Origin of the sequence: Vibrio sp. 070316B (assembly GCF_013114115.1) — a bacterium.
GTDB classification, from domain to species: Bacteria; Pseudomonadota; Gammaproteobacteria; order Enterobacterales; family Vibrionaceae; genus Vibrio; species Vibrio chagasii_B.
In genome coordinates, this window is record NZ_VTYC01000026.1 from 1 (window position 1) to 57671 (window position 57671).

The window sequence follows — 57671 nt, forward strand, 5'->3', positions numbered from 1 at the left end:
TACATTCACTGCCATGGTGATTTCTCCAATTGATTTTCCGGTATTGCGGTTTCCGACGTCTCGGAAAACCAAGTAGTTCTCTCAAAGTTACTTTTAATAACGGCACGAAAATCAGAAGCTTTAGAAAAACTTTTAAAAAACCACAAAAAAATTATTAATTATTTTATTTTCAACAATTTAAAATATTCAACCTTCTAAAATAACTATAGATTTCTATTAATGAGAGCGCTTTAATTGGTCAAAAAATATTCTAATTAGCTTTTTAGTTGGCCAATGTACAGAAATGAGCAATCACCAAAGTTCTTGGGGGCGGACAAATATTAGGCAAAAAGGTGAGCTGCTCTTCACAAAGTCGGCAGAGAAAATTAAAACCAACAGAGCGAGAAAACGAAGAAAGATCGTTAGAAGGGAAAAGAAAACACAATCAGTAGAAAGGAAAAAGCCCCTTTTCCTTTGAGAGAACCGGGGCTAGTTGGCGCGTCAGAGCCTGTGTGGAGATCATCGAGAAATGAACACATTTCCGACTCGCCGTTGCATTCTTACCGTAAAAATGGATAGCAGGTGAGAGATGAGAGAGCTAAACACCCAATAGTAAGTATGCTTGCCAGTTTCCCTTGCTGCATGGCTCACGTCTGAACACGAGCAGCAAGTTCAACCAATAACTATTGCAATAGTGACATTGCAGAGTTAGGCAATTGTTTTGCTTGAGCAAGTATTGAAGTACCCGCTTGTTGCAGAATTTGTGATTTAGTCATTTGCGTTGTCTCTTTCGCAAAGTCCGTATCTTTGATTCGACTGTTTGAAGCGTCTACGTTCTCTTGAACGTTTGCCAAGTTATTAATGCTGTGGCTTAGACGGTTCTGTTTCGCACCCAAATCAGCACGCTGTGAATCTACGTACTTCATTGCAGAATCGATAACGCTGATAGCGTTCTGTGAACCAGCAACACTTGTTAGGCTGATATCTTGAACTGATGTTGCACGGCCTTCGCTCTTAAGACCAAGCTCTGATGCCAGGCCACCAGAGATAGACATAGCGCCATCTAGGTCAGGTTCCGCTACAAATAGCTGTAAACGGCCATCATCAGTAACCGATGCGTTAACTAAGTCAGATTGACCATTAATGTAAGTCGCTAACTCTTCAATATCGTCACCCGCTTTAGTGTTGATATCTAGAACGATGTCTTCACCCGCTTTGGTTTTGAATTCAAACTTAAGATCGCTCGCTGTTGGCGGCACTTCCCAGTTCTTATCTTTCGCGTTTTCTGAATCGAACGTAGTACCACCCATACGGTAGTCATCTGCACGGATACTTGTCAGAGCCATGATCATTGCTTCACCAGAGTTAGAACCGATCTGGAATGAAGCTTCACCGAATGAACCATTCAGTAGACGACGACCACCAAACGATGTGGTTTCCGCGATACGGTTAAGCTCATCTTGAAGTGCCATTGACTCTTCGTTTAGTGCTGTACGCTCTGCCGGCGAGTTAGTGCCGTTTGATGATTGAATCGCTAGATCACGCATACGTTGTAGTACGTTAGTCGATTCGTTCATCGCGCCTTCTGCTGTTTGAGCAATCGAAATACCGTCGTTGGCATTACGCATTGCCACATCAAGACCACGAGACTGAGCCGTTAGACGGTTCGAGATTTGCAGACCTGCCGCATCATCTTTTGCGCTGTTGATCTTGTGACCAGATGACAAACGCTCCATAGAAGTCGCTAAGTCATTAGACGCTTTGTTCAGGTAACGCTGCGCTGTCATTGCGGAAACGTTAGTACTTACATTAACTGCCATTTTGCTCTCCTTATGAGTTCGCAAGCTCTCTGCGAAGCGGCCAGCTTTACTCTCATATGGATAAGCACTGACCGTATGTTACTCAATAAACCTTATACAAGGTTTAAGATCTGTATTAATCATTTATAACCAACACAGATACAAGTTGTATGCCAAGTTTAATTTTGTATAAATAATTTTTTTATTAACTAATAATCAAAAACTTACAGAAAATTAAACGCGATTATGATTGTTTGCTTCTAGAGGATGAAACTACCTCTACCCGCTTGTTGCCGTTTTTTGCCGCTATATCAAGAAACACTATGTCTCGTACGAAAAAGCGGCAATTTTTGAAGTCATTCGCTCGTATGGCATAGCACATAAGGCAAAGAATCGACTCCGTGGTATTTAGCAGTCCACCACCAAATACCGATTAAGTATTAAATATAGTTAAACAAGGTTAGGTCTTTTGTTTTGCCAAACGCTTGCTGTGAAGCTTGCAATGCTCGAGAGTTTTCATTGAATTCAATGATGGCTTTCGAGTAATCCAAATCTTCAAAGTTGCTTTTCGCTTTCGCCAAAGACAACTTAAAGTCTTCATGTTGTTGCTCTTGAATATCCAATGTACTCAAACGGGCACCGACATCCGTTCTTGCTTTCGTTAAATGGATAAACGCAGCATGAAACTCTTCTGTCATTTGGTGCAGTTTTGCCGTTGCCGATGCATCGGACACAGGGTTTTCTACCTGTTCTGCCGCTTCTTTGAACGTGTCAAAGATCGAGAATGTCTCTCTCGGCTCTAAGGTGATCGAATCACCCTTGGTGACTTGTCCTTTAAACTGAATATTTAACCCTTCGTAGACAATGCCAGTCGCAGGGTCAAAATCTTCAGCAGCAACCACAGCGCCATCTTTTTCAAGTTGGTAGGCAAACTTACCGGTCTGCATATCAACAAAGGTTACTTTATAAGTAGAACCATCTTCTGCACTGTTGGTTGCACGACCAAGTAGTAACTCAGATGCTGGCTCTAGCTCGTATTGAGGCTCAAAATCACCGAATGGGTTATCTATTTCCATAAATAACTTACTGCCCGGATCATTCATCGCCATTTCAAAGCTGCTCGCTACACGCATCTTGCGCTGATAGTCATCGCCTTGATACGTCACCGTTCCTTCGTTATCGCGAAAGAAGGGCTGGCTTTTCGGCTTAGTACCAGCGAATGTGTAGTTGCCAGACTCGTCTTGAGAGTTCGCTAAGTACAAAAAGTTATTCGCTAACTCTTGGATTTCACGCTTCTTCGCTAAACGGTCTTCAGGTGACAGCGCACCGTTGATCATTTCCATCACGGTTCGTTTTGCTTCATCAGCAAAGCCTTCCGAGTTGGCGATCATCACCTCATGGTGCTCAAGGCGGTTTCTAACCAGAGTAATGGCATCAACGTACTGTTTAAGCTGCTCTGATTGCTGACCAATATTCTGTAAATAGTGCGTCGCTAACGGGTCATCACTTGGCGACTGCAGCTTCTTACCAGAAGCGAGTTGCGCTTGGTTGTGATGCACCTTGTTCTCTTGGCGGCGCAAGTCATTTTGTACGGACTGGTAGTTATGGAAGCTAGATATACGATTTAACATTTATACTTCCTACCTCAGAGCCAAAATAGTATTAAAGGTATCGTTAGCAGCTTGCATGATGCGTGAAGAAGCCATATACGCTTGTTGAAACTTCATCATATTTGCCGCTTCTTCATCAAGGTTAACCCCTGAGATTGAAGCAATACGCTCCTGGGCTGACTGCTTTTCTAACGTCGCAATATCACTCAAGCGATTGGCCGTTGAAGACTTCAGACCCGTGTTGGTATTCAGGTTGTGGTAAAGGTCTAGAATCGTAGACTCACCATCGTTCAAGATCTTGCCCGTTTGGAGATCTTGCAGCTTACGTAAGTTGCCATTGTCACCTTCTGATGGGACAAGGTTTGCCGTAAATTTGTCGTTTGCCAACGCGCCTGCCGTTAACTCGAAGGTCGTGCCGTTAATCGTCACTGGTCCTTGTGGCGGATACGGTTGAGGCTGCATTAAGATATTGCCTTTTGGATCCGTCACCGCAAATTGCTCGCCCTTTGGTGACACAATCACTTCAAACTCACGCAGTTGGCCTGCCTCTAGGATTTTGAAGCCAGCGGTGCCTTTGGCGAACGTCGTCGATGCTTCATAGCTTTGTGCGGCAATGTCTTTCGGATCTGTGGTTTCCATGTGAATCTGCGCGGCAAAATTACGCGTCGGACGCAGTAGCAGCTTTTCACCAAGTTCAGGCGGATTACGAATTTCGACGCGCATACCATCAAGATAAAACGCGTTGCCGCTTGAATCGGTACTCACTTTGACCGTTTCGCCACTTGGCTTGGTCACCACGTAATCACTACCATCGTATTTGAGACCGTACTCTCCACCTTTTAAGGCAGAAGTATCATCAATAAATACGGCTACATCGGCTTTGGACTGCCCACTTGCCGTCACACGAGATTTTGCCACCAGCTCTGAGTTCACATCGGTAAACAGGTTCTTGCCCACGTTGCCGTTGAGATCCAAACCTTGCTCTTGAAGCGCATTAACCTTGTACGAAAACGCAGTTGCCAAACGGCCAAGCTCATCCATGATGGCTGGGATGTGCTCATCACGCATGTCTAACATGGCACCGATTTTTCCATCAATGTCACTGCTGGTGATCGGCTTTAAAGACTTACCTTCAACAATCGCCAAGCGACGCTGGTGTGCATCAGGTAAACCATCCACCATTTTTAACTGGCTTGCCTCGCTACCTGATACCAAGGTGTGGCCGTTACCAATATGGACATTGAAGCCTTCGGCATTTGAGCGCGGTGTCACCGTTACTTTGGTGTAACCAGAAAGCTCATTAATTAGCTTTTCATGCTGATCTCGCAGGTCGTTATGAGGTCCTGGAGTTCGCATCATCAGGCGTTGTACATCACGGATCTCGATCGCGAGTTGATTAACTCGCTCGATACCCATATCTAATTTTTTATTCGTAGAATCAGACTGTTGACGAACCGTTTCATGAAATTCATTCAACGTTTTACTCAGTAACCCAGCCTTCTCTATTACGACTTTTCGAGCACCAACGTCATTAGGTGTATCGGCTAAGGTTTTAACCGAGTCAAACCATTCATTTAGGTTTTCTGGAATCTTCTTCGAAGCCACCGAAGACAACATGCTCGACAACATATCCAAGTTGCCTTGAGTGTCGCCTTTGTTGGCGGCATTGGTTGTCGATAGGTTAAGTTCATTGACGGCAAATTGATCCCAAGAGCGGCGAACATTTTCCACATGCACACCCATGCCGTAGGTTTGACCACCGTACTGGCGCGGGTCATTAACACCTTGAATCACAGATTGGCGGCTATAGCCCTCTGTATTGGCGTTAGAAATGTTATGACCTGTGGTGTTTAGCTGTCTCTGAGCAGTAAGAACACTTTGTGCCCCTACATTCAGAAGATCCGACGCCATAATGCCCCCAAAAAACTTAACAAAATCAGGATAAACTGATTAACTACCAGTTTAAAAAGCAATATATGTGCCAATAGAGAAAGAAGAGAGTTAAAAGGCGTTAATTTATTGAAGAATAAAGAGATAACTATAAGTGGTGCTGTTGACTTTTAAACGGCAGATAAGAAAAGAGCCTGCCTGTGGCAAGCTCTAGATGTTCAATCGATATGACCTAGTTCATCTCATCAATCTTAGCTTTAACTCGCAATACCTTATCAGCATAGTTAGGGTCAGTTGCGTAGCCTGCTTGATGAATACCTTTGATGAAGTTCTCCGAATTGCCTTGGTGCCGCAGCGCCGTTTCGTACCTTGGGTTTTCGTTCAAGAACTTCACATAGTCGTTGAAGCTGTCTTCAAAACTTGAGTACGAACGGAAAGAAGCAGATTCTTTAACGGCCGTTTTACCATGGAACTCAAGCGTTTGAGTCGCCACTTTATCGCCTTTCCAACTTCTGTCTGCTTTGATGTTGAATAGGTTATTACTGTTGCCTAAAGAGTTTTTGACCATCTTTGAGCCCCAGCCTGTTTCCAGTGCCGCTTGAGCCAATAATAGAGATGAATCTACGCCAAGCGCGCTTGCCGCTTTTTCTGCGTAAGGCTTCATTGAGGTCACAAAGGATTCTGGTGAATCGAAAGAGACTGGCTGTTTAGTCGCTGACGCAGCTTGCACGTCTAGTGCTCTCTCTTCTGAACGGCCTGAGTATTGAGGTCTTTGCAATGAAGTATCAAAACCTTCACTGCGAACCTTATCTTCTGTCGCGTCGCTTGCTTGACCCGCACTTAGCTGTGCAACAATCATATCCGCAAGGCCTAGTGAACCATTCGCACTGAGCTCACTCGCCATTTGGTCATCTTGCATCTGGCGATAGAACTGTTCGTTCTGGCTGTTCAACATATCCGATTTAAAGCTAGAGTTCGCATCGCGCATCGACTTAAACAACATTGAGGTGAAAATCGCTTCAAACTGTTTTGCCGCTGCGGTCAGTGCTTCTTTCTCACTGCCCTCTTCACCGTTTACTGCTTGTTGACGAAGACGGTCTAGGCTGCCGATGTCGTGAATAAAGCCGATGTCGTTGTTATTCTTAATCATGCTCTATTCCTTAGATAATGATCAGCTGGCCTTCAATCGCACCCGCTTGTTTCAGTGCTTGAAGGATTGCCATTAGATCAGAAGGCGCTGCGCCGACTTCGTTAACCGCACGAACCAAATCATCCAATGTTAAGCCAGGTTCGAACTTAAACATCTTGCCATCGGCTTCAGTGACTTCGATATCAGAATCTGGAACCACTACCGTTTGACCACCAGAGAATGCATTCGGCTGGCTAACGTTTAAGTTTTCTTTAATCGCGACTGTCATACCGCCGTGTGTTACCGCCGCCGCTTTTAGGCGCACGTGCTTACCAACGACAATAGTACCAGTACGAGAGTTAACGATGATTTTCGCTGAACCTTCAGCTGGGTCAAATTCAATGTTTTCGATTGCCGATAAGAACGCCACACGTTGGCTGATTTCTCGAGGCGCACGTACTTTTACAGACGTCGCATCGACCGCTGAAGCCATTTGTGGGCCTAAGAAATTATTAACTGCATCAGCCATGCGCTGCGCTGTTGTGAAATCTGATTGGATTAGGTTGAAGGTGATGTAGTCGCCACGGCCGAAAGGCGTTGGGATCTCTTGCTCTACTGTTGCACCACTAGAGATGATACCGACGTTAGGGTTATTGCCAACAATCTTAGAACCATCGTTACCCTGAGCACTAAAGCCACTTACCACTAAGTTACCTTGCGCGACGGCATAAACCTGACCATCTAGACCTTTTAGGAAGGTTTGTAGCAAGGTACCACCACGTAGGCTTTTTGCCGAACCGATAGAAGAAACCGTGACGTCAACTTCCTGACCTTGCTTAGAGAAAGCCGGCAGTTCAGCGGTAACAATTACTGCCGCTACGTTTTTGGTTTTTGGCTTAGTGCCAGGCGGCAATTGGATGCCAAAATTTTGCAGCATCGCGTTAAATGTTTGATCGGTAAAGGGAGTTGTCTCACCGGTACCCGGCAAACCCGTGACCAAACCATAACCGACAAGTTGGTTACTACGAACACCCGCCACTTTTGCCACGTCTTTAATACGCGCAGCATGGGCACTGGTGGCAAGAAATAGCATGCCGAATAGTACGAGTGTCAGTTTTTTCATTGAGTAACCTGTCTGTATTGCTTTAATTAATAATAACTTAGCGAAATATTGTTGAGTAACACGGGCTGTCAGTATGTCGACACCCTCTCAAGCTCTACAGAGATACATTAAAGAATCGTGCCAAGAATCCAGGCTCTTGCATATCTTGTTGCACTCCGGTCCCTGAATACTGGATTCGAGCATTAGAAACACGGTTTGAAGCGATGGTATTGTCGAAATCAATATCGTCTGGACGGATGGTGCCACTTAAACGGATGTACTCATCACCGGTGTTCAATGTCATCCACTTTTCACCACGCACCACTAGGTTGCCGTTAGCAAGCACTTCAATCACTTCCACAGTAATGTAACCACTGATGCTGTTGCTCTGATTAGCAGAAGCATCACCTGCGAAGGTATTAGTGTTGCTTAGGTCATACGAAAAATTGTACTTGTCTATAGTCAGCTCTTGGCCGCCAACAGCCAAAGGCTCCATAGATGCATCGTTCGACTTAGACATATCTGCATTGGCTTTTTTCGTCGCACGAGTATTTTCATCCAATGCCACAGTAATGATGTCACCAATACCGCGAGGCTTTGAATCATCGTACATGCTGCCAATATGATTTAAGTTGAATAGTGAACCGGTTGCCGCTGCATAATGCTCTGGCTTCTGTTTTGGGTTGATTGGCGCCCATGCAGGATCACCTGCGATAGGATCCGTTCGACCGCGAAGCGTGTCGATAATACCTGAGCTTTCTTGAGCCGATTTATCGCCTTCTACCGCATCAACCACTGTGGTCGCGTTCTCTTCTGCTGGTGTCTCAATTGGATCAAGCACAGAACAACCGCTCATAGATAAAAACAGGGCTAAACAAAAAATACGTTTCATGGCGATATACTCTCAGCAAGTCGTGGTAATTAGTAGGCCGTGACGAACACGTCGATTAATACGAAACCAGTAAACGGCGAATAAACCGATTACAGCTGTTGGTTAACAAAGCTCATCATCTTGTCTACCGACGAGATAACTTTCGAGTTCATTTCGTAAACACGTTGAGCTTCGATCATATTCACAAGCTCTTCGGTTACGTTTACGTTCGATGTTTCTAGCATCGACTGGCGGATGTTACCTAGACCATCGAAGCCCGGTACACCCTCTTGCGGGTCACCACTCGCACCTGTCGGCAGGTAAAGGTTTTGACCTACAGGCTCTAACCCCCCTGGGTTTACAAAGTCAGTAATAGTGATCTGACCTACCACTACGTTGTTTTGCTCGCCACGTAGACGAACCGATACCTCACCGTCGTTACCTACTGTCACTGAGATTGCATCTTCAGGAATAACGATTTCTGGTTGTAGCGGGTAACCTTGACCCGATGTCACGATTGCGCCGTCACCGTTCAATGTGAACTGACCATTGCGGCTGTAACCTGTTTCACCGTCTGGCATCTCAACTTGGAAGAAGCCGTCGCCTTCAATCATCATATCTAGGCTGTTCGACGTAGTCTGCGCGTTACCGTGAGTGTGAACCTTTTGAGTCGCAACCACTTTAGAACCCGCACCTAGCATCAAACCACTTGGTAACTCAGTGTTCTGAGACGACTGACCGCCAGGCTGGTTAATATTCTGATAGAACAGATCTTCAAATACTGCACGGCTCTTTTTAAAACCAATCGTCGAGGCGTTAGCAAGGTTGTTTGAAATGGTTGAAATATTGGTTTGTTGGGCGTCTAAACCTGTTTTACTTACCCATAATGCTGGATGCATAGCAATTTCCTTTAAATTCTATTAGCTCATACGAAGCAGTGAATCAGACGACTTGTCCATTTCCTCTGCTGTGCTCATCATCTTGACCTGCATTTCAAACTGACGTTGTAAGTCAATTAGGCTGGTCATTTCACCTACAGCATTTACGTTACTGCCTTCGACCGCACCTTTTAGCAACGTTACCGCTGCATCTGCTTCGTATGCTTGATCTGGGTTTTTCGAACGGAATAGACCATTCGTATCTTTAAACAAACTTTGATTATCTGGACGTACAAGTTTAATACGATCAACAACCTCCAATTCCTCAGCTGGAGCGCCTTGAGGAATGACTGAGATCGTACCGTCTGTACCAATTTCGACTTTACTGATTGGGATTGGCAGTGTGATTGGCGCGTCATTTTCGCCCAATACCAAGTGACCACTGGCATTGGTCAACAAACCGTTTTGGTCAACCTTTAGGTTACCGTTACGTGTTAAGCCTTCGCGACCAGTGTTGTCCATTACCGAAATCCAACCATCACCTTGGATAGTGACATCAAGATCACGACCAGTGGTAACAACACTACCCTGCGCAAAATTATGTCCTGGACGTTCTGTCATGCTGAAAACACGAGTAGGCATACCTTCGCCATACGCTTGCATTGAACGCGCTTGTGCTAAATCAGCACGGAAACCCGTTGTACTTACGTTGGCAAGGTTGTTTGCACGTAGCTGCAAAGCTTGCATATTTTGCTTAGCGCCACTCATGGCAAGAAACAGTGCGCGATCCATAATTTTGCTCCAAAAATCATCTTCCGGGGCTAATAAAGCAAACACTGTGCCAATATTTTTAACTGTTATTTATCAACAACTTAAATGAAAAACAAACAAGAAAGGTGATCACAAAAGGATCATTGAGGAAGAATTGTTGCCAGTGGCATTACCGGGCGGCAATAAGGGCGGCAAATAAAAAAGCAAACAACAATACCCAATTCAATAACATTGAATTGGGTATTCACAGATGATTCAAACGTTAGAAACGATTAACGAATCTGAAGAATATTCTGTTGTAGTTGGTTGTGTACTTCTAGAGAACGCGAGTTCGCTTGGAAGTTACGTTGAGCAGAAATCAAATCAACCAGTTCTTGAGTCATATCGATGTTCGACTGCTCAAGTGAGCCGTTGTTGATACTACCAAATGAACCTTTATTCGATTCACCCCAGATTTTGTCACCTGAGTCGTTAGTAGAATCCCACTGGGTACCGCCTTTCTTATCCAGACCTTGCTCGTTTGGTACGCGTACTAGGCCAACACGACCAAGCATTACGTTTTCACCATTTGAGTAAGTACCTAGAACACTGCCGTACTCATCGAAATCGATTTTGGTTAAGAAACCTGTTGTTGCACCATCTTCATCAAACTTAGTCAGTTCAAACGGAGCCGCAAATTGGGTTGAAGAATCTAGACCAAACTTAAGCACTTGTGTTGGATCTGCACCGTTCAAGTCGATTGGGTTCGCACCAGCACCTAGTGGGTCCGAGTTTATCGGTTGACCACTGTTCAAGCTTGCTAACGTACCGTCATTGTTGAACTTCATTGTATGACCAACATGACCTTGAGCATTCGTTGCATCACCACCAGTAATGTTGAGTGGCTTCTCGCCAGTCTCATCAGTCATGGTGTAGTACGTCTGCCAAGTATTTGGTTGCGTCTGATCTTTGAGGTAGTAAGTCGTTAACTTGTAAGACTGGCCCATAGAATCGTATACCGTCGAAGACGTTGCACGGTTATAGGTATCAGCATCTTTGAAGTTAAATGCAGCCGGATCTTTAAGGTCACCGTTTGCAGGAAGGTTAACCCCTACTTCAATGTTTTCTGTCTGCTTTGGCTTACCAAATTCAGCTGGAATGTCGAGAGGCTTTGGCGCATAAGAAAGAACTTCACCCGAGTTTGGATCAACATCGTAACCTAAAAGAAACTCATCGTTAGCCGTAACCATGTAGTTGTCTTTGTTTAAGTGAAATGCACCATTACGTGTTAGTTCGTTAATCTCTGGCACCATACGGTCTTTCGCTACCGCAAAGAAACCTGTACCACTTACGCGTAGATCCATTGGGTTGTTTGTATAAATACTTGAACCTTCGTGGAACTGTTGCGCCACTTGGCTAGCTTGCGCACCGCCACCTGACGTCGTTTTTGCGTTTGTAAACAACGAGTTTGAGTAAACATCACCAAATTCAGCACGAGACTCTTTAAAGCCAAATGTGTTTGCGTTCGCAATGTTGTTACTGGTTGTATTCAGGTCTAATTGTGCAGCGGATAGGCCGCTTAAAGCTACATATGACATTCCAATATTCTCCTAATCTATCTAGCTAGCATGTTCACTCACTTAAGAGCTACGCTTTACCAACTTCTAGTACTTCAGCAAGTCGTACTGGCGATGTGAAACCAGCCAGATTGAGTAGTACGTTGCCATCACCCTTACCAAGAAGCACACTGTTCACGTTCGCATAGCTGGAAACTTGGAACTCTGTGTTCTCGCCATCCAGTAAACCCGACGCTTTCACGTTGTATTTACCGGCCGGCAATGGGTTACCGTCTTCGTCTTTTCCGTCCCATTCAACACGTGTATCGCCTGAAGGTTTAGAGCCAATATCAAAAGTGCGAACTAATTGGCCCACTTCGTTCTCAACACGGACCATAACATTGTCCATCGCTTGAGGAAGCTTAACCATTGCCGCCATACCGCCATCACCTTGCTTTACACCTGCCGCACCAGGAACCAACACATCACGACCAACCAAAGAGGAGGCTTGCAGTGCTTGGTTAGAGGTCATCGATGAGTTCAAGCTTTCAAACTGTGAATTCATTTTGCCGATGCCATCTACGGTCGCAAATGAAGCCATTTGCGCAATCATCTGGTCATTGCTAACCGGCTTAAAAGGGTCTTGCTGTGCTAGTTGCTTAGTTAACAAAGATAAGAAATCTTCTTGCTTAAGATCCTGCTTACCTGTTGTTTCGTCGGGCTTCTTAGCGCCATCTTGAAGACTCTTCAGCTGGTCAACATAGGACAAGCCGCTTTGACCAACATTGTTGTTGATTCCAGCCATGTGCTACCTCCTTATCCTTATTGACCCATCTGCAGCGTACGCAGCAGCATTTGTTTACTCGAGTCAGCAACCTGTACGTTCGTTTGGTACGCACGTGATGCCGAAATCATATTTGCCATCTCTTCCATAACGTTCACGTTAGACTTGTAAATGAAGCCTTCGTTGTTCGCTAATGGGTGGTCTGGGTTGTACTCCGCGCTCAGCGGCTTATCGCTTTCCACAATACCTAATACTTTCACAGGCACAGTGTGGTCACTGTTGCGTGCTCGATTTAACTCAGCGCCGAACACTGCGTGGCGAGCCTTGTAAGTTTCTTTAGCAGAACTACTTACACTGTCCGCGTTTGCAAGGTTGCTCGAGGTCGTATTTAGACGAACAGATTCAGCACTCATCGCAGAACCAGTCACATTGAATACATTAAATAAGCTCATCTAATTATTCCCCTTTAATCGCTTTAGTTAAATTCTTGAACTTACTTCCAAGGAAGTCGAGAGAGGCTTGATGCCTAATTTGGTTTTGCATGAAAAGGTTTCTTTCCAAATCCAAATCAACCGTGTTGCCATCTCCTGTATCAGGTTGGGTAGGAATTCGATACTTCGTTTCCCCGTTCACCGTCGTTTCGGCAGAAATGTGCCGACCGTCTGTGCGGCTAAGACCAATGCTTGCCCCAGAACTTGCCGCCTGCAGTGATTTCTTAAAGTCTAATCCCTTTGCTTTATACCCAGGCGTGTTTGCTTGCGCGATATTGGTGGAAAGCACCTCAGCGTTACGCTCACGTACACCAACTGTGTGTTGGTGAATGCCTAAAGCATTATCAAAAGAAATAGCCATCTAAACCTCAACTCAAGAACTGACTGTTATGAAATAACCAAAGCAATATATATACCAACTTTTAAAACGAAGTGGTCTATTTATACTTTTACAGGTTACTCGTGGGTAAACTTGCAATATACAAGCCAAAAAATAGAGTAAATTGGAATGTCACTCTGACTTAAAGATATAGGTTAAGCCGGAAAAAGAAAACCCAGCACTTGGCTGGGTTTTAAAATTATTCAGTAATGTCACACCATATTTAGGTGGCGGCAATTACTTCAATTTGTAGATGATACCTGGGTTACAACGAACCATTTCGAAGCGGTCCGTTAATCCAGTTAACGACTCAGACGCCCCCAGAAGCAAGTAACCACCTGGGTTCAGGCTGTTCGCCATTTGGTTAAGCACTTTAGATTTCATCTCTGGAGAGAAGTAAATCAGTACGTTACGACAGAAGATAATGTCGAACTTACCCAGAAGTGCGTAACTGTCCATCAGGTTTTGAGGACGGAAGTTCACCATGCGCTTCACGTTGTCTTTTACTTTCATGCGGCCATCGCCTGCATCCTCAAAGAAAGTACGGCGACGCTCTGGAGAAAGACCACGACCTAAAGCAAGGTTGTCATACGCACCAGTGCGGCACATATCCAACATGCTTGCAGAGATGTCAGTTGCGGTGATCGATACATTTGGCAGCATACCTGGCTTACGAGCTTGAGTCTCAAGCACCGTCATTGCCATTGAGTATGGTTCTTGGCCTGAAGAACTTGCCGCAGACCAAATCTTAATAGGACGTTTATTTGCCGCTATTTCCGGTAGAAGTTTATCCGCAAGCACTGCAAACGGGTAAGTATCTCGGAACCAAAGTGTCTCGTTCGTCGTCATAGCATCCACTGCTGCCACTCGCAACTCACGGTTTCGCCCCGTCACTACATCTCTCAATAAATCAGACAGCGAAGCTAGGTTAAACTTTGCTACTAATGGGCTTAGGCGGCTGCGCACCAAGTACTGTTTGCTGTCACCTAATACAATGCCACATTGAGATTCTAAGAAACGGCTGAAATCGCGATACTCTTGATCACTTATTGTTATAGCAGTCATTAATGTCTCTTTTAGTTAGTTAACGCAGCTTTAACGGCTGCACCAAGCTCATCAGGATTGAACTTAGCAATGAAGGAGTTTGCTCCAACACGCTCAACCATGGCTTGGTTAAATACACCACTCAAAGATGAGTGTAAAATTACGTATAAATCTTTTAGTTCAGCGTGACGGCGAATCTCAGCAGTCAGCGTATAGCCATCCATCTCTGGCATTTCGATATCTGAAATCACCAATGAAATCTGATCGTAAATACTGCCCTCTGCTGACATCTGCATCAGTTTCTCGTAGGCTTCTTTACCATCTTTCACGGCAATCACTTCAAAACCAATCGACTCAATAGCGCGTTGAACCTGTTTACGTGCAACGGTTGAGTCATCAGCAATCAAGATGCGGCGAACGAGTTCTTTTTCTTGTTCTACTTCTGCGATTTCTTCAGCAATCTTGCTGTCCATGGTTTCATCAACAGGCGAAATTTCAGCTAGGATTTTTTCAACATCAAGAATTTCAACCAGTTCATTATCGATGTTGGTTACCGCTGTCAGATAGTTCGCTTTACCAGCGCCATCTGGCGGCGGAAGAATCGATTCCCAGTGCATGTTGATAATGCGCTCTACTGAACTAACCAAGAAACCTTGAATGGTTCGGTTGAACTCAGAGATAACCACAAAACACTTTTCAACATCCGTTGTCGGACGGCCACCAATCGCTAAGCTCAGGTCGATCACAGAGATCGTTTGGCCACGAATGTGTGCGACACCTTTAACCAGTGGGTTCAAGTTTGGCATCTTCGTCAGCTTAGGGCATTGAAGCACTTCTTTTACTTTAAAGACATTAATGCCGTAACGCTGACGCCCCATTAGGCGAAAGGTTAGTAATTCTAATCGGTTTTGACCGACGAGTTGCGTACGCTGATTCACCGAATCAAGAATACCCGTCATGAGCTCATCTCCATATCAAACTTTTTTGTATAAAAAGTGTTAGTCTACTGCAGGCTACGAACCACCAGAGAAACGGAATGACGTATTATAAAACAAATTTGCCACCTCTTTCCATAGCAATGTGTAGAGCTACTTTTAAAACTGTCGCTAAGTTTATCGGCATTTTATCAATATTGTTTAGTTTTTTTGTGCAAGCTGCGACCCCAGAACAAATTGAGATGATTCAGTCTGCGGCGGAGCAACACATCCTTGATACCGTTGAACAGCCACGAGGCGGCGAACTCTTTGTTAATTCAGCAAATGTTGACTCAAGAATCAAAGCAACAGACTGCCCGGTTCCTCTTGAGACAAGTGCCTCAACCACCACCAATACCCGCAGCAGTATTACGGTTTTAGTGCAATGTGTTCCTGATGAGTGGCGAGTTTATGTACCGGTACGTCTTTCGATGTCAGTGCCGCTTGTGACGACTACTCGAGCACTAGCGAGAGGCGAGATTGTCGGTCAATACGACGTGACAACCGCGATGATTTCTCTTAACAAATTCCGTCGCCAAGGCTTCACCGCTCCAGAGCAAGTTATCGGCGCCAAGGTAAAAAAGAACCTAAGGCCGGGTGACGTTGTCGAAAGGGGTGACATTTGTGTCGTATGTCGAAACGAGAAGGTTATCATACAGGCAGTAAAAGGTGGCATGACCATTACGACTAAAGGCACAGCGCTAACTGATGGCTCTATGGGTGATCAAGTAAGAGTGAAAAATGATAAATCACAGCGTATAATTGAAGGTATTGTTACCAACATGTCTGAAGTCACGGTTTACTTTTAACTCTCTACTTCTCAATTGGCGGTACCGTTAGCTATTTCGCTTTCGACTCTAGCATTGAAATACGTAGCTTCAGTGTTATATCCCTTTTCGACTAAAGAGCGAAAAATTGCTAAAGTAATCGAACCCTTGGTCGATATTGACTGTACAGGTTCCCATTTTTGAAGAAAAAGGCTTAACTATGGCAGGCATTGATAACATTCGTTCAGGGCAAACCCTAACGACCACTAACCGATCAGCAGTACGCTCTGATTCGAGTTCTGAGTCATCACGCTCTGATGTTTCAACTAAATCACCAGCGAGCAAAGATGCGGTTTCACTAAGCCAACAAGGCAAAGCGATCGGTCAACTCCACCAAGACATGGCAGCAAACCCAAGCTTTGACTCTGCAAAAGTTGCAGCAATCAAAGAAGCGATCGCGAACGGTTCATACACAGTTGACCCAGAAAAACTGGCCGACAATATGATGAAGTTCGAAAACGAATTAAAAGGTCTTTAAGTTCTCCCCTCTTGTACTGAGTTCTTAACTTAAGACACACAAGATTATTGATAGGTTACGTTATGGCGGCACTAGCAGATTTAGTTAATTTCCAACTTCAAAATGCCAAAGCCTTATCTGAGCTACTAAGTTCAGAGAAAACCGCTATTACAAGCCGACAATCGACAGATATTGAGCGAATTGCCAAGGAAAAAGTGGTCCTTGTCGAACAGCTAAGATCAACCGATCAACGCATCGCTGCCCATAGCAATATCTCAGAACTGACCGAGAATCCTGAACTTGCTCAGTTAGTCTCAACCATCAAGTCTATTGTGCACGATTGTCATCAAGCGAACCTGGTGAATGGCGAGGCCCTAAATCGAGCACACCTCAGCTTCAAAAAACTCAGCAACATGATGCAACAAAGCCACGGCAAAATTGGCATGACTTACAACGCCGGCGGTCAAACGCACACTATTTCAACGTTGGGAACCAACGTAAAAGCTTAGTTAAGCTACACCTTTTCGATAACACCATTGTTTTTTCCTATCTGTATCTGTATCTGTATCTGTATCTGTATCTCAGCCTATCTACATTTCGACTCCAATCAAACACCCACATATCTGAAAGTACGCCCAAGACAGCAAAAACAAAAAGCGGCAAGTATTTTCATACTTGCCGCTTTTATATTCATGTTAGGGCGTGTTGACCTTTCGTGGTTAAATTTTGTTCGAGATAAAAGCGTTTTAATCGCGGCGAGGGGGAAGTAGCCTAGTCATTCTAAGCAAATCTCCCTCAACAAAGAGTAAAACGCTTTTTGCGGGGGCGCCCAGCTCGAACCCTTTGGGCAGCGTTTGCTGCTCATTTCTACTACGTTATCGGCTTCTCATGTAGGCTAGCTACATATCAAAGCCTCTGCCTTGTATAAATACCCAGCAACTCGCTGCAAAAATCAGCTCGAAAGATCAACACGCCCTGGTTATTGGTTGCCGATACGCCATCTGGAAAGCGACTGGCGGCCAATATCATTTATTCATGCTCCGATACTAGAACAGCGTCTGTTGTCTCTTCTCAGGTACAGCCTGAACTTCGCCATAGTTACGTAATTGATCCATCTTGCGGATATCCAACTGAAGCTCAGTCACATAGCTATCGCCAACTGGGTAACTGCGCACGACTTCTGCACCGCGGATAACCCCATCAACCGCACCTGATGTGCGCTCTGTACCAAGGCGTTGGTCTTCAAGTTCAGCACGGCCACTGACTCGCATCCCATAAACTTGTTCCGCAAGTTCACGATAAGCATCGATCTTAGAGGCTCTCATCGCACGGATGCGCTTCTCTTCGTCGTTGCGACCTTTTTGCTCACTGATACTCGCGTAACCAACAGCAACCAAGAAATCGTCTGGTCTCATGCTCTGCAAAGGCTGACAGCCAACAAGCAGTAAAGCAGCAACCACAAATATTAACTTCTTCATCTCGAACTCCTAAGGGCGAAGAATAACAGTATAAGGCTGACTGATCGTTGGGTCAGAACGAATGATCACGCCATCTTGAGTTCGAATACTGTTCAGAGTATCGAGGTCACGGCCAATACGGTCTGCAGGCAAAAAGCCTTGTGCCGAAGCCACGACAATACGAGTTTGCATGCCCACCACTCGAGCATTAACAAGCACACCGCCCTCTTGGCGCAGCATAGTACCCGTTAGTACGTATTGAACGTCTTGCTCTTGAGCTAAGTCTTTCCAGTCACGGCTAATCGCAAAGTCACCTTGATGAGTCACTTGGATAGAACCCGTGGTTTTAAAATCGACCACCTTGAAGCCACGACGTTGAAACTGATGAATGAAGCCTTCAGATACTGAATTACCAAGCCAGTTTGTTGTGTCCATGTGTTGCAGGTCAACAAACGAGGTGATCGCGATAGGCGTTCTTGCTGAGATACTGGTGTTCGACACGATCAAGTCTTCAGTCATGCTTTCAACGAAGAAATCCATGGTGTGACGAGGGCTGTCCATCAGCATGAACTGACTGCCGGCATACTCAGTCTTGCCGTTATAGATCGGCGAATAAGCGCATGATGTCAGCAACATGACACTCATTACTACGAGCCATTTTTTCATTCTCTAATCTCCAGATAGTTTTAGTGCTACCTGTTCCAATATGTTCTCGCCATTATTCTTTTCAATGGATTACAATGTTGGAACAGTCTTTGCTTTTCATTAATGGTTCAGATTAAGAAAAACGCACTTAAGTCAGCTTCAAGCTTATAGTTATTTGTTAAGCAATATTTATACCCAACTGGTAACGAATAGATGAAAAAAATAATTTCTTACTTATTTTCAATAGGTTCACTGATAATCATAAGCTTCAGTGCTCATGCCTCATGGTATGAAGTTACCGGTACCGCAACCATCGTCTCGTCAGAAGAGACGGCAAGGATCCACGCTCTGGAAGACGCGGTCTATAAGGCCGTTCAGTTCTCGGGGGCTGACATTGGCAGTATTGCGAACCTGACGCCTTATCTCGATGGCAAGAAAAAGGAATACCAATTTACTAACCACGAAGTACGCTACATCTTGGTTGATAAAGAGAAGAAACGCGGTGGCAATTTAATGATCACCGCAAGAGTCGACATCTACCCTTCGGCAAATGCTTGCCATGAGAGCCAATACAAGAAAACCTTCTTGGTGGGGAATATCGATGTCACCTCTCCACAACAAGCCGTGATGGGAAGAATCTACAACATCGGTGATGATTTCGGCCACGTGGTTGATAGGCAGCTAGCAAAAGAGTCTCGCAGCTTTGTTTCTGTCGGTACCACCAATTACGACATCGACAAACGTCAACCTGAAGTGATCAAGATGATCGCTCAAGACACGGGCGCGCAATACATTATCGGTGGTGACATTACCGATTTAACGGCAACCATCGAATCCAAGCTATTAAAAGATGACATCATCAACCGTCAGTTTGCATTAGAGATGCAAGTATTTGATGGTAAGACAGGTCATCAAATCTACACCCGTAGCTATCGTGAAGTAGCAAAGTGGCCATTTGCTAAAACCAGTGAAGTTGACACTCGCAGTGCTCGTTTCTGGGCATCGACCTACGGCAGCATGATGCTTCGTGTTAGCCGTAACATCATGTTGGACTTAGAGTCTGAAGTGTCTTGTAAGATCACGCTTCCTGAAGTTGCAGCCGTCTTCGGTAACACAGTGACCATTGATTTGGGCCGAATGCATGGCGTACAACAGGGTGACAAACTGCAGCTATGGCACACAGGTTCGTTTATCGACCAACGAGGTTTACCTCGCAATAAAGTCTCACAAAGCGATATCACACTGACCGTTTCTCGCGTCTACGAGAACGAAGCTGAACTGACGATTGATCAGCCAAGCCTGGCGGGAAGCATTCAAATTGGTGATGTGATGCAAAAAATCATGTAGTTAGCAGCACTCTAAACTCATAGTTTCTAATAAAGCCTTAGCACCTCTGTTAAGGCTTTAATTTTTTCATGGGTATTAGTTTCGATTTTTACGTATTTGTCGTAACCTTACTAATAACATAATCATCACTTAGCAAGCTATGAGTCAGAATAATCTAATTGGTGCTACCGGCTATCGCTTTATTTCGAAAGGTAAGACCGCTTTTAAGATCCACATCCACACACCAGAAGACACGGTACTGCACCGGTCTGTCGGTTTTGTTCGTATGGGCGAAGAAAAAGCACTCAAGAAAACCATCAAATTGAGAGACGAGCTGGGTAAAGAGCTTTGGGGTAGGTTTTGGAAGAAGGTTCTCAAGGAGCCTTACCTAATGACGCGCCTTCCGCATAGTTTAGAGCCTAAGATTGTATTCAAGCCAAACCCAACACAAACTGACCCTGAACATCGTGATGAGTGCTATATAGCCAAATGGCGCGTGTTCTCCGATAACGGCGATTACAAATACAAAACCAAGGTCTGCTCCATCAGAAAGCACGGTCGACTGGCCGCATACAGCCAAACTAAACGCGCACTACTTGACGCTCACAAAGACGTGATTGATTTACTCATATTCATGGGACGCCTCAACAGCATCGACCTGAAGTAGCTTTAAATTCCAATCAGTTTACCTAATGAATCAGATACAAAAACAGCCGCATTTGCGGCTGTTTTTTTATTTTTAGAGCAATGAGATAGAACTATCACGATTACAAAGCACTAAATAGACCATCTAGCTTCGGCAAATCTCTGCCAGTGTCGTCAATCGGCGTTTTGAATCTTTCACATAAGGATTGGTTTGATCCCATGCGTAGCCCGCTAAAATCGAGCACACCATTTGTTTAATCTTAGGGTTGGGATCCTGATAGAAAATCACATCCTGCAGAGTACCGGAGTACCAACCTTCAACGTACGTTCTGAAGGTGTTTACGCCAACCATCAGCGGATCCGCGTATTCACGTTCCCAATCGACCGTCTCACCATTGAGCTGCTTTTCCACACACTCAACCGCAAACTGCGCCGACTTCATAGCAATCGTCACGCCTGACGAGAACACAGGGTCAAGAAACTCACCAGCATTGCCTAGCAGTGCGTATTTGTCAGTTGCAAGGTGTTTAACGTTGGCAGAGTAACCACCGATTTCACCCGCAGGGTTTGGGTACTCAGCGTTTGCCAATATTTCAGCCAAACCCGGCTCTTCCATTGCCAATTGCTTAATCGCGGCAATCTTATCCTCAGGGTAAGACTCAAAGAACTTCGGCTCCCCTACCACACCAAATGAAGAAACACCGTTGCTAAACGGGATCAACCAATACCAGACATCAGGATTGGTTGGGTGCACAGAGATTAGAATTTTATTTCGATCGTATTCTAGCTCAGTATCCACCTCAGCAATATGATCGTTAATGTGCGTGAAAATAGCTTTACGAGGTGGAAGTGATGATTGCTCTTCCAGATCAAGCATCTTCGGCAGTACTCGACCAAAACCACTGCCATCCAAAACGTACTGTGCTTCTAGCTGATAGCTTTCTCCATCAAGCACTTGAACATCTAAAATAGTGCTGCCGTCGGTAAAATTAATGCCCGTCAACTCATGCTGGTAATCGATAGTGACGCCTTGTGCCTCAGCAGTATCTGCAAGCAACTTATCAAAAGCACCACGTTGAACCTGAAAAGTGGTTCCCGGCCCTGTAGAGAACTTATCCTCAAAATTGAACGCGGTGTACACGCCATTTTTACGAAATGCTGCGCCATCTTTGTATTGGAAGTTAGCCTTGGTCACCGCGTCGGTCATGCCCGCTTGTTCAATCACTTCCATACAAGCGGGTAGTAGGCTTTCGCCAATTGAGAAGCGAGGGAACACGCTCTTTTCGATTACTCGAACATCGATGCCTTTTTTGTGCAATAAAGACGCGGCAATAGACCCTGATGGCCCAGCTCCGATGATCACTACTTGAGTAGACAGTTTTTTCATTAATTTAAGCCATGTTTGTTATGTGTTATTGCGCGCTAGCTTTCAATTCAAGAAGCGTATGACCAAGACCGATATCATCGGTGCGAGTCACCACTTCAAAGCCAGCTTCTTCAACTATCTCTAAGAAATCTTCACTGCGGTAAAAACGACTGTTGCCGTTTGCCAAGCACGTAAAGTAAAGCGAAGTCGCGTTTAAGCTATACGAAGCTGCATCGTATTTCTGTGCATCCCAGAATAATTCAAGGATATAAACGGTCGCTTGTTCTGACATATGCGAGCGGACACGCTTTAAGATGCTAAGGATTTCCATTGGCGAGAAACAATCGAGGAATTGACTCATCCACCACACATCCGCCCCCGTTGGCAGCGCTTGTTGCTTATCTAGCATGTTGGCCGGGAAAGACGTCACTCTGTTTTGATGGCCATGTTGCTTAGCGTTCGCCATTGCCATTTCTAACTGCTGTGGCAAATCAACAATCGTGACTTCAACATCAGAATCATGGTTGCAACACTGCATTGCCCACTTACCGGTATTGCCGCCAATATCCACCAGCGATTTAGGTTTCTTGCTGAAGACTTTTTCAAGCAACACAGGGAACGAACGATCCGAATAGAAATGATCGAACTTGAACCAGCTCTCTTTCGCTTTGTCAGGTAATTGAGACAAGCCTTGGTAGATCGTCTCCCAATCCCCTAGCTCCTTCAAACCAGCAGGAGTGCCCTCTTCAATCGCTTGAGTGAGGTGCATCATCGCGGCATAACAAACATCGGCTGTGAAATCCATGTTTGCGTTGGTCATGCCATCATGCAACAGGTAGAAACCAAGGTTGGCTATCTTATAGTTAGGCTTTTCCCAAACAACAATATGAGCGCTAAGCGCCATATCAAGTAACACTTTCACACCATATTCAGATACACCTGTTATTTCTGAAATAGTCTCAGCAGGTAAGCCATCGCTCCCCGCATCATCGAGCGCTTTTAAAATACCTAAATCACGAAGTGTACGAGCAGTATGAAAAACAATAGGAGCAAAAGATAATTTTTGTGCTTCTGTTTTTGCTTCTAATGCATTGAATGGATCTAATTTATATTCCGACACGAAAAACCTAACTTATAAATAATAGAGGGTTACTCAGCTGCCATTTGTGCAAGCTTACGTTTAATATCAACGTTTAAGTTATTAACCCAGCGGTTGTAATTACGGTGTATTTCACCATCGTCATACTTCAAATTCTCTGATTCAACGTAAAGAATAGAGTAAAATTTGTCGTTATAAGGGATATCAACCACTGCGTGATGTGAACGAACATACAATTCAGCGCGGATCAAACCAGGTTTAATCTCAGAAACTAACCAGCCTCGATTTTCAGCAGATTCATAAATAGCTGATTTCACCTGTTTACTTTGAAGATTATGTGCAACTGGAGTATCCTCAACATTCATTACAGGCTGGACACGTCCACACCCTGCAAGAACCAATATGAATAACATTGAAACGGCTATTTTTAGTAATTTCATTTAAATTCCTTACCTGTGTTTATTTATAAGCACGCATAGTATTTAGTTAGACCCAAAGCAAATCAATACTCTATGTCAAATCAATCCCAATTAATGTCGTTTAATATTGAGAAATGGTCTGCAAACTCGGCTGGTCTCAATTCTGATGCCGAATGGCAAGCCTGGAGCACTAATTTAGATTGGCCGCAAGATGGCTCAACTGAATTTAAAGCGATCCCACCGATGATGCGTCGCCGAATGAGCCTACAAAGTAAATTGGCCGTTCAAACTGCATTGACACTCTTAGAAGACAACTCGATTGATTATCTGGTTTTTGCCAGTCGACATGGTGAACTGCACCGAACCGCAACCTTGATCCAGTCGATATTGGAAGGTGATGATGCCTCGCCAATGGCGTTTTCACAGTCCGTGCATAATACAGCCGCAGGGTTAACTACCATCGCAGCGAAAGCACCAATCCCTCTGACCTCTATCGCGGCCGGCCAAGATACTTTCCACAACGCTTTGATTGAAGCCTATCTTTACCTGAATCAATATCCATCGCATCGTGTATTAGTTATCGATTTCGACCAGCCTTTGCCAGAGCTCTATCAAGAGTTCGAAGCTCAAACTTATGCCGACTATGCGCTAGGATTAGTGCTCACCTCCGGAAGTGATTACTCAGTATCAAGAGCTGTAACTTCAGTATCAAAATCTGTAGCTAACGAAAGCTCAGCCACTCCTTTACCACAAGGCTTGCAGGCGCTACAAAACATCCTTCTAGGTTCACAGAGCTGGACCATAACAGGTAAGCATCAAGATTGGACTTGGACAAACAACGCGAAAGCCGGAGAACTATAATGAGCAAGGTCGACCAATATTGGCGAGTATTCGCGACAGGCCTCTGCTTTACCATCTTCGGCTTGGGAGGCCTAGTTCTCAGCTTCTTGATCTTGCCATCTATCGCGCTCATCACTCCCAACACCATTCAGCGTGAGCTCAGAGCTCAACGATTGATTCGCTTCTCATTCAATGCCTTCTGCCAGATCATGAAATTCACAGGCGCAATAGATTATCGAATTGATGGTGCGGAACTACTGCGAGAAGATCGCAACTGTATCATCGTCGCCAATCACCCAAGTTTGATTGACTATGTACTGATCGCCTCGCAACTTCCTCAATGTGATTGCCTCGTTAAAGCAGCCATTTGGGAAAACCCATTTATGAAAAGGATCGTCAAAGCCGCGGGCTACATACCCAATCAGGCTCCCGACGATCTTTTAGAACGCTGTGAAGAGCGCTTTTCGCGCGGGAATGTACTACTTGTTTTTCCCGAAGGCACTCGCACAACGCCCGGAATTAAACCATCCTTACAGCGTGGTGCGGCACAAATTGCCACCCGAACACAAACCGATTTACGGGTGATTCATATTACGGTTTCTCCGACATTCTTAACGAAAGAGAAAAAATGGTATCAAGTTCCTGTGACGAAGCCCTTTTTTCATGTCGCGGTGAAAGGTAAAATAGAAGTCGCACCATTTATTGAAGGCTCAAATAATTTAACTTCGGCAGCAAGACGCCTTAATCATCATCTTGCACAAACAATTTTCCCTTCCGAAGAAAACATTTAGTGTATCAATAACATAACAGGCGATATCTGCATTTCGAAAATACCTCATATAATGTAGAATCGCCCCCTTAAAGCAGCATTTAGACAAAAGCATTAAGTAGGCCAAAGTGGAAACATTACACAACGAACTGAAACAACTGATCATCGACGCATTAAATCTTGAAGACATGAGCATTGATGAGATTGAAACGGAAGCTCCACTGTTTGGTGATGGACTAGGACTAGATTCTATTGATGCACTAGAACTTGGCCTTGCTATCAAGAAGAAGTACAACATCGTAATTGATGCTGATGATTCAAACACTCGCGAGCATTTTGCATCGGTTGAAAACCTAGCGAAGTACATCTCATCTCAAACGAACAACTAGACAGATCTTTATGACACAAGCTAACCAACAAGAAGTATACAACCAGGTTAAAGATGCGCTGATTGAGCTGTTCGAGCTTGATGCTGAAGATATCACACCAGAAGCTCATCTTTATCTTGATCTAGACCTAGACAGCATTGATGCGGTTGATTTGGTCGTTCACCTACAGAACGTAACAGGTAAGAAGATCAAGCCTGAAGAGTTCAAAGCAGTGCGCACCGTTAATGACGTTGTAGAGTCTGTGGTTGAACTATTGAAGGACGCATAATGCGTCCTCTGCTGACTTTGCTGTCGGCAATCATACTTTTCACATATCCAATAGCGGTTTACTTTGGACTCAACAAGTTTGGCCTGCAAACCGTGGGTATCGTCTTGGCCGTTATCTTTGCTGTTCGCATTTTTACCGGCGGCCAGGCAAAAATCAAAGAGCTAAAACACCTAGCTTGGATCAGTGGAAGTGCTGGTATTGTTCTGCTGACATTAGGTTTAGCCTTTAAGCAGCATGGCTGGCTAACCTATTATCCCGTTATCGTTAATGTTTGCATGCTGGCTGTATTTGCTTCAAGCCTATGGCAACCACAAACGATTATCGAACGTCTTGCTCGCCTTCAAGAGCCTGAGCTTCCACAAAGTGGCATTGATTACACCAGAAAAGTCACCAAAGTCTGGTGCTTGTTCTTCGTTATCAACGGCTCTATTGCTTTTTACACCTGCTTCCAACCGCTAGAAGTATGGACCCTATACAATGGCTTACTCAGCTATCTGTTTGCAGGGGTGCTCTTTGCAGGGGAATGGGTAGTAAGACAGCGCATTCGTCAGAGTTAAATTGTTATGACCCAAACCGTATCTTACACCTCGTTGTCTGAACTTCTCAGCCAGAACAGAGCCCCTGAATCTATTGTCTGCTTTGACGACAATAGTGAGATTACGTGGCAAACCTTTAACGACGACTTATCTCAACTCGTGCACCTTTTGTCTTCATCCCCTTTTCAACGAGTTGCGATTTGTACCCAAGATAGCTACCTATTTTCGATAGCATTTTTAGCGTGTGCAGCAGCGAACAAACACATCATCTTACCGGGTAACTACCAACCTTGTGCACTTGCTGAGTTAAGTGAACAGTTTGATTGCCTGCTAGTTGATGACTCGATTGGCGAAGTTGAGGTGAGTGACGTTCGCAATATCCAAACCTTATTGGACTCAAGCACCGAATTACAAAAGCCTCTAACCGGTGCTCTTACGACCATTGATTTGGCAACAGTCCCATTAACTCTGTTTACTTCAGGTTCCAGCGGTACGCCAAAAGCGATAGATAAAACGTTAGAACACCTAGATATTGAGACCGCTCAGTTAAACAAAAACTGGGGCGAATTACTCAAGAATAACCGAGTCCAAAGTACGGTCTCGCACCAACATATCTATGGTTTACTGTTTAGAATTTTATGGCCACTCTGCTCTGGTATTCCGTTTGCTCGCAACAACCTCGAGTACCCTGAACAAATTCTGTCTCATGCCAATAAAAACTGTGTTCTGATCAGCAGCCCTGCACTACTGAAGCGATTAAAGCATGAGACCAACAAGGTACAACTTGCAGGAATCTTCTCTTCGGGTGGCCCATTGCCTAGCGAGTCGGCTCACCAGTCACGAGATCTACTAGGACATTTACCTATCGAGGTATTTGGCAGCACAGAGACCGGTGGTATTGCCTTTCGCCAACAAGAGAGCGCTCAATCCCCTTGGCAGCTTTTTGACTGTATTGAGGCTAGTCTCAACAGTGAGAATTGCATTAAGCTATTGTCGCCGTATATCGATAAGAATAACTGGTATCAAACCGCTGATGAGTGCGAGATGGTCTCGGAGAATCAATTCATATTGAAGGGCCGAACCGACCGAGTGATCAAGATAGAAGAAAAACGAGTATCACTGGTTGAAGTGGAGAAACGACTGGAGCAACTGCCTTGGATAAGTGAGTGCGTGGTGATTCCATTTGAGGAGCCTGAGCGATTAATCTTAGCCTCTGTTTTGGTATTATCAGATGAAGGCCAAGCCGCTCTATCGACCATGAGCAAAGGTAAATTCTGGTTGATGCTGCGTACAGAGCTCAGAAAGTGGTTAGAGCCAATCGCTATCCCACGAAAGTATCGTATTGTTGATGAGATTCCTCTCAACAGCCAAGGCAAGCGATTAACATCTCACATAGAACAGCTAATAAAATCATAGAAACCGCTGATCGTATTTTACACTGAGATTATCTTTTTATATTTTTGTCAAAGAACCAATATTTGCCCAAGGATTCTAAGCACGCCCTATGGATAAAAGAAAACCAAACATCATTGCTGTAGACACGGTAGAAAATGAATCGACCCTAACACTTCATGTTAGCGGAGATATCACCGATTTTAAGGGACACTTCAAGAGCTTCCCTATTCTACCGGGCGTCACGCAAATTGATTGGGCACTTCACTACGCAGTCCAAGAGTTACGCGTTCCTGGTTTCTTTAAAGGCATGGAAGTCATTAAGTTCCAAGAGCCTATCCTGCCTGACGCTACAATCCAGCTATCACTCAAATGGGATGCTGACAAAGACAAGCTGAGCTTTAGTTACACCTCGAACAACGGTGAACAGATCCACTCTTCAGGCAAAATGAAGTTGGGAGAAAAAAGTGAATAGCGCTCCCGTCGAGGCTACTTCTCAACACCCAACAGAAGAAAGCAGCTACAAGGCTTGCTTCCTTATCCCGTGCTTTAACCATGGCGCAACCATGCCTACTGTGGTCTCGTCGCTCCATCACTTTGAGTTGCCGATCATCATCGTCGACGATGGCAGTGAACTGACCACAAAACAGTTTCTGGCTCCTCTTGCAGAGCACTCACATGTAACCTTGGTGACACTTGAGCAGAACCAAGGCAAAGGCGGTGCAGTAAAGGCCGGTATCAAAAAAGCACACGAACTCGGCTTTAGCCACGCCATTCAAATTGATGCTGACGGACAACACGACCTTGAAGCCTTACCAACATTAATTGAGGCCTCACAAGCTAAGCCACAACGTCTGATATCAGGCCAGCCTGTCTACGACGAGAGTGTGCCCAAGGCGAGACTGTACGGGCGCTACGCGACACACATTTGGGTATGGATAGAAACCCTTTCTTTATCAATTAAAGACAGCATGTGTGGCTTTAGAGCGTACCCTATCAACCAAACACAAGCGGTACTTAGCAAATACGATGTTGGCTCTAGAATGGACTTCGATATCGAAATTCTAGTTCGCCTGTACTGGGAAGGCTGCGACATAGACTTCGTTGAAACTCGAGTCATCTATCCTGAAAACGGCATCTCTCATTTCGATGCATTGTGGGATAACATCAAAATCAGTTGGATGCATACGCGCCTGTTCTTCGGCATGTTGCCAAGAGCACCAAAGCTGATTGCTCGCCATTTCAAATCCGATTCTGCTGAAAGTTACCAAGCTTCATCGACGGATTCAGAACTGCAAACTTCAGAGCAACCGCACTGGTCTCGCACCCAGGAACGCGGCACCGTGTTAGGTATCAAACTGTTATTAGCCATTTATACCTTGTTAGGTCGCGGTGTGTTCAACCTTATTCTGCGTGCCGTCATGCGTTACTACCACTTAACGGGCAAGCGCGCGCGAAACGCTTCTGAGCAATACTTGTTTCAGTTGAAGGCCTATGCGGAACAGCAAAATATTGAGTTACCCGGCGAACTAACCAGCTACAACCATCTGCTTTCGTTTGGGCATACCATGCTCGACAAGCTTGCGGCATGGAAAGGCGATTTCTCAGTAGAGAACCTCACCATCCATGGCCAAGACCAATTCGAAAACATGGTGGCAAATAAGCAAGGTGTGCTGATTTTAGGCTCACACCTAGGCAACATTGAATTATGTCGCGCTTTAGGTCGCAGACACTCAAACATCAAAATCAATGCGCTGGTTTTTACAGAACACGCAGAGCGTTTTAATTCAGTAATGAAAGCGGTTAATCCGCAGTCAGATCTAAACCTAATTCAAGTGACTTCAATGGGGCCTGATACGGCTATCCTTTTGCAGCAGAAATTAGAGCAAGGTGAGTGGATCGTTATTGTCGGGGATAGAACTTCCACCAGCAAAGAGAGCCGCTCGGTATGGGCAGAGTTCTTGGGTAAGGAAGCGCCGTTCCCTCAAGGGCCATTTATGTTAGCCTCTGTACTCAAAGCACCCGTATTTTTGCTATTTGGGTTACGTGACGATTCACAAGCAAACCCGCACTTTAATGTCTATTTCGAGCATTTTAGCGACAGAATCGAGCTACCCAGAAAAACACGCGAACAATCTTTAAAGCAAGTCGTTCAACAATACGCAGACCGACTTCAGCACTACACACTGAAAGCACCGCTTCAGTGGTACAACTTTTTTAATTTTTGGACATTGAGCAAGCACCATGACGAAAAAGAATCCAAATAGCATCACCTTTGGTGCCGAACGCCTCACAATTGAGGATGTTGTCGCTATCTCACAGGGCGCAAAAGCCTCGATGAACACCAGTGACGAGTTCACTTCAAAAATCGACCGCGGTGTAGCATTCCTAGAGCGCCTACTTAAAGAAGAAGGCGTGATTTACGGCGTTACAACAGGTTACGGTGACTCTTGTACGGTTGCGATTCCGCCAAGCCTTGTCGATGAACTGCCTCTTCACCTAACACGCTTCCACGGTTGTGGCTTGGGTGACATACTGTCTCACGAGCAAGCACGTGCGGTACTTGCAACTCGTCTTTGTTCGCTCTCACAAGGTGTATCTGGTGTGACTCATGATCTGCTTAACCAGATCGTTACCCTTATCAACCAAGATATCTCACCGCGTATTCCTCAAGAAGGATCGGTGGGTGCCAGTGGCGACTTAACACCTCTGTCTTACTTAGCAGCCGCGTTGATTGGGGAGCGTGATGTCATCTACAAAGGTGAAGTACGCCCAACCAGTGACGTCTACAAAGAGCTAGGCATTAGCCCTATTAAGCTTAAGCCAAAAGAAGGCTTGGCATTGATGAATGGTACGTCTGTCATGACGGCATTAGCGTGTATCGCTTATAAGCGTGCAGAATACCTAGCTCAGCTATCAACTAAGATCACGGCTATGGTATCGGTCGGTATGCACGGCAATGACTTCCACTTCGATGAAGCCTTGTTCGCAGTAAAACCTCATCCGGGTCAACAACAAGTTGCGGCATGGCTGCGTGATGATCTGCAAGCAGATCGCCCGCCACGTAACAGTGACCGCCTACAAGATCGTTACTCTCTGCGCTGTGCTCCACATGTTATCGGTGTGGTTCAAGACTCTCTACCTTGGCTTCGCCAGATGATCGAGAACGAGTTAAACAGTGCAAACGACAACCCAATTATCGACGGTGATAACGAACGCGTACTGCACGGTGGACACTTCTATGGTGGTCATATCGCAATGGCAATGGATACACTAAAAACTGCCGTAGCCAACCTTGCTGACCTGCTTGATCGCCAAATGGCCCAGCTGATGGATTACAAGTTCAACAACGGCTTACCATTCAACCTAACGGGTGCTGAAGGCGAACGTAAACCAATCAACCACGGCTTCAAAGCAGTACAGATCGGCGTGTCAGCTTGGACAGCAGAAGCATTGAAACACACCATGCCTGCAAGTGTGTTCTCTCGCTCAACTGAGTGTCACAACCAAGACAAAGTAAGCATGGGCACCATTGCTGCTCGTGACTGTTTACGTGTTCTAGAGCTAACCGAACAAGTCGCGGCAGCGTCACTTCTGGCTGGTACGCAAGCGCTTGAACTTCGTAAACGCCACAATGAACTTGATGAGCACCACATGAGTGAGAACCTCAAGCACATTCGCGACGAAGTACTGAAAGAGTTTGAGTTTATTGTCGAGGACCGTCCGCTGGAAGGCGATCTACGCCACTTTATTTCTCGTATTCAAAATCAGCATTGGTCACTTTACTAAAAGAACTTTACTCATAGAGTAGTTAACCTCATAAAGTAGCTAAGTTCATATAGTAACCAACCCTTTACGCAATATTGTTGAGAGCGATTTATGTCTGAAATCCTTCATCCATTACAATCTGAGGTGACACTTGTCACCTCATTCCAAGATGCCGACCCAATGGGTGTGATCTATCACGGCAACTACTTCCGATTTTTTGAAGAAGTAAGACGCATCATGATGGATAAGATTGAATACAACTACCATGAGATGAAGGATTCAGGTTACATGTGGCCTATCATCGATACCCGCGTAAAATACATTAAGGCGATACCGTTTAATCACAAGATTAAGGTCACGGCGAAGCTCACCGAGTGGGAAAACCGCCTGCGCGTCGATTATGAAATTCATGATGCTCTAACAGGCGCTCGCATGACACGTGCTCACACAATGCAGGTTGCGGTAACCATTGAAGAGCAAGAGATGTGCTTTGCTTCACCGAAAGTGTTTACCGACAAGGTAGAACACTGGCACCAGTTTGGCTGCTTACCTCTAGCTGAACATCAATCTCAGGCCTCTAACCCACAGCAGGTGAATCATGAGTCTGTTTAAACTCAGTCGTAAACACATCAGCGGCTTGCTGTTAGGACTCGCTGCGATGATTGCGAGTGGCCTTGCTAGCGCTAGTCAAAACACCGCTGCCGTCGGTTCTATTTCAGAACTGCAAACGGTGTTGAGTGAAAATAGCATTGTTCGTGGCGAGTTTACTCAAACACGCAATATGGAAATGTTCGCCCAGCCTCTGACGTCGCAAGGTACATTCCTATTAGACAAATCAAACGGCCTACTCTGGACACAAACCACACCGTTTCCGGTGAACTTAGTGCTCACCGACAACAAGTTGAGCCAAAGGTTTGCCGACCAGCCCGCAAAGATCATCACTGATAAAGAAAACCCAATGGCGTTTTATTTCAGCCATATTTTCCTATCTGTGTTCCACGGTGATACACAAAAACTTCAAGACCAATTCTCACTGTCATTCCAGCCTGCAACCGTGCAAAGCTCAGACCATAACACAGGATCTTGGACACTGACTCTTAAGCCCAAAAGCGCGCCAATGAATGCAGTATTTGAGGCCATCACGCTGCAAGGCAACGGTGATATTGAGCGTATCGAGTTAAAAGAGATTCGTGGAGATAGCACGGTGATCGAATTTAGCCAGCTAAGCCACCAACCGGAAGTATTGTCAGATGCCGAAGCGCAACAATTTGAACTCTAAGCTCGCCCTTGTCTGGCTAGTAATTGCGGCGCTTTTTAGCGGACTGTTGATCAAACAGTTCGCTTTTTCTTCTTCAGTGCCCATCGAAAGCAACATCATGAAATTGCTGCCTGAAAATCAGCAAGATCCTATGGTTGAACAAGCTTTTCAGCAGATTTCCAACTCGATGAGTGAGCAAGTGGTGTTCATCTTGAGCGGCTCCGACATCACGAACACCATGGCAGCAACCCAAGCCTTTGAGAAATCGCTCAATCAAGACGCCTTTTCTGACAGTTCAGTTCTCTTCAAACATGTTCAAGGCAAGATCAACGCCAGCACACAAAGCCAATGGAGTGACTTCTATTTTCGTCATCGCGCTCAATTGCTGACCGAACAACAGAAAGAAACATTAACTCATACACCAGAATCGCGCGCGCAATATGTGATTCAATCCTTGTACAACCCTTTTTCAGGCGTGACAGCGACCGAGCTAACCTTAGACCCATTCCTGTTATTTCGCGACTATATAAGCGAGGTTGGCACCCGCTCGAGTAACTTTGGGCTTAAAGATGGCTATCTCACCGCTCAATCTCAAGAGCAATCACATATTCTCGTTACCGCAACGCTGGCAGGCTCTCCTTATAGCTTAGCGATTCAAGAACAACTTCCTGTATTAGACGCTTTAGAGCGAAAAATCGAGAAGCAATTTGACGTTAAAGTTCAGCACACTGGCGTAGTTTTCTACGCAAATTACGGTACTCAAAGTGCGAAGTCTGAAATCAGCACTATTGGCTTAGGGTCATTAGCGGGCGTAATTTTATTGGTGTGGTTAACCTTTCGTAGCGCACTGCCACTTGCCTTGTCGTTGCTCTCAATTAGTACGGGATTATTAGTCGCATTGGCGAGCACCGTCGCTATTTTTGGTAAGGTCCACCTATTCAGCTTGGTATTTGGCGCGAGCTTGATTGGCGTATCCATCGATTACTCATTTCATTACCTCACTGACCGTTTGGCAGCAGGAAGTCAGTGGCAAAGCGATAAAGGCTTAAAACACATCTTCATTGCGATCACCCTAGGCTTAATCACTAGCTTAATCGGATACCTTGGGCTGCTGGTTGCGCCTTTCCCTGGTCTACAGCAACTTGCGCTATTCTCATCTATCGGGCTTATCGCGGCTTACGCCAGCGTGGTGTGCTGGTACCCTGTATTGGCCTCTAAACCAAGCCAAGAGCGAGCGCTTCCTTTGGCCGGCCTTTGGCAGACATGGTTAAACTTGTGGAGCAACCCCAGATTTAGAATCGGCTTGCCATTGATAGTGACCGTCTTAAGTTTGGCGTCAATCACCCAGGTCCGCTACGACGACGATATCAGGCAACTTCAAGCAATGCCTGACGAGCTAAAACAACAAGAGCAGGCCATATCAGAAATATCTGGCCTAGGCAGTGCTCAGAACATGCTGTTAGTTACTGCCGAAAGCAACCAAGCGCTGCTCAATAAGTTAGCGTTGATCAGCTCTAATCTTGATAACTTAGTCGCTCTGCAAGCTATCTCAGGTTATCGCAGCGTCAATCAACACCTACCAAGTGAACAAGAACAACACCAAAACTATCAGCTAGTTAAGCAACTTTATGATAGTCAAAACACCACATTGCAAAGTACGCTTGGCTGGCCGAGCTTCCCAGAGCTTCCTAAATACATTCCGATCACGCTCGATGAGTTTCTATTGTCGCCTGTATCAGAGCCGATTCGTCCGCTTTGGTTACAACCAATCAATAACCAAGCAGCGTCGGTTATCATGATCAAAGACGTCATTAACACTGAGCTGTTCTCACAGTGGTTGGAGTCAGACTTCGCTCAGCAACAAGGTGTGAAATACCTCAATAAAGCAGATGAAATCTCCTCTCTTTTTGCTGAGTACCGCGTCAAAATTACCGAGCTGTTATTGATTGCCTTCGCTGCTATTGGCATGGTGCTAGGTTGGCGATATGGCGTAAAACAAAGCCTATTAATGCTTCTACCATCTCTTATCGCAGGTGTAGCGGGGTTAGCGGTGACTGGCGTTTTAGGCTCAACATTGAACCTATTTAATCTGCTTGGTTTGATTCTGATTTTAGGGATCGGTATCGACTATACCCTGTTCTTTGCGGAGCAGAAGAAGTCGCTAAGCACCCTATTAGCGATCACTTTGTCTGGCCTCACGACACTGCTGTCATTCGGCTTACTGTCACTGAGTCAGACTCATGCGATTCATAGCTTCGGGATTACCGTGTTAACCGGTATTTTTGTGGCATGGCTACTTTCTCCACTCGCAATCAACAGCGAACAAGCCACAGAAAAAACCAAACCTCGCGAGGCCTTTAGATGAACAAGACAATCAAGATAGTGCTCGCCATCGTGCTAGGGTTACTACTCAACGCCTGTTCAATGGTTTCTCAACAACCGACAGGTGCAAGTGTCGCAATCGATCAAGAGACAGAATTAGCCTTACCCCTTCCTGCGGATCTTGGATACTCATTGACGGCAAGTCAGTTGATCAGCGCGACTTGGCAAGAGGATACCCAGCAGTTACCGGTTCAAGTTGAAGTCACGCCCGATAAAGTCGTTTTGGCGGGCTTCTCTTCTTGGGGTACACGCATCTTATCGCTGCAGTATCAAAACCAAGCCATTGAAACACAAGTGCTATCTGGCCTCGGAGCTACCCTACCGCAGCCCGAACAAGTACTGTTTAATTTAATGCTCACCTTGTGGCCTGCAGAAGCATGGGCCCAACCGCTACAAGGTATTGGGTGGCATTTGGTCGATACAGATAACAGCCGCACTGTGTTTAATGCCAAGAAGCAGGCAATCATCCGAATTGATTACCAAGCACAACCGAATACACACAAAACAGCAGGCAACATTGTTTTTAAACATTTGACCCAAGGCTACACCATTACGATACAAACGTTAAATTCAACGATTATCGATAACCCAAGTAAGAGCTAAACACTATGCCTATTTATATCCAAGACTGTGGTTTCCACTCAGCGCTAGGCTCAAGTATTACTGACATTCATGACTGCCTAAAAGGCGAACGTGAACCAAACATGATTGAAGTGAGTGATATGCTGAACGACGGCAAACACACTGTCGTTGGCAAAATCGCAGGTGAGCTACCAGAGGTTCCGTCCACTCTCGCGAAGTATGCCACTCGCAACAATCAACTGGCGTTATCAGCTCTCAATCAAATCAAAGACTCTATTGAGAAAGCAAAGTCACAATTTGGCGCAGATAGAATTGCTGTAGTAATTGGCACCAGTACTTCGGGTATCTCAGACGGTGAAGCGGCATTTAAACAAAAACTGGCAAATGGTGCATTTCCAGAAGATTACCATTACTCAAAACAAGAGCTTGGTGACACTTCTGAGTTCGTTAGCCAATATTGCGCGTTAACGGGACCAAACTATGTCATCTCTACAGCTTGCTCATCCAGTGGCCGCGTATTTCTGACCGCCCAACGCTTGTTAGATTCAGGCATGGCTGATGCCGTGTTAGTGGGTGGTGTAGATACCCTATGTAAGTTGACGCTCAATGGTTTCCATGGCCTTGAAGCCCTTTCAACCAAACATTGTAAGCCATTTAGCGAATCTCGGGATGGCATCAATATTGGTGAAGCAGCCGCATTTATGTTGCTCAGTAAAACTAAGTTCAAGCGTGCTCATTCTACTCAAAGCACACCTCAAGTTGCCTTATTAGGCTGTGGTGATAGCTCTGATGCACACCATATTTCAGCGCCTCACCCTGAAGGAAATGGCGCTGAACAGGCAATGAAAAAAGCCTTACATTCTGCACAGTTAAACGTAGAAGACATCGGTTATATCAATGCACATGGTACCGCAACGCCACTCAATGACTCGATGGAAAGTAAAGCCATTCATCGTATTTTTGCAAACAAGGTTCCCGTAAGTTCTACCAAGCCATTAACCGGGCATACTCTAGGCGCAGCAAGTGCGATTGAGGCTGCAATTGCTTGGCATATTTTGAAATATGACTTATCGCTTCCCTTACAAAAATGTCAGGATAAAGCTGAAGATATTGAGATTGATTTGGTAAACTGTTCACAGAAACTTAAAGCAAAGAACATCTTAAGCAACTCGTTTGCTTTTGGTGGCAACAACATTAGCCTGATTTTTGGTGTAGTAAATGACTGATATCCCTTCTGTAGACCAACTTCTCCCTCACGATGATCCGATGATATTAATCGATCGTGCTATCAGCGTAGAGGCGTTGTCGATCCACTGTCAGGTCGATATCGGTGACCATAACCTGTTCTTTAATGCCGAATCTCAAACAGTACCAGCATATGTTGGCATCGAGTTTATGGCGCAGTCTGTAGCGGCATGGTCTGGATACCATGCTCTGAAAAGCGGCACCACTCCCCCTATCGGTTTCCTACTTGGATCTCGTCGCTATAAATCACTGTGTGATGAGTTTACTCAAGGTCAGACCCTTGATATCTATGCTGAACAACTGATGGAAGACAGTGGCATGGCCGTGTTTACCGCGAGAGTCGAAGACCAAGGCGAGTTAGTGGCTCAATGCCAACTCAATGTCTACGTGCCAACTGAACAAAAATTACAAGAAATGAAAACTAGGAGCCCATCATGACCCGTCAGGTTTTAGTCACTGGTGCCAGCAAAGGCATTGGTAAAGCGATCGCTATTCAACTCGCGAAAGACGGATTTGAAATCGCCGTTCATTACATGGGTGACAAACAGGGTGCTGAAGAGACTCTACAATCGATCACCGAGCAAGGTGGCGCTGGACGTCTTATCCAATTTGATATCAGCAACCGCAGCGAATGTCGTGAAAAGCTAGAGTCAGATATTGCTGAACATGGCGCTTACTACGGTGTGGTAAACAACGCAGGCATTACTCGCGACACTGCATTCCCTGCGATGACAGAAGAAGAGTGGGATGGCGTGATCCACACCAACCTAGACAGCTTCTACAACGTACTTCACCCTTGTGTTATGCCTATGGTTCAAAAGCGTAAAGGTGGCCGTATCGTCACTCTAGCGTCTGTATCAGGCATTATGGGTAACCGTGGGCAAACTAACTATGCAGCGGCAAAAGCGGGGGTGATTGGCGCAACTAAGTCTCTTGCTCTAGAGCTCGCAAAACGCAAGATCACGGTAAACTGTGTCGCTCCTGGCTTAATTGACACAGGTATGGTTGACGAGCACGTGAAAGATCATGCGCTTCCTCAAGTACCACTGCGCCGAATGGGTGAGCCGGAAGAAGTGGCAGGTCTAGTCAGCTACCTAATGTCGGATATTGCAGGCTACGTAACTCGCCAAGTGATTTCAGTAAATGGAGGCTTAGTATGACCCGCCGCGTTGTTGTAACTGGCATGTCTGGTGTTACTGCTTTTGGTAACGACTGGCTACAGATAGAGCCAAAGCTAAAAGCCTGTGAAAATGCGACTCAATATATGCCAAGCTTCGAGCAATATGACGGTCTCAACACTAAGCTTGCAGCGCCTATTGATGACTTCCAACTGCCTAAACACTATAAGCGTAAACAAGTACGTGGCATGGGCCGTGTATCACGCCTAGCAACGGTTGCTACTGAGAATGCATTGGAGCAAGCCGGCTTAATTGGTCACGATGTATTGACCAATGGTGAAACGGGTATCGCTTACGGCTCTTCAACCGGCAGTACTGATGCGGTTGGTGCGTTTGGTGTGATGCTGAATGAGAAGTCGACACGAGCAATCACAGCAACCACTTACGTTCAAATGATGCCGCACACAGCCGCGGTAAACGTAGGTCTATTCTTTGGTCTACGTGGTCGCGTGATTCCCACCAGCAGCGCATGTACTTCAGGAAGCCAAGCCATTGGCTACGCCTATGAAGCGATCAAGCATGGTTACCAAACCGTGATGGTTGCCGGTGGTGGTGAAGAACTATGCCCAACTGAGTCTGCCGTTTTCGATACCCTTTTCGCTACCAGTTTAAAAAACGACACACCCAAGAAATCGCCAAGCCCATACGACAGTGAGCGTGATGGCCTAGTGATTGGTGAAGGAGCAGGTACTCTGATACTTGAAGAGTACGAACATGCGGTTGCTCGCGGCGCAAAAATTTATGCCGAAATCATTGGTTTCGCTAGCAACTGCGATGCCGCCCACGTGACCCAACCTCAAATGGAAACCATGCAAATCTGTATGGAAAAAGCATTGAGAGACGCACAACTTCCAGCTGAAAAGATTGGCTATGTCTCGGCGCATGGCACTGCGACTGAAAAAGGTGACATTGCAGAGAGTAATGCAACAGCGAATATCTTTGGTGAAGTGCCAATTAGCTCTCTTAAGAGTTACTTTGGGCATACGCTTGGCGCATGTGGTGCGATTGAAGCATGGTTAAGCCTTGAGATGATGCACAGTGGTTGGTTCAGCCCAACCCTAAACCTAGAGAATGTCGATGAACAGTGCGGCAAGCTCGATTACATCACGGGCTCAGGTCGCGAACTGGATGTTGAATATCTAATGAGCAACAACTTTGCCTTCGGTGGTATCAACACCTCTATCATCTTTAAGAAAATCTAGGCTCGATAATGAAGAATGCATTAATCCTATTCGCCGTTGCGCTACTGGCTGGTTGTAGTGCTCCTAAATATTCAGGAAACGCACTGCCAGAAGCGAACAACATTAAAAACATCACCATCGTAGAAGACACCAAGACGCGCACTGTGTTTCTTGATTCGATGCTCGATTGGTGTTTGAACAATCAAGTTAAGTGTAAGGTTGTCGCAGACGGCTCTGAACACAAGCCTGAAGAAGTCACGCTAGATTACGTATCTCGTTGGAGCTGGGATTTGAGAACCTTTGTGGCAGACGCAAAGATCTCGGCTTATCAAGATCAACAGCGCGTTGGTAACGTAGAGTTTAAGGCGCCGAATAGCGGCAACTTTTCCAAGTTTGGTGACGATATGGAACGCATCAAAGCGATGATGGATATCTTGTTCGATAAGAAATCAGCCGCGCAAGCAACCCAAATGATTGCCGACGACCAGCTATAGCAAAGTTATTTAGACAATAAAATTTGAGACAAATAAAAAGGGTCAGTAACCAAGTTACTGACCCTTTTTTGAATCTAACAACTGCTCAATTAAGCGTTAGCTTCACGCTCTGCGATGAACTCAAGAGCCATCTTGATACGAGCGATTACGCGCTCTTTACCAACAAGCTCCATCACTGCATCAACAGAAGGAGACTGGCCACCGCCTGTTACTGCTACGCGAAGTGGCATTCCGATTTTACCCATGCCGATCTCTAGCTCTTCACATACTGCTGCAATCACACCGTCTTTGATGTTTGCCGTTGTGAACTCTTCAAGTGCTTCAACCTTAGCAAGCGCAAGCTCTAGTGGGCCTTTAGCAACACCACGTAGGTGCTTCTTAGCCGCGCCAGCTTCAAACTCAGAGAAATCTTCGTAGAAGTAACGAGACTGCTCAGCAAGTTCGATAAGCGTGTTACAACGCTCGCCAACTAGCTTGATCACTTCAGTGATCGCTGGGCCATTTGTTGTATCGATCTTCTGTGCGTCTAGGTGCCATTGTAGGTACTTTGCAACGTACTCAGGCTCAGAAGTCTTGATGTAGTGGTTGTTCAACCAAAGTAGCTTTTCAGTGTTGAATGCTGATGCAGACTTGCTGATTGCGTTCAGGCTGAAGAATTCAATCATCTCTTCTTGAGAGAAGATCTCTTGGTCACCGTGAGACCAACCTAAACGAACAAGATAGTTGTTTAGTGCGTTTGGTAGGTAACCTTCGTCGCGGTATTGCATTACTGATACAGCGCCGTGACGCTTAGACAGTTTCGCACCGTCATCACCTAGGATCATTGCACAGTGAGCGAAAGTTGGAACTGGCGCGCCTAGTGCTTCGTAGATGTTGATTTGACGAGGTGTGTTGTTGATGTGGTCTTCACCACGAACAACGTGTGTAATACCCATGTCCCAGTCATCCACTACAACTACGAAGTTGTAAGTAGGAGCACCGTCTGTACGACGAATGATTAGGTCATCAAGTTGGCTGTTAGAAATTTCGATGCGACCACGGATTTGGTCATCAAATACTACACTGCCTTCTTTAGGGTTGCGGAAACGGATAACGCACGCATCGCCTTCTTGTGCTGCTTCATTTGCTGCAATAATTTTAGGGTGGTTCGCATCGTAACGAGCCATCTCTTTGTTTGCTTCTTGCTCTGCACGAATTTCATCAAGCAGTTCTTTAGACGCGTAGCATTTGTATGCTTTGTCTTCAGCTAGAAGCTTATCAACCATTTCGTTGTAACGGTCAAAACGCTTAGATTGGTAGTAAGGACCTTCGTCCCATTCCATACCCATCCATTGCATGCCTTCTAGAATTGCATCAACCGCTTCTTGAGAGTTACGCTCAAGGTCTGTGTCTTCGATACGTAGAACGAATTCACCGCCTTGGTTTTTAGCGAATAGCCAAGAGTAAAGTGCAGTACGTGCACCACCAACGTGAAGATAGCCAGTTGGGCTAGGAGCAAAACGAGTTTTAACCGTCATTTAAATACCTTGATTATGTAGGTGATTCTTTTAGTGGAGCCTATTACAAGACCTGCAATAGTCAAACATCACTAAATTTTGGGCGCTATTTTATCACCACCGCTTAAATCTACAATCAGTAGTGAATGATTAATGCGCTGTTGTTGTACGAAAGCCGTTATTGAAAAGCCAATTACGCCCTTAAAGTCGTAAATAGATAGTCTTAGCCAGTAGATTATAGCCGCACATTCTTAATTTCCCTCTTCCATTCCAAACTGAAACCACCAGCTAGCACTCCACCAAGATCAAATTCTTGAATTTATGTTTGACCTTACCCTTACGGGAAGGTTTATGTTAGGCGTAGATGAGAATTGGAGTATCGATATGAACCACTACACAACGGCGCTCAACGGCCTAAATTGCATGGGTTGCGCGAAGAAAGTTCGCACACTGTTTAGCGATCTCGACAGCACGATGATTAATGACATATCGCCGACCTACATCGATATTTCGACTCCATTTAGTTACATTCAGCTCAACGAACAGTTAGCAACGCTTGGCTATTCTATGGGTAATCAGCTGTACCTTTCGCTATCCGGTCTGAGTTGCGGCAAGTGTGTGAGCAAACTGACTAAAGCGCTTGAACAAACTGAGCAAGCCTCAAACCTAGAAGTCAGTAAACAGGAATTATCACTGGTTACTCTGCTTTCTGAATCTGAGGTGATTAAGCTGGTCGAAAGCCTAGGTTATCACGCCGCTCCCTACTCTGAAGCAAATGAGCTCTCACCGAGTTCAGATTTAGAAGAAGATAAAAAATTAGATCCTACAGAAGCGACGCCAACTGACCCCGTTGCGAGTCAATACACTTACCACCTTGTCCTTGAAGGAATGACGTGTGCGAGCTGCGTTTCTTCAGTCGAAAAAGCACTGAAAAAAAACAAGTTCGTCGACCAAGCTCAGATCAACCTTGCCGAGCAAACAGCCTTGGTTTTCACCTCTAAAACACGTGACCTCATCGAAAACGAGCTCATCCAATCGGTTAAAACTGCAGGTTATGGTGCCGAGTTTGTTGATGATGCGGCAACACAACAACAAAAACAGCAAGAGCAACAACTTCGCACTCAACAGGCCTTCCTGAAAAACTCAGTAAGTGCGCTACTGCTTGGAGCTCCGCTGATGGCTTGGGGTGTATTCGGCGGCAGCATGACCATTACTACATTTAACGACCAACTGGCTTGGGGATTAATCGGTGTGGTTTGTTTAGTGCTGCTGGCCACCTCTGGACGCAGCTTCTTCACCAATGCTTGGCAATCTCTGATGCATAAACGTGCGACCATGGACACACTAGTTGCTTTGGGTACAGGCGCAGCATGGTTCTACTCAATGTTGGTTGTGCTGATTCCATCATGGTTTCCAGAAGCCTCTCGCCATGTCTACTTTGAAGCAAGCGCGATGATAATAGGCCTTATTTCTTTGGGTCACTACATCGAAGCCAAGGCCAAAGCACGCACTACGAAATCGCTACAAGCACTGATTAATTTACAGCCTCAAAAAGCGATGGTTATCGTCGATGGCAAAGAGCAAATCATTGCTGTAGAAGCTATCCAAGTGGGTATGCAGATACGTGTCAAACCGGGTGAGAAAGTACCGGTTGATGGCGTTGTGGTATCAGGTGAGTCTTACATCGATGAATCTATGCTAACTGGTGAGCCGCTTCCCAACGTAAAATCAGTTAATGATGGCGTTTCTGCAGGTACCATTAATGGTGATGGCAGCTTAATTATTGAAGCGACAGGAATTGGCTCAAGCACTATGTTGGCTCGCATTATCCAGATGGTTCGCCAAGCACAAAGCAGTAAACCTGCAATTGCGAAACTAGCCGATTCTATATCTGCCGTTTTCGTACCCGTTGTAGTCGCGATCGCTGCCATTGCCGCCTTAGTTTGGTTTTTTGTTGGCCCACAACCAAGTGCAAGTTACATGCTTGTGGTATCCACGACTGTGCTGATCATCGCTTGTCCGTGTGCCTTAGGCTTAGCCACTCCACTTTCTATTACTGTCGGTGTCGGAAAAGCTGCTGAGTTTGGTGTTCTAATCAAAGACGCCGATGTATTGCAGTCAGCGAGCAAAATTGATGCTGTGGTATTTGATAAAACGGGCACCCTAACCCAAGGTAAACCAAGCGTTCAACAGGCCTTTTACCCTAATCTAACGGAACGGGAATTACTGGCTTACGCTTATTCCGTGGAAGTAGGATCTGAGCACCCACTCGCCAAAGCTGTTTGCCAATATGCCGAGAACTTAGAAGTTTCAGCAATCCCACACAGCGACTTTGAAAACAGCCGCGGCCTTGGCGTACAAGCCAACATTATCGGAAAACACGTTCAAGTCGGTTCGCTGAAATACCTAACACAATTAGGCGTAAATACAGAAATTGGCACAGATTTCATCGAGCTTTGCCGTACACAAGCATGGACACCCATCTTCGTAGTCATCGACCAAAAACTGGAAGGCATATTAGGCATTTCAGACGCGTTAAAAATAGATAGCAAACAAGCTATTGCTCAACTAAAATCCGCCGGAATTCACACTGTGCTACTCACTGGTGACAACCACTCGGTTGCTCAAGCGATTGGCAAAAGCGTCGGTATCGATGAGGTTATCTCTGAAGTACTTCCAGAGCAGAAGGCGCAACATATTGTTCAGCTTCAACAACAATATAATAGTGTAGCCATGGTTGGAGACGGTATTAACGATGCACCAGCACTGGCTCAAGCCGATATAGGTATTGCCATGGGCAGTGGCAGTGATGTGGCGATCGAGAGTGCACAAATGACACTCCTCAACTCGTCGCCACTGTCTGTAAGCAACGCGATCGAGCTATCTCAAGCGACCGTAAGAAACATGAAGCAAAACCTGTTTGGGGCCTTCATCTACAACTCGCTTGGCATCCCTATTGCTGCCGGTGTGCTCTACCCGTTTTTTGGATTTCTGCTTAGCCCAGTAGTTGCAGGAGCTGCTATGGCGATGTCGTCAATTACTGTGGTAAGCAATGCCAACAGGCTGAGATTGTTCAAGCCCACTCATTCTAATATCAATAAAAACCATATTCATGAGGTTAACCATGATTCGTAAAGTTATGACTCTTACTGCACTCGCTGCAATTTCAGGACAGGCTTTAGCTACTGATGTTCTAAACCATAAATCTCCATATTGCGGCTGCTGCACAGAATGGACAGAGCACATGCGTGATGCTGGCTTCGATGTAACAGAGAAACTCCACGATGATATGAACCCAATCAAGCAAAAGCTAGGCGTAACACCTGAGCTAGCATCTTGTCACACAGCAGAGATTGACGGTTACGTATTTGAAGGGCATATCCCAGCAGAAGACGTGAAAGCCTTTTTAGAAAACCCACCACGTAATGCGATTGGTTTGGCGGTTCCGGGCATGCCAATGGGCTCACCGGGTATGGAATATGGCGATAAGAAAGACGAGTACTCTGTGTACGCGTTTAATGATAAGGGTCAGGTGTTTGAGTACCGTCACTATAAAGGTAACTAGAGTACCAATTCACCTACGGTAGAATTGAAAGCATAAAAATAGAGCCTAGTATCAAGCAAACCCAAGACTGTGGTTTGCTTACTAGGCTCTTTGCTTTTGGACAGTAAAGCAAATCTTGTCGCGGTACCAACCGGGCTGTTAGTACCGCTCAATCCCCTCGCTCATTCACGAAGGAAGTGCTTAGGCAAAAGTTATTTAGCGGATAATCTCATTGACTAAGCCACCAAATAAATCAGCTTAGAAGCCGTAAGAAGCACCGAATACGAATGCGTTGTTTTCGTTGTCAGCTTGGTTACGGTACTCAAAGTAAGGTTGAACGCCTTGACGAGTCCATGTAGCACGAAGCTCGTGGTCCATCTTATTGTCGCCCTCGTTAATTACATATACGTTGTTGTAGCTTACAGCTAATTCAGCATTTACTGCGTAGCCGATACGGTTATCAAAACGAGTTTGGTCGTCAGCATTGCTGTCTTCCATTGCGTGGTAACGAGTACGGTTGCTGATAGAAATACCGTTGTCGAAGTTGTAACCGATCTTAACTAGTGGACGGTACTGAACCGTTTCTCCGTTGTTTAGTAAGTGGTGGTAACCAGCAGCAACCCATAGGTTGTCATTAATGTTGTACATCTGCTCAACACCTAGGGTGATGTATGGAGAGTTACCTAGACCGCTATCTTGGATTGCGTCATTGTCGTACTTACCGAGAGAGATACCATCGAACTCTGTTAGTAGTGTTGTACCTGAATCAAACGTATGACCAGCTTCTAGAGTAGACGTAGCGCTTGGTTGGAAATCAGAGTGAAATTGAACGTTACCTGTAACGTAAGAAGAACCAGCAAAAGCACTAGAAGCGAAAGCAAGAGAAAGAGCACTTAGAGCGATAATTTTTTTCATAGTAAACTGCCTTAGTTTGATTTTTTCAGCGGCATATCTTCGGTACATCATTCACCTTCACCGCTTGAGTAATTGGTAGCCTCCCTGGCATGAAATCTATGTTGCTCGAATTAATTTGCGTTTCAAAATAAAAGAACCAACAGAGTGATCCTTCTCACTATCAAAAAAAACAAGATATTTAACACAATAAAATCAACAACTTAAAAATGTAAAAATTGGTAAAAAGCTAAAGAACAGAAAACATACAGATCGGGATCACGTTATTTCACGAAGAAAAATTAGATTTAGATAGTTGAATCACACCTGATTTAGAGTTTTTTACTGCGGACTTATTTTTTGAAGAGAATAATGAGAGGCTCGTCACTTTTGGGATTAAAGTCACCTTATGTGCATTGTTGACGATATAAACAAAGAAGATTTCTATATATTTCAGTTTTGGATATACACCTAATTCGCAGCAAACAAAAAGAGCTCCCGTTTTATCTTGAACAAGATAAATTTCGGGAGCCCTTTCACTAGTCGTGCTTATCGATTATTTAACTGAGGTCACTCGACTTACTTTCTCACCACTTTCAGAGATAGAGCGGATATACGTTTCACCAGAAACCGATGGACGTTGCTGCTCATCATACGTTAGCCAGTTTTCACCATCTGCTGAGTATTGAAGCTCTACACCTGGGAATTGAACATTCATCGCTAGCTTACCGTCAACAACCTTCGCACCCGGTACTGGTAGTCGGTAGTCAATGCCTGCTTTTTCTAGCTTAGCCAGCTCACGTTGACCTACGATATTCGCGAAGCGATTGAAGTCGCTGTTTAGCGCTTGCTTATTAACTAGGTTAGTTTCTTGAGAGTATTCAACGCCAACCTTGTAGTCGTTTTCCCAATCTGCTCTGTGCCATGCGCGCTCTGCAGCCGCTAGTACGCGAGGGAACACCATGTATTCATATTGCTCGTCAGTACGTACTGTTTCAGACCAAAGTTGAGCTGACAGACCGTAGAAAGGTTTCGCTTCAACCTCACCTTTACCAGTAAAACCATTACCATCACGATCTAGTGACGTTTCTGCGTTTTGTGGCATGTTTTCTGGTGCGAAGCCAAACATCTTACGAGTATCGGTTGCACGTGTTGCCCAGTAGTAACCGCGCTCTGCTGCGTCAACTTCGTATGGCATATCCATGTATACGTAGTCTGGGTTAGAAACAATTACGTCATAACCTTTTGCTGACCAGTCGTATACAGATGAAGTACCGCCCCAGTAAAGAACGTCCCAGAAGTTCACGCGAGTAGTTTCAGTCGCGAAACCAGCTTCACCTTCTTCAACGTACTTCAGACCATCTTGCCACGCTTGGAAGTGTGGAATGCCTTTATCTGCAACAATCTTTGATACTTCTTTAGCGAAGTAACCTGGTAGGTGACCAAAATCACTCACGGTACCATTAGCAATCAACGACTGACACTGTGGAGACTGTTGGAATGGCTTATCTTGCTTAGACAAATCGATGTTGCCTTTCCAAGCCACTTTATCTTCCGCATTGATGTCTTGTAGACCTGCACCCAACTTGATGTTTTTCGCTTCATCGCCGCCGAAGTGCCAAGTCGTTAGCGGGACGCCCGCTTCTTGGTGCATTGCCGCCACTTCAGAGATTACTTTATCTACGAAGTGAGTTGATGACTCCATACATGGGTTAATGAAGCTTTGCTTATCGTAGAACTGAACCGTGGTTACGTTCGATGTATCTTGTGGATCCATCAAGCGGTATTCGTTCGCTTCTGCTTCTTTGCCTTCCGCCATTAGGCGAGTGTAACGCGCTTCCATTGATACCACAGCTGAACGAGCGTGAGCTGGCATATCAATTTCAGGGATAACTTCGATACTGCGCGCTTTAGCGTAGCTTAGGATCTCGACGTAATCCGCTTTACTAAAGAAACCAGAGCCAAAGTTGTCTGTTGTTGGACCAGAACCTAGCTGAGGCAGTAAGCAGCTTTGTTCATCCAAATCAAAACAACGATTAGACCCTACATCCGTTAGCTCTGGTAAACCTGGGATTTCTAAACGCCAGCCTTCATCATCCGTTAAGTGAAGGTGCAGTTTATTCATCTTGTATGCCGCCATTTGATCTAGCGTTGCTAGGATGGCATCTTTTGAGTGGAAGTTTCGAGCAACGTCCACCATCACACCACGGTAATCAAAGCGCGGTGCATCTTTAATTGACAGTTGTGGTAATGATTCAGCGTTCTGACTATCTATTAGGCCAAAAATAGACTGAACTGCGTAAAAAGCACCCGTTTTATCAAACGCTTTAATCGCAATCCCCTCTTCCGAGATGCTTAGTTCATAAGCGCCAGATTTTGCTAAATCACCCGTAAACTGAGTAGGAACAACAGCGACACTTACAGGAAGGTCACCACTCACATCTACGTTTACCACATCTGCACGTTCTTCAATTGCAGCGAACTGATCAGCTTCGAATGCGTCTTTTGGTAAAGCAATACCACCAGCAATACTTACTGAACCTTCACCCGCTTCTACCGACATTGGTGTTGGCAATAGCGTTGTTGATACATCTTGAGTTGCTAGATCAGCATTCTTTTCAAAACGCGTCACCGCTGTCGCCATTACGTTGTTATCATCAGGCGTACGCTTAAGGTTATTACCCTCAAGGCCGGTTACGAACGATGCAACATCTTCTGTATTCAATGATGCAATCATCTTAGGTTCTGCGTTTGGCGCCGTCACGAATGCACCTGGCATAAAGTCAGTTTCAAACAGTTGCCAGTATTCACTCGTTAACGGAAGAACCACTTCTTCACCAGCCGCAAAGCCGTCAAATTTTTCAGTAGGCTCTAGCTTGTGAAGGTCACCAGTAACGCGAGTGATCTTAAATTGCTCATTATCAACATCTAAAATAAGACGAATACTGTGGAAGTAGATGCTCCAATCTTTAGAGTCAATCGCTTCACCGTCATTGGTTAGCGTCATGTTCACTTTATTACATGACGCCCATTCAGCACCTAGGTCCTGACAAGCCAAGCCTTCATTCGCACCATGGTTAGTTAGAATTTCGTACTGAACATCAAGATTGTCAGCCAGTGCATTCACTACTTTTTGTTCTGGTGCTTGCGTTACTGCACAACCTGTTAGGCCAGCCAATACCGCTACAGATAGTAAGTTTCTCTTCAACATCGTATTCACCCATAAATTAAAAATTGAGTAAGAAGCAAAATGGAGCGCTTCGAAAGTTAGATAAACTATATGGGCTTATTTTTTACCGTGAATTAAATCGAGCTAATAAAGTGATCGGCTTCAAATCTCAAAAATATTGATAAATTTAATTTAAATAAAATCATCAAGTTACAAGCAACGGCACTTCCGTCATTTTAATTTTGACGTAAAATTTGAGAAATGAATCACAATCTTTTTTACCGATTTCATAAAATCGTGTCATTGGTAGTCAGAAAGGATTTAGAGTTTCAGCGTATTGTTATATTTTTCGTACAAACAACGTGACATTGTTCTCAAAAAAAACCGTTAAAAAACTCCGTCAAAATCATTTTTAACGAGTTACGTCTTCCTCTAGGAGCTCTCTTTGCGCACATTCTTATACTTAACGTTACTCGCTCTTACCTTTACGACTAAGCACGCTTTAGCAGAACCTCTGTATTGGCAAGCCAAAAAAGATGACCTGACCTTAACAATTTTAGGTTCTGTACACGTTGGGGATGAAAGCATGTATCCACTTCCCACGCAGATTACCGACACATTAAAAGAGAGCGATGGCCTAATCATCGAAACGGATATCAGGAAATCCGAAGGTGTCGTATACCCGACTACAACAGTTACCACGGCTGATGTGCTCAGCGCAGAACAAAAGCAGTTACTAACAAGCATTTCAAAATCTTTGGGGATGCCGACTCAGCAACTATTGAGCTCTCCACCTTGGGCGACATCTCTATCGATACAAATGCAGCAATTAAAGAATCTCGGCTATGGCTCGGCGGGCGGTGTAGACGCAACATTAGCCTATAAGGCAACCATACAAGACGTTCCGGTGATCAGCTTAGAGCCTCTACAATTTCAAATTGACCTAATCGCAGGACAAAAAGATTCGGGTAAAGAGTGGTTGTTGACTAGCCTTGAAGAATTTGACCAAACGGACCGTGTCGTGCATTGCCTCATTGAAAGCTGGAAAGCGGGCGATGAGTCCAAACTTGAGGATTTTGCGGAATTGTCTGAAATGCCAACCGAGCTTGAGAAAGCATTCCTAACGGATCGCAACGTAGACTGGGCAAATAAACTATCATCCAATGACTGGAAACTCGATACGAAAGGACACTACTTGTTAGTCGTCGGCACCTTACACCTAATTGGCGAAGGTAATCTTTTGCAGTTGTTAGAAGATAAAGGGTTCAGTGTGACGCAACAATCAAAGAGCCAAAAAGCACAGTGTCAGTTTGAAGATCACTAGTTAATTTTGATGCCATGACTTTTTCATTATAAAAGCGTTTCCTTAATAACAGACATTTTACATTTAGCAACGCTATAGTGGTGCTATCATCTTTCGCTCTTTTTATAAATGGTGTTGTTCTAATGAAACCAGTACTTTTCGCTTTTCCTCTAGCCTTTGCCGTCCTTATGCCTACAGTAGTGTCTGCCAAAGAAACTTGTACGGTAGAACAATTTCAAGCTATCGACATTCAGCCAGATACAAAGGGTGGTGTGATAGATAAAGAAAGTGGGCAATTTCTCATAACAGAGAAGCCGCCAATGCGATGTGCGACGATAACATTCATAACATCGACAACGAGAAACCGCATCGCCAGCCAAATGAATGGAAACTTTGAAGCAAGCTTCTACGATAATCAAACTGGGAACTCTAGTTCGGCTACGTTTAATGAAGATGAAGTGAAGGCGGGTTACATTCGAATTGGTCCAAATAATCCAGCAGAAGCTTATGTTTGTTTTGTTACTTCAGAGACACCGATCAAAGACATTACTTGTGACGTCAAATAAATCAGCTGAGTAACAGATAAAAAAACAGGGCTACGGGTAAGATCCATTTTCCGCATAGCCCTATTTTGCTGCTTACTCGGTTATTTAAAGAATGTCAGTGCTCGCTTCCGAATAACGTGCAATGATTGGGTTTTGCATTGCATTAGGGTCACCAGGCGACCACATACCACGTTTCATTCCTTTAACGATTAAATGAATCACTGCCGCATCTATCGCAGACATTACGGCAATATTCACTGGTTCATTTTGGCTGTAGCCCATCTCAACTTCTAACAACTCTTTATAGTCAACAAAGCGAAATGCACCGAAGCCGATCTCATGAGAGGAAATGGTTTTAGTAGTAGTGACACTCAAAAGAACTTGCCCAGTTCGAACATCGACGGCTCTCAAATTCACCGTGACTTGATCCGTTCTGTACTGCCCAGAACCACCAATACCTAAATACTTAGCGCCTGCCCCTCCGGTAACAATATTTGAGTCATAAGCCACAATCCCGCCTTCGATAACAATGTTAGCGGAACTCAAGGATGACAAATCCGCACCATGATTATTCACGACTTTGTCTTTTTTCTGAGCTGCACGAATGATCTTACGTTCAGTCAACAAGTTCTGTAGCCCTTCACGTTCTAGAGGGACGAACCATTGTGAATCAATCAATGCTGTCGTGAGTAGTGACGTACCGCCCTGTGGTACAGCCGTCGAGAAGTTACTGTTTGGCTGAGGTTTGTATTGCCCCGTTTGGTCTCTAAAGTCATAGACTGAGACCAATATCTTACCGCGAGGCTGAGGTAATGAAATGAGATCGGTGTAAGTCGATCCTCTCGGCATCAGTTTAGGCGTTTCAGAAGTCTCTGGAATTTGCATAGAGTAAGTGCATCCCCCTAACACGAAGGTTAGAAAGACGATAATAATCGTTTTCATAACACAATCCTTGTGATTAGAGGTCTGGATTTAATCCCGATACGCTGATTTCAGTTGACTCACCCGTCGCTTTGTCGACGATTTGAACCAATAACGTCCCTGAGTCATCAACGATGTTGAGAAAGAAGTCTTCCGTTTCTAGTTGCCCAGTATTGCCATTACCCACGTCAGCAAGCAATTGGCTAATCAGGCGAGACTCTAAGCTGGAGGCTAAACGATCTAATGCTGATTCTTGTTCATCAAAAATATCCCTAGCACTTGGATCTTCGTAATCATTGATAGCGTTAGCGTGATTAAATAGGTGAGAACTGTTTAAAGCGTTTCCACCGAAACTTGGGTTTACGGGCGTATAAACTAATTCGCTCGCGTAAATCGAAGGGGAAGCTAACAACGCAATAAGCGCTGCCTTTCTGAAAAGTATCGACATCCTTGGCTCCTTAAAATTCATCATGGTCTAGGTCGTAAGTATCCTGAAAGAGCCTTTCCGCTTGCCATCTAATGATGTAATTCCCTACAACTCGTGTTGCATCAGCGGCTCGTTCTTTTGCTTGTCTACGACCGGGGGACAACGCTGTACGGAAGATCGGTTTTCTAGAGTGTTGAACCTCTATGATGCTTCCTGATAAAGCTGTTGGCCTCTCTTTTACCGTCAAATTTTCCTTTAGGTCGGGATAACTCTCATTAAGTGATTGCGAGAAGAAGAAATAGAAATCATCACCTAAGCGTGTGATTGTTCTATCCACTATGATTCCGTTCACTTCACTAAAGTCGTTAAACTGTTCCTTCAGGTTATTTGTCGAATCCTCAAGTTTTGTTCCATTTTCCAAAGGAGCGCCATTTTCAAGACCATGGCTCTTTTCGCCTGCGTTAACAACACAAGACAATAGAGCAATTGTAAGCAGCTTGATTTTCATAAGGGCCCCCATTCAAAGTCCATTTACAAAATGAGAATGTGATTCATCGAAACACAATTAAAGACTAATTCATGCCCCCAGTAGCATATATAAACTTTTGGATTAATTTACAAGATGATTTAATTAACTAATGGAGGGATAAAAAAGCCAATTACTAATTAAACTCGTCATATGCAATTAAATATTTTTACCTTTAAGTTTATAGATGATATTCACCTGTGAACCTACTATTTCGACATGCTAGTGAGTTACACGGCGTTCAACAAGGAATATATTATTTAGTTGAACACACGAGCATCAGACACTTTAAGGTAAAAATAATGATAAGTAGGACAGCATCACTTGCCAGCTTAACTTTTTTATATTTATCAATAGGTAGTACAAATATTGCTGCAGCCTCTGGTGTTGAAGGGGACTTTTTACATAATGTCGACCAGGACATTATTAATGACTACAGTGATTTATATAATATCTCTTCTGGAGATTTAGATAACTACTCAGAAATAGATATAACAAACAGTTCGGATTCAAGTTCTGCCATTATTCAATACAGCCCCGGAATAAAAGCAAATAATAGAGCGAAGATAAAACAAAGTGGTCACTCTAATTCTGCGAGTATTAACCAAGTGGGACGGAATAATGTCGCATATATAAATCAAGACGGATCTGATAATACCGCCGCAATTGGGCAGATTGGTGGGAATAGCGAAGCGTTAATTTCCCAAGATGGAAACCACAATTTAGCGGTCATAGGACAAGCGAACTTCTCTGGACAAGGTAGCCAATTAAGCATTGACCAAAAAGGTAATCACAATGTGGCGTTTATGGCTGGCTCAGGAGGAGATAATTTAGGGATTTCTCAAGACGGGCACGACTTTGCGATCGTCAATGCATCGAGCTCAATGAGAATCTTCATCAATCAAGCAAATTAGCGCGCAGTATGGATAGCTTGATTCAAAGTCGCTTCATTTGAGGTGACACATAGTCGACATGGAAATGTATAAGGATACAACTTATGAAACTTACAAAAATTGGAATTTTAGTCGGTGCCATTATTGGTTTTAATGCAGCTCACGCAGATCCACTGCCAACTTCCGCACCAGTCCCAGGAGTGGGCGTGAAAGAGGGTGTTACTGATCTGAGAATCTCAAATAAAGCATCAGCTATTGAGCCTCTAGCGATGGATAACACCGCAATTTGGCAAATGGGTGATGGTGACCATGCTAACGTGTTGATTGAGCAAAACACTTCAGGTATCACTGACGGTCATATCGCACTTGTCGATACTCACAACAGTAAGCGCTCAGACGTAGTCGTTCTTCAAGACGGTAACCTCAATGAGGCACACGTAAAACTACGTTATAAAAGAAACAACGCGCTTATCGATCAAGATGGCTTGAGCAACCAAGCTAGAGTGAAAGTGAAAGGGTCAGGTAAAAATAACGATCTACGAGTTACTCAAGATGGTGACTACAATATTTCCGTAGTGAAAGCGAAAGGTAGCTCAGTACGAAACGAAGCTGACGTATACATCAACGGTGACTCAAATACTACTTACACAGAGTTTAGTAACGGTGGCGTTGAGAGAAACGATGTGGCTATCGATATCTGGGGTGATGGAAACTACGTAGAAACTATCGTTAATACCGATGTGGGTGGTGGTGATAGAAACGATGTAGACATCGACCTAATGAACAGTAACGATAACCGTCTATTTACGTTACAAACTGGTTCATATTCAAACGCAACCATTGACTTGACGAACAGTGACATGAACCAAATCATGGTTGAACAAACGTCTCACGACAATGCCGCAGTATTAGGTAACGGTGCAAACGGAAACGTTGGTCTTATCTACCAAAATTAATATGACATATTTTATATATGACAAAGCGGCGTTTATCGCCGCTTTATTTTACCTAACACATTTAAATACCTACGCTAACACGTTGGACACGATTGAATGTTCAATAAAAAAACAAGATATCATATTGAAAATTGAGAACGACTCTCCGTTCTCATTAACGTTAAAAACACATACCAACTCAGTGTATAATCAGAAAGTTAATAGCGGTAAGACAACTTTAATATTAGGCTTAGATCAATTCCCTGTAAAATTAGAGAATCATATCAACAGCGAAACATGGGAAATTTCCAAATCCTGTGAAATCACAAAAGAGTGAAAACAAACTGAGAAAAAACATACACTTCCAGTTAAGAATAAAATATACCTTCACGTGTTCTATTAATTAGGCTCAAAATTATTCAAATATTTGATATTCAAATTAGCGGAATACTAGTACGTGCTATAAACTTTAAAGTCTAATAAGTACGCGGTGATCAGTAAAAGGAGTTTACACATGGCTAGCCCGGGAGTTCATCGAGCCATTTTAATAGCAGAGAATAATTTGCAATCAACGCTGCTCAAAGAATCTATAGAACAAAAGATAAATTTAAACATAAAACTAGTGTCACCAGAAAGGCTATCGACTAAGTCATTACAAGCTCCAAACTTAGATTTGGTGATTATTGATTACCCTACAATGAGTAAACAGTACACCGAAAAATATCAAGAGCTTAGAGATGACATCGAGAGTGATGTTCATGAAGTATTACTCAATACGCCCAATGACTTCCCTCACTCTGAAATGCTCAAATGGCAGTATCTCGTTGGTATTTTTTATGCATCTGACACGCTTGATAAGCTAGTGACAGGATTTAACTGTATCTTGCAGGGTGAAATGTGGATGAGCAGAAAACTCATTTACCAATACATTAGCTTCTACAGAGATAGGCAGTGCGCGAAAACCAGCCCTTATTACCTTAAGCTCACTAAACGCGAACAGCAGATCATCAAACTACTTGGTGATGGCGCGTCAAACACGCAAATTGCGGATACGCTTTATGTCAGTGAGAATACCGTTAAGGCACACCTTCACAATACATTTAAAAAAATCAAGGTGAAGAATCGCTTACAAGCTTTGATTTGGGTGAAGAATAACGTCGCTACTAATGAGTTCGTTCAATAGCCCTATCTCTAATGCTCTCAACCATAAACAGCCAAAGCAGTTCGAATGCAAAAAAGCCGTAGCTCCTTCTGTTACAAAGAGTGCTACAGCTTTTTCTAATGTGGTCAGTGAAGAGCTTGTTTTGAGCATCAGGCGAACCCCGCTTAGGCTCTCATCCTCTTTCCTACACTCCGAAACGACGAAAGCCTGCTCATTGAGCAGGCTTTCTTAATGTTGTAGGTGAAGAGCTTGTTTTGAACATCAGGCGAACCCCGCTTGGGTTCTAAACCAAATCAAACCATAAAACCCAAATGCAAAAAAGCCGTAGCATCTCTGCTACGGCTTTCTTTAATATGGTCGGTGAAGAGCTTATTTTGAGTATCAGACGAACCCCACTTAGGTTCTAATCCTATTTTCTACGCTCCTAAACGACGAAAGCCTGCTCATTGAGCAGGCTTTCTATAAGTGGTCGGTGAAGAGGGATTCGAACCCCCGACCCTCTGGTCCCAAACCAGATGCGCTACCAAGCTGCGCTATTCACCGAGATATCTGACTGGCTCATTGCCTGTCGATGGAGCGTATAATACGGATTCTGAGTTTATCCGCAAGGGCTTTTTATCATATTTATTGCGATTTTGAATCGTTCGAACAAAAGACATACAGCAACAAGCTCAATGTGACGAAAAACACACAGTTACCAACAAGTATTTAACTTATGCAACAGGATTGATCCAGATCAGTGAATTGATAATGCTACTTAATACACTAAGCCATGTCATATAACTTTGAGGTATACACATGGACTTTTGGCTAGATCTCCTATTTGGTAATGCGGTGGGACTATCTTCAATGATAGTAATCTTCGGGGCTCTGGGTCTCATGATGTTTTATGGAGGCTTCTTCATCTACAAAGTTATGACTGACAAATCTCCTCACTAGAGTCGCTCAGCCTAAATCATTTACCTCAAGCCTCGTTGCTATAGGTAAACTTGAAAACGCTTTGCACCGGAGCTGACTTCTCTTGTCTCCTCCGGTTTTTTCATTTTTAAACCCTACCCCAACTTAGGTATACTTACTCCATCCTTACCAACTTGAGATGCAAACTATGTCTCATGATGACGATTTAGATCTATTCCAACAAATGATGGGCGATGTTAAACGTATCGACCATGACACCGCAGAACACCAGAAAGTACATCGCGTTACAGAGTCTCACCTTGCTAAGCGTGAAGCCGCTATGTGGCTCTCTGATGATGAGAAAGATTACCTATCACTCGATTACTCTCCGATGGTTAAGCCAGACGACGTTATTGCTTACAAGAAAGATGGTGTTCAGGAAGGCGTATACAAAAAACTGCGCCTTGGTAAATACCCCATTCAGGCCAAACTCGATCTCCATAGAAAGACGCTGAAAGATGCTCGCAACGAAGTGCTGTCATTTTTGCGCCAATGCTTAAGAATGGATGTTCGCACTGTCATTATCGTTCACGGAAAAGGAGAACGTTCAAATCCACCAGCGATGATGAAAAGCTACGTTACCAACTGGCTTACTCAGATCAACGATGTGCAATGTGTACACTCAGCACAGCAATTTCACGGTGGTACCGGTGCTGTTTATGTCATGCTTAGAAAGAGCAATGAGAAGAAACTAGAAAACAGAGAGCGTCATCAAAAGCGCACTAGCTGATCATTGAAATTCTGGATAGGGGTTTCACCCCAAGATCGATATTTAGTGCCTAGACTCAAAGCAAGTGCTAAAATTGTCGTCAGTTAACGAATTCAAACGTAAAGCAACTGCTCTGTAGTTGCTTTTTTGTTTTCCTATATTTCCGTTGTGAAACGCTAAGAGAATATCATGTCACAAGAATCCCAAGCTAAACGCCTTAACAAATACATCAGTGAAACTGGTTTTTGCTCACGCCGCGAAGCCGACAAACTGATTGATGCAGGTCGAGTTACTATTAACGGCAAGATCCCAGAAATGGGCACCAAAGTAATGCCAGGTGATGATGTTGAGATCGACAACAAACCAGTTCGCTCAAAAGAGAAGCCAATCTACATCGCTTTGAATAAGCCGACAGGCATTACCTGCACCACTGA

General features: G+C 44.6%; 58 protein-coding genes and 1 tRNA gene (1 of these 59 running past the window's edge). 33 read left to right on the forward strand and 26 right to left on the reverse strand.

The features are described from left to right. Nucleotides 1–662: 662 nt before the first annotated feature. The 14 genes from F0251_RS17780 to F0251_RS17845 all read right to left on the reverse strand — a co-directional run bounded on the left by F0251_RS17780 (nucleotide 663) and on the right by F0251_RS17845 (nucleotide 15221). Nucleotides 663–1799, reverse strand: a complete 1137-nt coding sequence (locus F0251_RS17780) for a flagellin (RefSeq protein WP_061034101.1) — start codon at nucleotides 1797–1799, stop codon at nucleotides 663–665. Between the two features lie 419 nt (nucleotides 1800–2218). Then, nucleotides 2219–3409, reverse strand: a complete 1191-nt coding sequence (gene flgL / locus F0251_RS17785) for a flagellar hook-associated protein FlgL (RefSeq protein ID WP_061034102.1) — start codon at nucleotides 3407–3409, stop codon at nucleotides 2219–2221. A 9-nt stretch (nucleotides 3410–3418) separates the two neighbouring features. Then, nucleotides 3419–5299, reverse strand: a complete 1881-nt coding sequence (gene flgK / locus F0251_RS17790) for a flagellar hook-associated protein FlgK (RefSeq protein WP_061034103.1) — start codon at nucleotides 5297–5299, stop codon at nucleotides 3419–3421. Between the two features lie 211 nt (nucleotides 5300–5510). After that, nucleotides 5511–6428 (reverse strand): flagellar assembly peptidoglycan hydrolase FlgJ, encoded by a 918-nt coding sequence (gene flgJ, locus F0251_RS17795; RefSeq protein ID WP_116870183.1) that lies wholly within the window; start codon nucleotides 6426–6428, stop codon nucleotides 5511–5513. Between the two features lie 10 nt (nucleotides 6429–6438). Beyond that, entirely contained in the window at nucleotides 6439–7530 is a 1092-nt protein-coding gene (locus F0251_RS17800) for a flagellar basal body P-ring protein FlgI (RefSeq protein WP_008218243.1), read from the reverse strand. Between the two features lie 94 nt (nucleotides 7531–7624). Further along, complete coding sequence (gene flgH, locus F0251_RS17805; protein ID WP_171731498.1) at nucleotides 7625–8401, reverse strand: flagellar basal body L-ring protein FlgH; 777 nt, start codon at nucleotides 8399–8401, stop codon at nucleotides 7625–7627. Between the two features lie 89 nt (nucleotides 8402–8490). Next, a complete protein-coding gene (gene flgG, locus F0251_RS17810) occupies nucleotides 8491–9279 on the reverse strand; it encodes a flagellar basal-body rod protein FlgG (RefSeq protein ID WP_004739713.1) in 789 nt (262 codons plus the stop codon). 21 nt (nucleotides 9280–9300) lie between these two features. Then, nucleotides 9301–10050 carry a flagellar basal body rod protein FlgF gene (locus tag F0251_RS17815; RefSeq protein WP_004739714.1) on the reverse strand — a complete coding sequence of 250 codons (750 nt, stop codon included), beginning with the start codon at nucleotides 10048–10050 and terminating at the stop codon, nucleotides 9301–9303. Nucleotides 10051–10301: 251 nt separating this feature from the next. Then, nucleotides 10302–11606 (reverse strand): flagellar hook protein FlgE, encoded by a 1305-nt coding sequence (gene flgE, locus F0251_RS17820; RefSeq protein ID WP_008218239.1) that lies wholly within the window; start codon nucleotides 11604–11606, stop codon nucleotides 10302–10304. Nucleotides 11607–11655: 49 nt separating this feature from the next. Next, nucleotides 11656–12369 (reverse strand): flagellar hook assembly protein FlgD, encoded by a 714-nt coding sequence (gene flgD / locus F0251_RS17825; protein WP_008218237.1) that lies wholly within the window; start codon nucleotides 12367–12369, stop codon nucleotides 11656–11658. A 17-nt stretch (nucleotides 12370–12386) separates the two neighbouring features. After that, on the reverse strand, nucleotides 12387–12800 hold the full coding sequence (flgC, locus tag F0251_RS17830; protein WP_008218235.1) for a flagellar basal body rod protein FlgC: 414 nt from the start codon (nucleotides 12798–12800) through the stop codon (nucleotides 12387–12389). Nucleotides 12801–12804: 4 nt separating this feature from the next. Next, nucleotides 12805–13200: a flagellar basal body rod protein FlgB gene (gene flgB, locus F0251_RS17835; protein WP_004739719.1), complete on the reverse strand. Its 396-nt coding sequence runs from the start codon at nucleotides 13198–13200 to the stop codon at nucleotides 12805–12807. A 255-nt stretch (nucleotides 13201–13455) separates the two neighbouring features. After that, nucleotides 13456–14283: a protein-glutamate O-methyltransferase gene (locus tag F0251_RS17840; RefSeq protein WP_008218231.1), complete on the reverse strand. Its 828-nt coding sequence runs from the start codon at nucleotides 14281–14283 to the stop codon at nucleotides 13456–13458. An 11-nt stretch (nucleotides 14284–14294) separates the two neighbouring features. After that, the gene (locus F0251_RS17845) at nucleotides 14295–15221 is read right to left on the reverse strand and encodes a chemotaxis protein CheV (RefSeq protein WP_004739721.1); all 927 of its coding nucleotides are present in this window, start codon (nucleotides 15219–15221) and stop codon (nucleotides 14295–14297) included. Nucleotides 15222–15298: 77 nt separating this feature from the next. Between F0251_RS17845 and flgA the strand changes: the two genes are divergently transcribed. From flgA to F0251_RS17860, 3 genes are all read left to right on the forward strand, one after another. Then, nucleotides 15299–16045, forward strand: a complete 747-nt coding sequence (gene flgA, locus F0251_RS17850; protein ID WP_061034107.1) for a flagellar basal body P-ring formation chaperone FlgA — start codon at nucleotides 15299–15301, stop codon at nucleotides 16043–16045. 178 nt (nucleotides 16046–16223) lie between these two features. Next, nucleotides 16224–16541, forward strand: a complete 318-nt coding sequence (gene flgM / locus F0251_RS17855) for a flagellar biosynthesis anti-sigma factor FlgM (RefSeq protein ID WP_061034108.1) — start codon at nucleotides 16224–16226, stop codon at nucleotides 16539–16541. Between the two features lie 62 nt (nucleotides 16542–16603). Further along, the gene (locus F0251_RS17860) at nucleotides 16604–17029 is read left to right on the forward strand and encodes a flagella synthesis protein FlgN (RefSeq protein ID WP_004739725.1); all 426 of its coding nucleotides are present in this window, start codon (nucleotides 16604–16606) and stop codon (nucleotides 17027–17029) included. A 537-nt stretch (nucleotides 17030–17566) separates the two neighbouring features. Here the strand turns inward: F0251_RS17860 and flgP are convergent. After that, nucleotides 17567–17998, reverse strand: a complete 432-nt coding sequence (gene flgP / locus F0251_RS17865; protein WP_008218224.1) for a flagellar assembly lipoprotein FlgP — start codon at nucleotides 17996–17998, stop codon at nucleotides 17567–17569. 9 nt (nucleotides 17999–18007) lie between these two features. Continuing rightward, the gene (locus F0251_RS17870) at nucleotides 18008–18643 is read right to left on the reverse strand and encodes a FlgO family outer membrane protein (protein ID WP_032498316.1); all 636 of its coding nucleotides are present in this window, start codon (nucleotides 18641–18643) and stop codon (nucleotides 18008–18010) included. Between the two features lie 192 nt (nucleotides 18644–18835). Between F0251_RS17870 and F0251_RS17875 the strand changes: the two genes are divergently transcribed. Both F0251_RS17875 and F0251_RS17880 read left to right on the forward strand, forming a co-directional pair. Continuing rightward, entirely contained in the window at nucleotides 18836–19969 is a 1134-nt protein-coding gene (locus F0251_RS17875; protein WP_061034110.1) for a flagellar assembly protein FlgT, read from the forward strand. A gap of 139 nt (nucleotides 19970–20108) precedes the next feature. Continuing rightward, entirely contained in the window at nucleotides 20109–20615 is a 507-nt protein-coding gene (locus tag F0251_RS17880) for a Fe3+-citrate ABC transporter substrate-binding protein (protein ID WP_171731499.1), read from the forward strand. 123 nt (nucleotides 20616–20738) lie between these two features. On the opposite strand, the gene F0251_RS17885 is transcribed toward F0251_RS17880, so the two are convergent. From F0251_RS17885 to F0251_RS17895, 3 genes are read right to left on the reverse strand one after another with little or no spacing between them, the layout of a single operon-like run. After that, entirely contained in the window at nucleotides 20739–21980 is a 1242-nt protein-coding gene (locus F0251_RS17885) for an NAD(P)/FAD-dependent oxidoreductase (protein WP_171731500.1), read from the reverse strand. A 25-nt stretch (nucleotides 21981–22005) separates the two neighbouring features. Further along, nucleotides 22006–23079 carry a methyltransferase gene (locus tag F0251_RS17890; RefSeq protein ID WP_171731501.1) on the reverse strand — a complete coding sequence of 358 codons (1074 nt, stop codon included), beginning with the start codon at nucleotides 23077–23079 and terminating at the stop codon, nucleotides 22006–22008. Nucleotides 23080–23108: 29 nt separating this feature from the next. Beyond that, nucleotides 23109–23498: a hypothetical protein gene (locus tag F0251_RS17895; RefSeq protein WP_061034114.1), complete on the reverse strand. Its 390-nt coding sequence runs from the start codon at nucleotides 23496–23498 to the stop codon at nucleotides 23109–23111. Nucleotides 23499–23570: 72 nt separating this feature from the next. Here F0251_RS17895 and F0251_RS17900 point away from each other — a divergent pair, with 72 nt between their 5' ends. The 18 genes from F0251_RS17900 (at nucleotide 23571) to F0251_RS17985 (ending at nucleotide 39759) form a co-directional block, all read left to right on the forward strand. Further along, nucleotides 23571–24338 carry a beta-ketoacyl synthase chain length factor gene (locus F0251_RS17900; RefSeq protein ID WP_171731502.1) on the forward strand — a complete coding sequence of 256 codons (768 nt, stop codon included), beginning with the start codon at nucleotides 23571–23573 and terminating at the stop codon, nucleotides 24336–24338. After that, complete coding sequence (locus F0251_RS17905; RefSeq protein WP_171731503.1) at nucleotides 24338–25108, forward strand: 1-acyl-sn-glycerol-3-phosphate acyltransferase; 771 nt, start codon at nucleotides 24338–24340, stop codon at nucleotides 25106–25108. The genes F0251_RS17900 and F0251_RS17905 overlap by 1 nt, the downstream gene beginning before the upstream one ends. Nucleotides 25109–25214: 106 nt before the next feature. Further along, a complete protein-coding gene (locus tag F0251_RS17910; protein ID WP_061034117.1) occupies nucleotides 25215–25475 on the forward strand; it encodes a phosphopantetheine-binding protein in 261 nt (86 codons plus the stop codon). Nucleotides 25476–25485: 10 nt separating this feature from the next. After that, entirely contained in the window at nucleotides 25486–25743 is a 258-nt protein-coding gene (locus F0251_RS17915; RefSeq protein ID WP_004739745.1) for an acyl carrier protein, read from the forward strand. After that, nucleotides 25743–26300, forward strand: a complete 558-nt coding sequence (locus F0251_RS17920) for a septation protein IspZ (RefSeq protein WP_105059156.1) — start codon at nucleotides 25743–25745, stop codon at nucleotides 26298–26300. Before F0251_RS17915 ends, F0251_RS17920 begins: the two co-directional genes overlap by 1 nt. 6 nt (nucleotides 26301–26306) lie before the next feature. Next, complete coding sequence (locus F0251_RS17925) at nucleotides 26307–27695, forward strand: AMP-binding protein (protein WP_171731504.1); 1389 nt, start codon at nucleotides 26307–26309, stop codon at nucleotides 27693–27695. Nucleotides 27696–27783: 88 nt separating this feature from the next. Beyond that, complete coding sequence (locus F0251_RS17930) at nucleotides 27784–28146, forward strand: 3-hydroxyacyl-ACP dehydratase (protein ID WP_171731505.1); 363 nt, start codon at nucleotides 27784–27786, stop codon at nucleotides 28144–28146. Continuing rightward, entirely contained in the window at nucleotides 28139–29938 is a 1800-nt protein-coding gene (locus tag F0251_RS17935; RefSeq protein WP_171731506.1) for a glycosyltransferase, read from the forward strand. The genes F0251_RS17930 and F0251_RS17935 overlap by 8 nt, the downstream gene beginning before the upstream one ends. Next, a complete protein-coding gene (gene hutH / locus F0251_RS17940) occupies nucleotides 29916–31460 on the forward strand; it encodes a histidine ammonia-lyase (RefSeq protein ID WP_105059152.1) in 1545 nt (514 codons plus the stop codon). The genes F0251_RS17935 and hutH overlap by 23 nt, the downstream gene beginning before the upstream one ends. 90 nt (nucleotides 31461–31550) lie before the next feature. Then, the gene (locus tag F0251_RS17945) at nucleotides 31551–32051 is read left to right on the forward strand and encodes a thioesterase family protein (RefSeq protein ID WP_061034123.1); all 501 of its coding nucleotides are present in this window, start codon (nucleotides 31551–31553) and stop codon (nucleotides 32049–32051) included. Next, entirely contained in the window at nucleotides 32038–32718 is a 681-nt protein-coding gene (locus tag F0251_RS17950; protein WP_171731507.1) for an outer membrane lipoprotein carrier protein LolA, read from the forward strand. The genes F0251_RS17945 and F0251_RS17950 overlap by 14 nt, the downstream gene beginning before the upstream one ends. After that, nucleotides 32690–35062 (forward strand): MMPL family transporter, encoded by a 2373-nt coding sequence (locus tag F0251_RS17955; protein ID WP_171731508.1) that lies wholly within the window; start codon nucleotides 32690–32692, stop codon nucleotides 35060–35062. The genes F0251_RS17950 and F0251_RS17955 overlap by 29 nt, the downstream gene beginning before the upstream one ends. After that, nucleotides 35059–35682: a DUF3261 domain-containing protein gene (locus tag F0251_RS17960; protein ID WP_171731509.1), complete on the forward strand. Its 624-nt coding sequence runs from the start codon at nucleotides 35059–35061 to the stop codon at nucleotides 35680–35682. The genes F0251_RS17955 and F0251_RS17960 overlap by 4 nt, the downstream gene beginning before the upstream one ends. A gap of 5 nt (nucleotides 35683–35687) precedes the next feature. After that, the gene (locus F0251_RS17965; RefSeq protein WP_171731510.1) at nucleotides 35688–36887 is read left to right on the forward strand and encodes a beta-ketoacyl-[acyl-carrier-protein] synthase family protein; all 1200 of its coding nucleotides are present in this window, start codon (nucleotides 35688–35690) and stop codon (nucleotides 36885–36887) included. Then, nucleotides 36880–37344: a hotdog family protein gene (locus tag F0251_RS17970; RefSeq protein ID WP_008218193.1), complete on the forward strand. Its 465-nt coding sequence runs from the start codon at nucleotides 36880–36882 to the stop codon at nucleotides 37342–37344. The genes F0251_RS17965 and F0251_RS17970 overlap by 8 nt, the downstream gene beginning before the upstream one ends. Continuing rightward, nucleotides 37341–38066, forward strand: a complete 726-nt coding sequence (locus F0251_RS17975; protein ID WP_019824153.1) for a 3-ketoacyl-ACP reductase FabG2 — start codon at nucleotides 37341–37343, stop codon at nucleotides 38064–38066. Before F0251_RS17970 ends, F0251_RS17975 begins: the two co-directional genes overlap by 4 nt. Then, nucleotides 38063–39286 (forward strand): beta-ketoacyl-ACP synthase, encoded by a 1224-nt coding sequence (locus F0251_RS17980; protein WP_102424522.1) that lies wholly within the window; start codon nucleotides 38063–38065, stop codon nucleotides 39284–39286. The genes F0251_RS17975 and F0251_RS17980 overlap by 4 nt, the downstream gene beginning before the upstream one ends. An 8-nt stretch (nucleotides 39287–39294) precedes the next feature. Then, nucleotides 39295–39759, forward strand: coding sequence for an Sbal_3080 family lipoprotein (locus F0251_RS17985; RefSeq protein ID WP_171731511.1), 465 nt, complete (start codon nucleotides 39295–39297; stop codon nucleotides 39757–39759). An 89-nt stretch (nucleotides 39760–39848) separates the two neighbouring features. On the opposite strand, the gene gltX is transcribed toward F0251_RS17985, so the two are convergent. Next, nucleotides 39849–41276, reverse strand: a complete 1428-nt coding sequence (gene gltX / locus F0251_RS17990) for a glutamate--tRNA ligase (protein WP_008218185.1) — start codon at nucleotides 41274–41276, stop codon at nucleotides 39849–39851. 300 nt (nucleotides 41277–41576) lie between these two features. Between gltX and F0251_RS17995 the strand changes: the two genes are divergently transcribed. Further along, nucleotides 41577–44390, forward strand: a complete 2814-nt coding sequence (locus F0251_RS17995) for a heavy metal translocating P-type ATPase (RefSeq protein ID WP_116870170.1) — start codon at nucleotides 41577–41579, stop codon at nucleotides 44388–44390. Further along, nucleotides 44380–44820, forward strand: a complete 441-nt coding sequence (locus F0251_RS18000; RefSeq protein WP_171731512.1) for a DUF411 domain-containing protein — start codon at nucleotides 44380–44382, stop codon at nucleotides 44818–44820. Before F0251_RS17995 ends, F0251_RS18000 begins: the two co-directional genes overlap by 11 nt. A gap of 237 nt (nucleotides 44821–45057) precedes the next feature. On the opposite strand, the gene F0251_RS18005 is transcribed toward F0251_RS18000, so the two are convergent. Together F0251_RS18005 and F0251_RS18010 are read right to left on the reverse strand one after the other, a co-directional pair. Further along, on the reverse strand, nucleotides 45058–45714 hold the full coding sequence (locus F0251_RS18005; RefSeq protein WP_171731513.1) for an oligogalacturonate-specific porin KdgM family protein: 657 nt from the start codon (nucleotides 45712–45714) through the stop codon (nucleotides 45058–45060). A gap of 532 nt (nucleotides 45715–46246) precedes the next feature. After that, the gene (locus tag F0251_RS18010; RefSeq protein ID WP_171731514.1) at nucleotides 46247–48901 is read right to left on the reverse strand and encodes a beta-N-acetylhexosaminidase; all 2655 of its coding nucleotides are present in this window, start codon (nucleotides 48899–48901) and stop codon (nucleotides 46247–46249) included. 403 nt (nucleotides 48902–49304) lie between these two features. On the opposite strand from F0251_RS18010, the gene F0251_RS18015 reads away from it, so the two are divergent. Together F0251_RS18015 and F0251_RS18020 are read left to right on the forward strand one after the other, a co-directional pair. After that, a complete protein-coding gene (locus F0251_RS18015) occupies nucleotides 49305–50183 on the forward strand; it encodes a TraB/GumN family protein (RefSeq protein ID WP_061034134.1) in 879 nt (292 codons plus the stop codon). Between the two features lie 122 nt (nucleotides 50184–50305). Continuing rightward, nucleotides 50306–50728, forward strand: coding sequence for a hypothetical protein (locus F0251_RS18020; protein WP_105059141.1), 423 nt, complete (start codon nucleotides 50306–50308; stop codon nucleotides 50726–50728). An 84-nt stretch (nucleotides 50729–50812) separates the two neighbouring features. On the opposite strand, the gene F0251_RS18025 is transcribed toward F0251_RS18020, so the two are convergent. The 3 genes from F0251_RS18025 to F0251_RS18035 are packed head-to-tail and all read right to left on the reverse strand — an operon-like array spanning nucleotide 50813 to nucleotide 52563. Next, nucleotides 50813–51649, reverse strand: coding sequence for a CsgG/HfaB family protein (locus F0251_RS18025; protein ID WP_061034136.1), 837 nt, complete (start codon nucleotides 51647–51649; stop codon nucleotides 50813–50815). A 16-nt stretch (nucleotides 51650–51665) separates the two neighbouring features. After that, nucleotides 51666–52076 (reverse strand): curli assembly protein CsgF, encoded by a 411-nt coding sequence (locus tag F0251_RS18030; RefSeq protein WP_004739781.1) that lies wholly within the window; start codon nucleotides 52074–52076, stop codon nucleotides 51666–51668. 10 nt (nucleotides 52077–52086) lie between these two features. Next, a complete protein-coding gene (locus tag F0251_RS18035; protein WP_162884285.1) occupies nucleotides 52087–52563 on the reverse strand; it encodes a curli production assembly/transport protein CsgE in 477 nt (158 codons plus the stop codon). Nucleotides 52564–52883: 320 nt separating this feature from the next. Here F0251_RS18035 and F0251_RS18040 point away from each other — a divergent pair, with 320 nt between their 5' ends. From F0251_RS18040 to F0251_RS18050, 3 genes are all read left to right on the forward strand, one after another. After that, entirely contained in the window at nucleotides 52884–53495 is a 612-nt protein-coding gene (locus F0251_RS18040) for a curlin subunit CsgB (RefSeq protein ID WP_061034138.1), read from the forward strand. Between the two features lie 83 nt (nucleotides 53496–53578). Continuing rightward, the gene (locus tag F0251_RS18045) at nucleotides 53579–54430 is read left to right on the forward strand and encodes a curlin (protein WP_061034139.1); all 852 of its coding nucleotides are present in this window, start codon (nucleotides 53579–53581) and stop codon (nucleotides 54428–54430) included. Between the two features lie 493 nt (nucleotides 54431–54923). Continuing rightward, nucleotides 54924–55592, forward strand: a complete 669-nt coding sequence (locus F0251_RS18050) for a LuxR C-terminal-related transcriptional regulator (RefSeq protein WP_061034141.1) — start codon at nucleotides 54924–54926, stop codon at nucleotides 55590–55592. A gap of 445 nt (nucleotides 55593–56037) precedes the next feature. Here F0251_RS18050 and F0251_RS18055 read toward each other — a convergent pair. Beyond that, nucleotides 56038–56114, reverse strand: a tRNA-Pro gene (locus tag F0251_RS18055). A gap of 255 nt (nucleotides 56115–56369) precedes the next feature. On the opposite strand from F0251_RS18055, the gene F0251_RS18060 reads away from it, so the two are divergent. The 3 genes from F0251_RS18060 to rluF form a co-directional block, all read left to right on the forward strand. After that, on the forward strand, nucleotides 56370–56510 hold the full coding sequence (locus tag F0251_RS18060; protein WP_004739790.1) for a DUF3149 domain-containing protein: 141 nt from the start codon (nucleotides 56370–56372) through the stop codon (nucleotides 56508–56510). A 166-nt stretch (nucleotides 56511–56676) separates the two neighbouring features. After that, nucleotides 56677–57258: a DNA endonuclease SmrA gene (smrA, locus tag F0251_RS18065; RefSeq protein WP_008224527.1), complete on the forward strand. Its 582-nt coding sequence runs from the start codon at nucleotides 56677–56679 to the stop codon at nucleotides 57256–57258. Between the two features lie 168 nt (nucleotides 57259–57426). Further along, nucleotides 57427–57671: the beginning of a 23S rRNA pseudouridine(2604) synthase RluF gene (rluF, locus tag F0251_RS18070; protein WP_171731515.1), read on the forward strand. Its footprint extends 901 nt past the window's final position; only the first 245 of its 1146 coding nucleotides appear in the window; the start codon lies at nucleotides 57427–57429; its stop codon lies beyond the right edge, outside the window.

What these genes read in the sequence shown, in the direction of transcription:
- F0251_RS17780 (WP_061034101.1), bottom strand. Translation starts at nt 1,799, where the DNA reads ATGGCAGTTAATGTAAGTACTAACGTTTCCGCAATGACAGCGCAGCGT.
- flgL (WP_061034102.1), bottom strand. Translation starts at nt 3,409, where the DNA reads ATGTTAAATCGTATATCTAGCTTCCATAACTACCAGTCCGTACAAAAT.
- flgK (WP_061034103.1), bottom strand. Translation starts at nt 5,299, where the DNA reads ATGGCGTCGGATCTTCTGAATGTAGGGGCACAAAGTGTTCTTACTGCT.
- flgJ (WP_116870183.1), bottom strand. Translation starts at nt 6,428, where the DNA reads ATGATTAAGAATAACAACGACATCGGCTTTATTCACGACATCGGCAGC.
- F0251_RS17800 (WP_008218243.1), bottom strand. Translation starts at nt 7,530, where the DNA reads ATGAAAAAACTGACACTCGTACTATTCGGCATGCTATTTCTTGCCACC.
- flgH (WP_171731498.1), bottom strand. Translation starts at nt 8,401, where the DNA reads ATGAAACGTATTTTTTGTTTAGCCCTGTTTTTATCTATGAGCGGTTGT.
- flgG (WP_004739713.1), bottom strand. Translation starts at nt 9,279, where the DNA reads ATGCATCCAGCATTATGGGTAAGTAAAACAGGTTTAGACGCCCAACAA.
- F0251_RS17815 (WP_004739714.1), bottom strand. Translation starts at nt 10,050, where the DNA reads ATGGATCGCGCACTGTTTCTTGCCATGAGTGGCGCTAAGCAAAATATG.
- flgE (WP_008218239.1), bottom strand. Translation starts at nt 11,606, where the DNA reads ATGTCATATGTAGCTTTAAGCGGCCTATCCGCTGCACAATTAGACCTG.
- flgD (WP_008218237.1), bottom strand. Translation starts at nt 12,369, where the DNA reads ATGGCTGGAATCAACAACAATGTTGGTCAAAGCGGCTTGTCCTATGTT.
- flgC (WP_008218235.1), bottom strand. Translation starts at nt 12,800, where the DNA reads ATGAGCTTATTTAATGTATTCAATGTGACTGGTTCTGCGATGAGTGCT.
- flgB (WP_004739719.1), bottom strand. Translation starts at nt 13,200, where the DNA reads ATGGCTATTTCTTTTGATAATGCTTTAGGCATTCACCAACACACAGTT.
- F0251_RS17840 (WP_008218231.1), bottom strand. Translation starts at nt 14,283, where the DNA reads ATGACTGCTATAACAATAAGTGATCAAGAGTATCGCGATTTCAGCCGT.
- F0251_RS17845 (WP_004739721.1), bottom strand. Translation starts at nt 15,221, where the DNA reads ATGACGGGTATTCTTGATTCGGTGAATCAGCGTACGCAACTCGTCGGT.
- flgA (WP_061034107.1), top strand. Translation starts at nt 15,299, where the DNA reads ATGACGTATTATAAAACAAATTTGCCACCTCTTTCCATAGCAATGTGT.
- flgM (WP_061034108.1), top strand. Translation starts at nt 16,224, where the DNA reads ATGGCAGGCATTGATAACATTCGTTCAGGGCAAACCCTAACGACCACT.
- F0251_RS17860 (WP_004739725.1), top strand. Translation starts at nt 16,604, where the DNA reads ATGGCGGCACTAGCAGATTTAGTTAATTTCCAACTTCAAAATGCCAAA.
- flgP (WP_008218224.1), bottom strand. Translation starts at nt 17,998, where the DNA reads ATGAAGAAGTTAATATTTGTGGTTGCTGCTTTACTGCTTGTTGGCTGT.
- F0251_RS17870 (WP_032498316.1), bottom strand. Translation starts at nt 18,643, where the DNA reads ATGAAAAAATGGCTCGTAGTAATGAGTGTCATGTTGCTGACATCATGC.
- F0251_RS17875 (WP_061034110.1), top strand. Translation starts at nt 18,836, where the DNA reads ATGAAAAAAATAATTTCTTACTTATTTTCAATAGGTTCACTGATAATC.
- F0251_RS17880 (WP_171731499.1), top strand. Translation starts at nt 20,109, where the DNA reads ATGAGTCAGAATAATCTAATTGGTGCTACCGGCTATCGCTTTATTTCG.
- F0251_RS17885 (WP_171731500.1), bottom strand. Translation starts at nt 21,980, where the DNA reads ATGAAAAAACTGTCTACTCAAGTAGTGATCATCGGAGCTGGGCCATCA.
- F0251_RS17895 (WP_061034114.1), bottom strand. Translation starts at nt 23,498, where the DNA reads ATGAAATTACTAAAAATAGCCGTTTCAATGTTATTCATATTGGTTCTT.
- F0251_RS17900 (WP_171731502.1), top strand. Translation starts at nt 23,571, where the DNA reads ATGTCAAATCAATCCCAATTAATGTCGTTTAATATTGAGAAATGGTCT.
- F0251_RS17905 (WP_171731503.1), top strand. Translation starts at nt 24,338, where the DNA reads ATGAGCAAGGTCGACCAATATTGGCGAGTATTCGCGACAGGCCTCTGC.
- F0251_RS17915 (WP_004739745.1), top strand. Translation starts at nt 25,486, where the DNA reads ATGACACAAGCTAACCAACAAGAAGTATACAACCAGGTTAAAGATGCG.
- F0251_RS17920 (WP_105059156.1), top strand. Translation starts at nt 25,743, where the DNA reads ATGCGTCCTCTGCTGACTTTGCTGTCGGCAATCATACTTTTCACATAT.
- F0251_RS17925 (WP_171731504.1), top strand. Translation starts at nt 26,307, where the DNA reads ATGACCCAAACCGTATCTTACACCTCGTTGTCTGAACTTCTCAGCCAG.
- F0251_RS17930 (WP_171731505.1), top strand. Translation starts at nt 27,784, where the DNA reads ATGGATAAAAGAAAACCAAACATCATTGCTGTAGACACGGTAGAAAAT.
- hutH (WP_105059152.1), top strand. Translation starts at nt 29,916, where the DNA reads ATGACGAAAAAGAATCCAAATAGCATCACCTTTGGTGCCGAACGCCTC.
- F0251_RS17945 (WP_061034123.1), top strand. Translation starts at nt 31,551, where the DNA reads ATGTCTGAAATCCTTCATCCATTACAATCTGAGGTGACACTTGTCACC.
- F0251_RS17950 (WP_171731507.1), top strand. Translation starts at nt 32,038, where the DNA reads ATGAGTCTGTTTAAACTCAGTCGTAAACACATCAGCGGCTTGCTGTTA.
- F0251_RS17955 (WP_171731508.1), top strand. Translation starts at nt 32,690, where the DNA reads ATGCCGAAGCGCAACAATTTGAACTCTAAGCTCGCCCTTGTCTGGCTA.
- F0251_RS17960 (WP_171731509.1), top strand. Translation starts at nt 35,059, where the DNA reads ATGAACAAGACAATCAAGATAGTGCTCGCCATCGTGCTAGGGTTACTA.
- F0251_RS17965 (WP_171731510.1), top strand. Translation starts at nt 35,688, where the DNA reads ATGCCTATTTATATCCAAGACTGTGGTTTCCACTCAGCGCTAGGCTCA.
- F0251_RS17970 (WP_008218193.1), top strand. Translation starts at nt 36,880, where the DNA reads ATGACTGATATCCCTTCTGTAGACCAACTTCTCCCTCACGATGATCCG.
- F0251_RS17975 (WP_019824153.1), top strand. Translation starts at nt 37,341, where the DNA reads ATGACCCGTCAGGTTTTAGTCACTGGTGCCAGCAAAGGCATTGGTAAA.
- F0251_RS17980 (WP_102424522.1), top strand. Translation starts at nt 38,063, where the DNA reads ATGACCCGCCGCGTTGTTGTAACTGGCATGTCTGGTGTTACTGCTTTT.
- F0251_RS17985 (WP_171731511.1), top strand. Translation starts at nt 39,295, where the DNA reads ATGAAGAATGCATTAATCCTATTCGCCGTTGCGCTACTGGCTGGTTGT.
- gltX (WP_008218185.1), bottom strand. Translation starts at nt 41,276, where the DNA reads ATGACGGTTAAAACTCGTTTTGCTCCTAGCCCAACTGGCTATCTTCAC.
- F0251_RS17995 (WP_116870170.1), top strand. Translation starts at nt 41,577, where the DNA reads ATGTTTGACCTTACCCTTACGGGAAGGTTTATGTTAGGCGTAGATGAG.
- F0251_RS18000 (WP_171731512.1), top strand. Translation starts at nt 44,380, where the DNA reads ATGATTCGTAAAGTTATGACTCTTACTGCACTCGCTGCAATTTCAGGA.
- F0251_RS18005 (WP_171731513.1), bottom strand. Translation starts at nt 45,714, where the DNA reads ATGAAAAAAATTATCGCTCTAAGTGCTCTTTCTCTTGCTTTCGCTTCT.
- F0251_RS18010 (WP_171731514.1), bottom strand. Translation starts at nt 48,901, where the DNA reads ATGTTGAAGAGAAACTTACTATCTGTAGCGGTATTGGCTGGCCTAACA.
- F0251_RS18020 (WP_105059141.1), top strand. Translation starts at nt 50,306, where the DNA reads ATGAAACCAGTACTTTTCGCTTTTCCTCTAGCCTTTGCCGTCCTTATG.
- F0251_RS18025 (WP_061034136.1), bottom strand. Translation starts at nt 51,649, where the DNA reads ATGAAAACGATTATTATCGTCTTTCTAACCTTCGTGTTAGGGGGATGC.
- F0251_RS18030 (WP_004739781.1), bottom strand. Translation starts at nt 52,076, where the DNA reads ATGTCGATACTTTTCAGAAAGGCAGCGCTTATTGCGTTGTTAGCTTCC.
- F0251_RS18035 (WP_162884285.1), bottom strand. Translation starts at nt 52,563, where the DNA reads ATGAAAATCAAGCTGCTTACAATTGCTCTATTGTCTTGTGTTGTTAAC.
- F0251_RS18040 (WP_061034138.1), top strand. Translation starts at nt 52,884, where the DNA reads ATGATAAGTAGGACAGCATCACTTGCCAGCTTAACTTTTTTATATTTA.
- F0251_RS18045 (WP_061034139.1), top strand. Translation starts at nt 53,579, where the DNA reads ATGAAACTTACAAAAATTGGAATTTTAGTCGGTGCCATTATTGGTTTT.
- F0251_RS18050 (WP_061034141.1), top strand. Translation starts at nt 54,924, where the DNA reads ATGGCTAGCCCGGGAGTTCATCGAGCCATTTTAATAGCAGAGAATAAT.
- F0251_RS18060 (WP_004739790.1), top strand. Translation starts at nt 56,370, where the DNA reads ATGGACTTTTGGCTAGATCTCCTATTTGGTAATGCGGTGGGACTATCT.
- smrA (WP_008224527.1), top strand. Translation starts at nt 56,677, where the DNA reads ATGTCTCATGATGACGATTTAGATCTATTCCAACAAATGATGGGCGAT.